The sequence below is a fragment of the Stutzerimonas marianensis genome (assembly GCF_022810315.1).
Classification (GTDB): domain Bacteria; phylum Pseudomonadota; class Gammaproteobacteria; order Pseudomonadales; family Pseudomonadaceae; genus Stutzerimonas; species Stutzerimonas marianensis.
This window is the reverse complement of the sequence record NZ_JALGRD010000008.1, coordinates 225,307-281,240: the sequence shown is the minus strand read 5'-3', so window position 1 is coordinate 281,240 and position 55,934 is coordinate 225,307. Positions and strand designations below refer to the sequence as shown.

55 protein-coding genes and 2 pseudogenes (2 of these 57 only partly in view) are annotated in these 55,934 nt (G+C 64.9%); 38 read left to right on the top strand and 19 right to left on the bottom strand.

Going from position 1 to position 55,934, the window contains the following annotated elements; translation table 11 throughout:
• The 5 genes in view from ilvA to MST27_RS15820 are tightly spaced (at most 20 nt apart) and all read left to right on the top strand, a layout consistent with a single transcriptional unit that may run on beyond the window.
• Positions 1-1,006, top strand: the 3' portion of a protein-coding gene (gene ilvA, locus MST27_RS15840) for a threonine ammonia-lyase, biosynthetic (protein ID WP_243606901.1). 509 nt of this gene lie to the left of the window's left edge; only the last 1,006 of its 1,515 coding nucleotides appear in the window; the start codon falls outside the window, past its left edge; it ends in the stop codon at positions 1,004-1,006.
• 20 nt (positions 1,007-1,026) lie between these two features.
• Positions 1,027-1,467 carry a DUF2269 family protein gene (locus MST27_RS15835; RefSeq protein ID WP_243606900.1) on the top strand — a complete coding sequence of 147 codons (441 nt, stop codon included), beginning with the start codon at positions 1,027-1,029 and terminating at the stop codon, positions 1,465-1,467.
• On the top strand, positions 1,467-2,735 hold the full coding sequence (locus MST27_RS15830) for a DoxX-like family protein (protein ID WP_243606899.1): 1,269 nt from the start codon (positions 1,467-1,469) through the stop codon (positions 2,733-2,735). The genes MST27_RS15835 and MST27_RS15830 overlap by 1 nt, the downstream gene beginning before the upstream one ends.
• A complete protein-coding gene (locus tag MST27_RS15825; RefSeq protein WP_243606898.1) occupies positions 2,732-3,199 on the top strand; it encodes a DUF2269 family protein in 468 nt (155 codons plus the stop codon). The genes MST27_RS15830 and MST27_RS15825 overlap by 4 nt, the downstream gene beginning before the upstream one ends.
• Positions 3,199-4,431 carry an MFS transporter gene (locus MST27_RS15820; protein ID WP_243606897.1) on the top strand — a complete coding sequence of 411 codons (1,233 nt, stop codon included), beginning with the start codon at positions 3,199-3,201 and terminating at the stop codon, positions 4,429-4,431. The genes MST27_RS15825 and MST27_RS15820 overlap by 1 nt, the downstream gene beginning before the upstream one ends.
• Here MST27_RS15820 and MST27_RS15815 read toward each other — a convergent pair.
• The gene (locus MST27_RS15815; protein WP_243606896.1) at positions 4,415-5,068 is read right to left on the bottom strand and encodes a histidinol-phosphatase; all 654 of its coding nucleotides are present in this window, start codon (positions 5,066-5,068) and stop codon (positions 4,415-4,417) included. The genes MST27_RS15820 and MST27_RS15815 overlap by 17 nt on opposite strands.
• A gap of 181 nt (positions 5,069-5,249) precedes the next feature.
• On the opposite strand from MST27_RS15815, the gene MST27_RS15810 reads away from it, so the two are divergent.
• Complete coding sequence (locus MST27_RS15810) at positions 5,250-5,729, top strand: RNA pyrophosphohydrolase (protein ID WP_243606895.1); 480 nt, start codon at positions 5,250-5,252, stop codon at positions 5,727-5,729.
• A gap of 19 nt (positions 5,730-5,748) precedes the next feature.
• Positions 5,749-8,022 carry a phosphoenolpyruvate--protein phosphotransferase gene (gene ptsP, locus MST27_RS15805; RefSeq protein WP_243606894.1) on the top strand — a complete coding sequence of 758 codons (2,274 nt, stop codon included), beginning with the start codon at positions 5,749-5,751 and terminating at the stop codon, positions 8,020-8,022.
• A 16-nt stretch (positions 8,023-8,038) separates the two neighbouring features.
• Here the strand turns inward: ptsP and MST27_RS15800 are convergent, their stop codons facing one another.
• A complete protein-coding gene (locus MST27_RS15800; protein ID WP_243606893.1) occupies positions 8,039-8,797 on the bottom strand; it encodes an NRDE family protein in 759 nt (252 codons plus the stop codon).
• A 192-nt stretch (positions 8,798-8,989) separates the two neighbouring features.
• On the opposite strand from MST27_RS15800, the gene MST27_RS15795 reads away from it, so the two are divergent.
• The 3 genes from MST27_RS15795 (at position 8,990) to MST27_RS15785 (ending at position 11,455) form a co-directional block, all read left to right on the top strand.
• Positions 8,990-9,772 (top strand): sulfite exporter TauE/SafE family protein, encoded by a 783-nt coding sequence (locus MST27_RS15795; protein WP_243606892.1) that lies wholly within the window; start codon positions 8,990-8,992, stop codon positions 9,770-9,772.
• Positions 9,773-9,782: 10 nt separating this feature from the next.
• Entirely contained in the window at positions 9,783-10,583 is an 801-nt protein-coding gene (gene lgt, locus MST27_RS15790) for a prolipoprotein diacylglyceryl transferase (RefSeq protein ID WP_243606891.1), read from the top strand.
• 77 nt (positions 10,584-10,660) lie between these two features.
• Entirely contained in the window at positions 10,661-11,455 is a 795-nt protein-coding gene (locus tag MST27_RS15785; RefSeq protein ID WP_243606890.1) for a thymidylate synthase, read from the top strand.
• Positions 11,456-11,463: 8 nt separating this feature from the next.
• Here the strand turns inward: MST27_RS15785 and MST27_RS15780 are convergent, their stop codons facing one another.
• Positions 11,464-12,525: a transporter substrate-binding domain-containing protein gene (locus MST27_RS15780; RefSeq protein ID WP_243606889.1), complete on the bottom strand. Its 1,062-nt coding sequence runs from the start codon at positions 12,523-12,525 to the stop codon at positions 11,464-11,466.
• Between the two features lie 140 nt (positions 12,526-12,665).
• Here MST27_RS15780 and MST27_RS15775 point away from each other — a divergent pair, with 140 nt between their 5' ends.
• Entirely contained in the window at positions 12,666-13,436 is a 771-nt protein-coding gene (locus MST27_RS15775) for a ParA family protein (protein WP_243606888.1), read from the top strand.
• On the opposite strand, the gene MST27_RS15770 is transcribed toward MST27_RS15775, so the two are convergent.
• The 6 genes from MST27_RS15770 to MST27_RS15745 form a co-directional block, all read right to left on the bottom strand.
• Positions 13,437-14,420: a branched-chain amino acid ABC transporter permease gene (locus MST27_RS15770; RefSeq protein WP_243606887.1), complete on the bottom strand. Its 984-nt coding sequence runs from the start codon at positions 14,418-14,420 to the stop codon at positions 13,437-13,439.
• Between the two features lies 1 nt (position 14,421).
• Positions 14,422-15,309 (bottom strand): branched-chain amino acid ABC transporter permease, encoded by an 888-nt coding sequence (locus MST27_RS15765; protein WP_243606886.1) that lies wholly within the window; start codon positions 15,307-15,309, stop codon positions 14,422-14,424.
• Entirely contained in the window at positions 15,309-16,019 is a 711-nt protein-coding gene (locus MST27_RS15760; RefSeq protein WP_243606885.1) for an ABC transporter ATP-binding protein, read from the bottom strand. Before MST27_RS15760 ends, MST27_RS15765 begins: the two co-directional genes overlap by 1 nt.
• A complete protein-coding gene (locus tag MST27_RS15755; protein WP_243606944.1) occupies positions 16,012-16,800 on the bottom strand; it encodes an ABC transporter ATP-binding protein in 789 nt (262 codons plus the stop codon). The genes MST27_RS15760 and MST27_RS15755 overlap by 8 nt, the downstream gene beginning before the upstream one ends.
• Positions 16,801-16,805: 5 nt before the next feature.
• On the bottom strand, positions 16,806-18,008 hold the full coding sequence (locus MST27_RS15750; protein ID WP_243606884.1) for an ABC transporter substrate-binding protein: 1,203 nt from the start codon (positions 18,006-18,008) through the stop codon (positions 16,806-16,808).
• A 306-nt stretch (positions 18,009-18,314) separates the two neighbouring features.
• On the bottom strand, positions 18,315-19,106 hold the full coding sequence (locus tag MST27_RS15745) for a universal stress protein (protein WP_243606883.1): 792 nt from the start codon (positions 19,104-19,106) through the stop codon (positions 18,315-18,317).
• A gap of 190 nt (positions 19,107-19,296) precedes the next feature.
• On the opposite strand from MST27_RS15745, the gene MST27_RS15740 reads away from it, so the two are divergent.
• Positions 19,297-20,193, top strand: a complete 897-nt coding sequence (locus MST27_RS15740) for a response regulator (RefSeq protein WP_243606882.1) — start codon at positions 19,297-19,299, stop codon at positions 20,191-20,193.
• Between the two features lie 132 nt (positions 20,194-20,325).
• Positions 20,326-21,222: a peptidoglycan DD-metalloendopeptidase family protein gene (locus MST27_RS15735; RefSeq protein ID WP_243606881.1), complete on the top strand. Its 897-nt coding sequence runs from the start codon at positions 20,326-20,328 to the stop codon at positions 21,220-21,222.
• Positions 21,223-21,258: 36 nt separating this feature from the next.
• Here MST27_RS15735 and MST27_RS15730 read toward each other — a convergent pair whose 3' ends face one another.
• From MST27_RS15730 to phoB, 3 genes are all read right to left on the bottom strand, one after another.
• Positions 21,259-22,608 carry a hemolysin family protein gene (locus MST27_RS15730; protein ID WP_243606880.1) on the bottom strand — a complete coding sequence of 450 codons (1,350 nt, stop codon included), beginning with the start codon at positions 22,606-22,608 and terminating at the stop codon, positions 21,259-21,261.
• Between the two features lie 100 nt (positions 22,609-22,708).
• Entirely contained in the window at positions 22,709-24,010 is a 1,302-nt protein-coding gene (gene phoR / locus MST27_RS15725) for a phosphate regulon sensor histidine kinase PhoR (RefSeq protein ID WP_243606879.1), read from the bottom strand.
• 99 nt (positions 24,011-24,109) lie between these two features.
• Entirely contained in the window at positions 24,110-24,799 is a 690-nt protein-coding gene (gene phoB / locus MST27_RS15720) for a phosphate regulon transcriptional regulator PhoB (protein WP_243606878.1), read from the bottom strand.
• Between the two features lie 163 nt (positions 24,800-24,962).
• Here phoB and MST27_RS15715 point away from each other — a divergent pair, with 163 nt between their 5' ends.
• The 9 genes and pseudogenes from MST27_RS15715 to MST27_RS15675 form a co-directional block, all read left to right on the top strand.
• Positions 24,963-25,751, top strand: coding sequence for an IclR family transcriptional regulator (locus MST27_RS15715; RefSeq protein WP_243606877.1), 789 nt, complete (start codon positions 24,963-24,965; stop codon positions 25,749-25,751).
• Positions 25,748-26,692, top strand: coding sequence for a 2-dehydro-3-deoxygalactonokinase (locus tag MST27_RS15710; RefSeq protein WP_243606876.1), 945 nt, complete (start codon positions 25,748-25,750; stop codon positions 26,690-26,692). Before MST27_RS15715 ends, MST27_RS15710 begins: the two co-directional genes overlap by 4 nt.
• A gap of 7 nt (positions 26,693-26,699) precedes the next feature.
• Complete coding sequence (locus MST27_RS15705; RefSeq protein ID WP_243606943.1) at positions 26,700-27,320, top strand: 2-dehydro-3-deoxy-6-phosphogalactonate aldolase; 621 nt, start codon at positions 26,700-26,702, stop codon at positions 27,318-27,320.
• 53 nt (positions 27,321-27,373) lie between these two features.
• Positions 27,374-28,354 (top strand): Bug family tripartite tricarboxylate transporter substrate binding protein, encoded by a 981-nt coding sequence (locus MST27_RS15700; RefSeq protein ID WP_243606875.1) that lies wholly within the window; start codon positions 27,374-27,376, stop codon positions 28,352-28,354.
• Between the two features lie 25 nt (positions 28,355-28,379).
• Complete coding sequence (locus tag MST27_RS15695) at positions 28,380-28,865, top strand: tripartite tricarboxylate transporter TctB family protein (protein ID WP_243606874.1); 486 nt, start codon at positions 28,380-28,382, stop codon at positions 28,863-28,865.
• Positions 28,866-28,875: 10 nt separating this feature from the next.
• Positions 28,876-30,372: a tripartite tricarboxylate transporter permease gene (locus tag MST27_RS15690; protein WP_243606873.1), complete on the top strand. Its 1,497-nt coding sequence runs from the start codon at positions 28,876-28,878 to the stop codon at positions 30,370-30,372.
• A gap of 10 nt (positions 30,373-30,382) precedes the next feature.
• Positions 30,383-31,162: an SDR family NAD(P)-dependent oxidoreductase gene (locus tag MST27_RS15685; protein WP_243606872.1), complete on the top strand. Its 780-nt coding sequence runs from the start codon at positions 30,383-30,385 to the stop codon at positions 31,160-31,162.
• Between the two features lie 10 nt (positions 31,163-31,172).
• A complete protein-coding gene (locus MST27_RS15680; RefSeq protein WP_243606871.1) occupies positions 31,173-31,610 on the top strand; it encodes a GlcG/HbpS family heme-binding protein in 438 nt (145 codons plus the stop codon).
• Between the two features lie 279 nt (positions 31,611-31,889).
• A pseudogene (locus MST27_RS15675) lies at positions 31,890-32,397 on the top strand (transposase); the annotation flags it as partial.
• Between the two features lie 7 nt (positions 32,398-32,404).
• On the opposite strand, the gene ubiA reads toward MST27_RS15675, so the two are convergent.
• From ubiA to glcC, 3 genes are all read right to left on the bottom strand, one after another.
• Positions 32,405-33,298, bottom strand: a complete 894-nt coding sequence (ubiA, locus tag MST27_RS15670; protein WP_243606870.1) for a 4-hydroxybenzoate octaprenyltransferase — start codon at positions 33,296-33,298, stop codon at positions 32,405-32,407.
• Between the two features lie 46 nt (positions 33,299-33,344).
• A complete protein-coding gene (locus MST27_RS15665) occupies positions 33,345-33,893 on the bottom strand; it encodes a chorismate--pyruvate lyase family protein (protein ID WP_243606869.1) in 549 nt (182 codons plus the stop codon).
• Positions 33,894-34,008: 115 nt separating this feature from the next.
• On the bottom strand, positions 34,009-34,779 hold the full coding sequence (gene glcC / locus MST27_RS15660; protein ID WP_243606868.1) for a transcriptional regulator GlcC: 771 nt from the start codon (positions 34,777-34,779) through the stop codon (positions 34,009-34,011).
• Positions 34,780-35,016: 237 nt separating this feature from the next.
• Between glcC and glcD the strand changes: the two genes are divergently transcribed.
• The 10 genes from glcD to MST27_RS15610 all read left to right on the top strand — a co-directional run bounded on the left by glcD (position 35,017) and on the right by MST27_RS15610 (position 45,975).
• On the top strand, positions 35,017-36,516 hold the full coding sequence (glcD, locus tag MST27_RS15655) for a glycolate oxidase subunit GlcD (protein ID WP_243606867.1): 1,500 nt from the start codon (positions 35,017-35,019) through the stop codon (positions 36,514-36,516).
• Complete coding sequence (gene glcE, locus MST27_RS15650; RefSeq protein ID WP_243606866.1) at positions 36,516-37,574, top strand: glycolate oxidase subunit GlcE; 1,059 nt, start codon at positions 36,516-36,518, stop codon at positions 37,572-37,574. Before glcD ends, glcE begins: the two co-directional genes overlap by 1 nt.
• An 8-nt stretch (positions 37,575-37,582) precedes the next feature.
• Complete coding sequence (gene glcF, locus MST27_RS15645) at positions 37,583-38,800, top strand: glycolate oxidase subunit GlcF (protein ID WP_243606865.1); 1,218 nt, start codon at positions 37,583-37,585, stop codon at positions 38,798-38,800.
• A gap of 112 nt (positions 38,801-38,912) precedes the next feature.
• Positions 38,913-39,317, top strand: a complete 405-nt coding sequence (locus tag MST27_RS15640; protein WP_243606864.1) for a heme-binding protein — start codon at positions 38,913-38,915, stop codon at positions 39,315-39,317.
• A gap of 22 nt (positions 39,318-39,339) precedes the next feature.
• The gene (locus MST27_RS15635; protein ID WP_243606863.1) at positions 39,340-41,520 is read left to right on the top strand and encodes a malate synthase G; all 2,181 of its coding nucleotides are present in this window, start codon (positions 39,340-39,342) and stop codon (positions 41,518-41,520) included.
• 300 nt (positions 41,521-41,820) lie between these two features.
• A complete protein-coding gene (locus MST27_RS15630) occupies positions 41,821-43,530 on the top strand; it encodes an L-lactate permease (RefSeq protein WP_243606862.1) in 1,710 nt (569 codons plus the stop codon).
• 157 nt (positions 43,531-43,687) lie between these two features.
• Complete coding sequence (locus MST27_RS15625; RefSeq protein ID WP_168422350.1) at positions 43,688-43,855, top strand: rubredoxin; 168 nt, start codon at positions 43,688-43,690, stop codon at positions 43,853-43,855.
• Position 43,856: 1 nt separating this feature from the next.
• A complete protein-coding gene (locus MST27_RS15620; protein WP_243606861.1) occupies positions 43,857-45,056 on the top strand; it encodes an NAD(P)/FAD-dependent oxidoreductase in 1,200 nt (399 codons plus the stop codon).
• Between the two features lie 148 nt (positions 45,057-45,204).
• Positions 45,205-45,477 (top strand): HU family DNA-binding protein, encoded by a 273-nt coding sequence (locus MST27_RS15615; protein WP_014854330.1) that lies wholly within the window; start codon positions 45,205-45,207, stop codon positions 45,475-45,477.
• Between the two features lie 111 nt (positions 45,478-45,588).
• Positions 45,589-45,975, top strand: a complete 387-nt coding sequence (locus tag MST27_RS15610; protein WP_243606860.1) for an SCP2 sterol-binding domain-containing protein — start codon at positions 45,589-45,591, stop codon at positions 45,973-45,975.
• Between the two features lie 37 nt (positions 45,976-46,012).
• On the opposite strand, the pseudogene MST27_RS15605 reads toward MST27_RS15610, so the two are convergent.
• Together MST27_RS15605 and MST27_RS15600 are read right to left on the bottom strand one after the other, a co-directional pair.
• Positions 46,013-46,362: pseudogene (locus MST27_RS15605) on the bottom strand (DUF2931 family protein); the annotation flags it as partial.
• 15 nt (positions 46,363-46,377) lie between these two features.
• Positions 46,378-47,283, bottom strand: coding sequence for a LysR family transcriptional regulator (locus MST27_RS15600; protein WP_243606859.1), 906 nt, complete (start codon positions 47,281-47,283; stop codon positions 46,378-46,380).
• Positions 47,284-47,466: 183 nt separating this feature from the next.
• On the opposite strand from MST27_RS15600, the gene MST27_RS15595 reads away from it, so the two are divergent.
• The 5 genes from MST27_RS15595 (at position 47,467) to MST27_RS15575 (ending at position 52,246) form a co-directional block, all read left to right on the top strand.
• Positions 47,467-48,648: an acyl-CoA dehydrogenase gene (locus MST27_RS15595; protein ID WP_243606858.1), complete on the top strand. Its 1,182-nt coding sequence runs from the start codon at positions 47,467-47,469 to the stop codon at positions 48,646-48,648.
• A gap of 96 nt (positions 48,649-48,744) precedes the next feature.
• A complete protein-coding gene (locus MST27_RS15590; RefSeq protein ID WP_243606857.1) occupies positions 48,745-49,965 on the top strand; it encodes a CaiB/BaiF CoA transferase family protein in 1,221 nt (406 codons plus the stop codon).
• Between the two features lie 253 nt (positions 49,966-50,218).
• Positions 50,219-50,827 (top strand): LemA family protein, encoded by a 609-nt coding sequence (locus MST27_RS15585; RefSeq protein WP_243606856.1) that lies wholly within the window; start codon positions 50,219-50,221, stop codon positions 50,825-50,827.
• Positions 50,824-51,579, top strand: a complete 756-nt coding sequence (locus MST27_RS15580; RefSeq protein ID WP_243606855.1) for a TPM domain-containing protein — start codon at positions 50,824-50,826, stop codon at positions 51,577-51,579. The genes MST27_RS15585 and MST27_RS15580 overlap by 4 nt, the downstream gene beginning before the upstream one ends.
• A gap of 49 nt (positions 51,580-51,628) precedes the next feature.
• Positions 51,629-52,246 (top strand): TPM domain-containing protein, encoded by a 618-nt coding sequence (locus MST27_RS15575; protein WP_243606854.1) that lies wholly within the window; start codon positions 51,629-51,631, stop codon positions 52,244-52,246.
• A gap of 49 nt (positions 52,247-52,295) precedes the next feature.
• Here the strand turns inward: MST27_RS15575 and MST27_RS15570 are convergent, their stop codons facing one another.
• The gene (locus MST27_RS15570; protein ID WP_243606853.1) at positions 52,296-53,573 is read right to left on the bottom strand and encodes a tetratricopeptide repeat protein; all 1,278 of its coding nucleotides are present in this window, start codon (positions 53,571-53,573) and stop codon (positions 52,296-52,298) included.
• 111 nt (positions 53,574-53,684) lie between these two features.
• Here MST27_RS15570 and MST27_RS15565 point away from each other — a divergent pair, with 111 nt between their 5' ends.
• Positions 53,685-54,764 carry a GlxA family transcriptional regulator gene (locus tag MST27_RS15565; RefSeq protein WP_243606852.1) on the top strand — a complete coding sequence of 360 codons (1,080 nt, stop codon included), beginning with the start codon at positions 53,685-53,687 and terminating at the stop codon, positions 54,762-54,764.
• 34 nt (positions 54,765-54,798) lie between these two features.
• Here MST27_RS15565 and MST27_RS15560 read toward each other — a convergent pair whose 3' ends face one another.
• Positions 54,799-55,934: the 3' portion of an AAA family ATPase gene (locus MST27_RS15560; RefSeq protein WP_243606851.1), read on the bottom strand. Its footprint extends 838 nt past the window's final position; only the last 1,136 of its 1,974 coding nucleotides appear in the window; the start codon falls outside the window, past its right edge; the stop codon is at positions 54,799-54,801.

Below are 55,934 nucleotides of genomic sequence, written 5' to 3'. Positions count from 1 at the left end.
GCATGCGATCTTCGTCCCGGTCGGCGGCGGTGGTCTGATCGCCGGGATCGCCGCCTACGTCAAATACCTTCATCCTGAAACCAAGGTCATCGGTGTCGAGCCGGACGATTCCAATTGCCTGCAGCAGGCGCTGGCCGCCGGTGAGCGCGTGGTGCTGCCGCAGGTCGGCATCTTCGCGGACGGGGTGGCCGTGGCGCAGATCGGCCAGCACACCTTCGACATCTGCAAGGATTACGTCGACGAAGTCATCACCGTCAGCACCGACGAGATCTGCGCGGCTATCAAGGACATCTACGACGACACCCGTTCGATCACCGAACCGGCCGGTGCGCTGGCCGTCGCCGGCATCAAGCGCTACGTCGAGCGCGAAGGCATCGAGCAGCAGGTGCTGGTCGGCATCGACTCGGGCGCCAACGTCAATTTCGATCGCCTGCGCCATGTGGCCGAACGTGCCGAGCTGGGGGAGAAGCGCGAGGCGATCATCGCCGTCACCATCCCGGAGGAGCCCGGCAGCTTCAAGGCCTTCTGCGAAGCCATCGGCAAGCGTCAGATCACCGAATTCAACTACCGCTACCACCAGGACCGCGAGGCGCACATCTTCGTCGGTGTGCAGACCCACCCGGAAAACGACCCCCGGGCGGCGCTGGTCGAAGGGCTCCGGGCGCAGGGTTTCCCGGTGCTCGACCTGACCGACAATGAATTGGCCAAGCTGCACATCCGTCACATGGTGGGTGGGCATGCCTCGGGCGTCAGCGACGAAGTGGTCTACCGCTTCGAGTTCCCCGAACGCCCGGGCGCGCTTTTCAATTTCCTCAACAATCTGGGCGGGCGCTGGAACATTTCCATGTTCCATTACCGCAACCATGGTGCGGCGGACGGGCGTGTGGTCGCCGGTCTGCAGGTCCCGGCCGAGGAGCGCCACCTGTTGCCGGGGGCGTTGGACAAGATTGGCTACCGCTACTGGGATGAGACGGACAATCCCGCCTATCGACTCTTTCTCGGCTGATGCCGTAACCGTGAGGCCCGATGGAACACTACACGCTGCTTAACATCGTGCACGCCGCCCTGGCGATCCTGCTCACCCTGGGGTTGATCGCGCATGTCGCCATGCTCTGGAAGGCCTGGCGTCGCGCCGATCCGGCCGTGCTGCAGCAGAAGCTGCGCCGAACCCGGTTGATGTCGCTGCCGCTGCTCGCCGCGCTGGGGTTGTTGTTGCCCGTGACGGGCTGGTGGCTGGCGCACCTGGCGGGTTTCCCCCTGGGCCAGCTGTGGCTGCTGGCCAGCTCGATCCTCTTCCTGATCCTGGTGCCGCTGACCTTGCTGCTCGGTGGCCGCCTGCGCGCCTGGCAGGCCGCGGGTGACGCCCCGGTACCGGCGAAGCTCCCACGCTTTGCGCTGGTCTATGCCGGGCTCATCCTGCTGATTCTCCTGGCGATCATGGGCCTGATGGGAGCCAAGCCGGCCTGATGCGTATCCTGCTGGTAGGCGCCAGCGGTTTCATCGGCCGGCATCTGCTGCGGGCGCTGCTGGCGCGCGGGCATGAGGTCGTCGCCACGTCTCGTTCGGGCAGGGGCGAGGCGTGGCCCGGCGTGCAGTGGTGCTCGCTGGACCTGGCCGCGCTGGCGGTGACGCCCGGCGTGTTCGGCTGGCCGGAAGGTGTCGACCTGCTGATCAACGCCAGCGGGGTGCTGAGCAGCGATGCTCAGGCTGTCGCGGCCGTGCAGGATGCCGGGGCCCGCGCGCTGTTCGATCTGGCTGAACGCCAACACTGCCCGGTCATCCAGTTTTCGGCGCTGGGTGCGGGTGAGCACCCTGATGTGCCTTTCCTGGCCAGCAAGGGCGCCGCCGATGACTATCTACTCGGTCTGAACCTGACAGCGGTGGTGCTGCGGCCGTCGCTGGTGGTCGGTGAGGGGGGAGCCAGCAGCGGCTGGCTGACCCGCTTGTCGCCCTGGCCGCTGATCCCTCTGCTCGACACGCGCGCACGCATTCAGCCGCTGCAGCTGGACGACCTGCTCGTCGCGGTGCTCGGTCTGTTGCGGCAGTGGCCGGCGGCGTCCTGCATCGTGCCCCTGGTCGGCCCGGAGGCGATGACGCTCCCACAGTTGATCGACCGGCTGCGTGCCGCTCAGGGCTGGGGGCCGGCGCATTACTTCGAGATACCCGGCGCGCTGGCTTCGCTTGGCGCACGAGCGGGCGATCGCCTGGGTTGGCGTGCGCTCAATGCCCAGACGCTGCGCCTGGCGCGACGGGACAACCTCGCCTCGTCAACCTCGATGCGCGAGCGCTGTGGTCACGAGGCGGCGCCCGTGGCCAGCCCGTGGCTCGACTGGCCGCGACGCGAGCTGAGCGTGGCATTGACGCTGCGTCCCTTGATGCTCGCCGTTCTCGTCGTGATCTGGCTGGGCACGGCGGCGGTCTGCCTCGGCCCGGGGTTCGATTGGGGGCTGCGGATCATGGCGGAACTGGGCATCACCGGGTTGGCGGCCACCTTCGCCGTCGTAGCGGGGGCGCTGGCCGATGCGGCGTTGGGCCTGGGTTTGCTCCTGCGGCGGTGGCGCCGCGATGCTTTGCGCGCACAGCTGGCGCTGATGCTGGGCTACATGCTCATCATCAGCCTGTGGCTGCCGCATTACTGGTTCGACCCGTTCGCCGCAGTGGCCAAGAATCTGGTGCTGCTGGTGGCCACGCTCTGGCTGCTGTTGACCGAACCTGCCCGGACGCGCACGCGATGAGTCTCTATCTGCTGATCAAGACGCTGCATATCCTGTCTTCGACGATCCTGTTCGGCACTGGGCTCGGCTCGGCCTACTACAGCTGGCGCGCCTGGCGCAGCGGACGGATCGAGGTGATCGCGGTGACGTTCCGCCATCTGGTGTTCGCCGACTGGGCCTTCACCGCGACCACGGCCATCGTTCAGCCGCTCAGTGGCCTGGCGCTGATGCACCTGGCCGGCTTCGATCTGAGCCAGCCCTGGCTCAAATGGAGCATCGGTCTATACATACTGGCCGGTGCGTGCTGGTTACCCGTGGTCTGGCTGCAGATTCGCGTGCACAGGCTTGCCGAACAGGCCCTGCGGGACGGCACCCCGCTTGCGCCCGAGGCGTTCCGTTACATGCGCTGGTGGTTTGCCCTGGGCTGGCCGGCGTTCATCGCCTTTGTGGCGATCTTCTATCTGATGGTGAGCAAGGGGATGTGATGACCGGAGCGGCCAGCAAGGCACCGGCAGATGTCGTCATCGTGGCGCTGGTCACCGCCCTGTGCCTGACTGGCGATTCCATGCTCTACATCGCGCTGCCGATCTACTGGCGCGAGGCCGGGCTGGATGCGCTCTGGCAGGTAGGCGTGCTGTTGGCGGTCAACCGGTTCATCCGTCTGCCATTCAACCCGCTGATCGGGGCGCTCTATGCGCGCATCTCCCTGAAGGCTGGCCTGCTGGTGGCGGTCATGCTCGGGGTCGTCACCACTGCCGGCTACGCATTGGCCAGTGGGTTCGTCGCCTGGCTGGTGCTGCGCGCACTCTGGGGCGTGGCGTGGTCGTTCTTTCGCATCGGCGGGCTGTCGGCGGTCGTCTATTGCGCCGCTGACGATCAGCGCGGCCGGGCCATGGGTCTGTACAACGGGCTGTACCGCCTGGGCAGTCTTGTCGGCATGTTGGTTGGCGGGCTGCTGGTGCCCGTGTTCGGCCTGCCGGCGCTCGCCCTGGCGTTCGGCGCGGTGGCGTTGCTGGGACTTCCATTGCTGCTGTTCGGATTTCACCCGCCGGCCGGTCACCAGCCCTTGCCCAGCCAGCGGGCGAGCCGGTCGACGGCTGCCGCGCTGCCGCTTCACTGGCGGCGCATCGTTTTCAACGGCTTCAGCATTGCGCTGCTGGTGCAGGGCGTGCTGGCTGCGACCCTCAGCGCGCTGATCGCTCATCTCTATGGGGCCGAAATTGCGCTGTTTGGCGTGCTGTTTGGCGTGACTGCGCTGTCGGGGTTGTTGCAGGCAGCACGCTGGAGCTGGGAGACATGGCTAGGCGGTCGGATCGGGTCGCTCAGCGACGGCCCACAGGGACGCCTGCCGTTGCTGGTGGCAGCGCAGGCGTCGATGGCGTTGGCTTTCGGCTGCCTGGTCCTCAACCTGCCGCTGGGGTTATGGCTGCTGCTGTGCCTGCTGGTCATGGTGCTGTGCACGGCCCTGACCACGCTCGGCGATGCGCTGGCGGCGGATGCCGCGCGCCAGGGCGACGTGGTGCGCTCGATGACCCGTTATTCGATCGGCCAGGACCTGGGGGCTGCGCTCGGCCCGCCACTGGCCTTTCTCCTGCTGACCGTCCCGGGCGGCTTCGCCTGGCTTTACGGGGGTGGCGCGCTGCTGTTGGCGGGTCTCGCCGCAGGCTGGTGGGTTACGCTGCGCGGTCAGCGCCCGCCCTTCAGCGCAGCGAAATGACCTTCCAGCCGCGCTGCTCGGCGATCTGCCGGAGCGTTGGGTCCGGGTCGACGGCAACCGGATGGCTGACGCGTTCGAGCAGTGGCAGATCGTTGCGCGAGTCGCTGTAGAAATAGCTGCCGTCCAGGCTCTGATCGTTGTCCTGCAGCCAGCGCTCGATGCGGGTGACCTTGCCTTCCTGGAAGCAGGGAATGTCGGTAAGCCGCCCGGTGTAGCGGCCATCGCGCATCTCGCATTCGGTGGCGAGAAGGGTGTCGACGCCCAGGCGCCTGGCGATCGGGCCGGTAATGAAGCGGTTGGTGGCGGTGATGATCACCACCCGGTCGCCGGCCTCGTGGTGTTGACGCACCAGTGCTTCGCCCTTGGCCAGCACGATGGGTTCGATGTGGTCGCGCATGAACTCGGCGTGCCACTGCTGGAGCTGCGCCATTTCGCTGCGGCCGAGCAATTCCTGACAGAAGTTCTGATAGGCGTGCACGTCCAGTCGGCCGGCCAGGTAGTCCTGATAGAAGGCGTCGTTGCGCGCGCGATAGGACTCGGTGTCGACCAGGCCGCGCTGGCAGAGGAATTCGCCCCAGGCGTGGTCGCTGTCGCCGGCCAGGAGGGTGTTGTCGAGATCGAAAAGAGCCAGGCGCACGCTGCATCCTCGAAGCTGATGGTGGGGGGCGCAGCATAGCGGGATTAGCACCTCGGCGGCACCTTCGCAGTGCGCCTGGCGGCGCGTGCACGGCGCTGGATCAATGGCCGCGAAGCGTGCTTTCTGCTTTCCGCTTTTTTGTGGAACAATGCCGCGACATGCGTTTGCGAGGTTGTATGCCGTGATCGACTCCGATGGTTTTCGCCCCAATGTCGGCATCATCCTGACCAATGATGTCGGCCAGGTGCTCTGGGCCCGGCGGATTAATCAGGATGCCTGGCAATTCCCGCAAGGCGGCATCAATCCGCGCGAGACGCCCGAAGAAGCGCTCTATCGTGAACTCAACGAAGAAGTCGGCCTGGAACAGCAGGATGTCCGGATCCTCGCCTGCACCCGTGGCTGGCTGCGTTATCGCCTGCCGCAGCGCCTGGTGCGCACGCACAGCCAGCCGCTGTGCATCGGTCAGAAGCAGAAGTGGTTCCTGCTGCGCCTGACGGGCGCCGAGGAACGGGTTCGCATGGACGTCACCGGCAAGCCCGAGTTCGACGGCTGGCGCTGGGTCAGCTACTGGTACCCGCTGGGCCAGGTGGTCACCTTCAAGCGCGAGGTCTACCGTCGCGCGTTAAAAGAACTCGCCCCGCGCCTGTTGGTGCGGGACTGACGGGAGAAAGCCCCTGAGCATGCTCGGCACGCTGCGCAAGATCGTCCAGGAAGTCAACGCCGCCAAGGACCTGAAGTCGGCCCTGGGCATTATCGTGTTGAGGGTTCGGGAAGCCATGGGCAGCCAGGTCTGCTCCGTCTACCTGCTCGACCACGAAACCGGCCGCTTCGTCCTGATGGCCACCGAAGGCCTCAACAAGAAGGCCATCGGCAAGGTCAGCATGGCGCCCAACGAGGGCCTGGTCGGCCTGGTCGGCACACGGGAAGAACCCCTCAATCTCGAGCACGCCTCCGAGCACCCCCGCTACCGCTACTTCGCCGAGACTGGCGAGGAGCGTTATGCCTCCTTCCTCGGGGCGCCGATCATTCACCACCGACGCGTCATGGGCGTCCTGGTCATTCAGCAGAAGGAGCAGCGCCTGTTCGACGAGGGCGAGGAAGCCTTCCTCGTCACCATGAGCGCGCAGCTCGCCGGCGTCATCGCCCATGCCGAAGCGACCGGCTCGATCCGCGGCCTCGGCCGGCAGGGCAAGGGTATTCAGGAAACTCGCTTCATCGGCATTCCCGGGGCGCCGGGTGCTGCAGTCGGCAAGGCTGTGGTGGTGTTGCCCCCAGCCGATCTGGATGTGGTCCCGGACAAGACGGTCGATGACATTCCCGCCGAGCTGGCGCTGTTCGAGTCGGCACTGGAGGCGGTGCGTGCCGACATGCGCGCGCTGTCCGAAAAGCTCGCCACGCAGATGCGCAAGGAAGAGCGTGCGCTGTTCGATGTATACCTGATGATGCTCGACGATTCCGCCCTCGGCGGCGAGGTGACCAAGGTCATCCGCACCGGCCAGTGGGCGCAGGGTGCACTGCGCCAGGTCGTCGGCGACCACGTCGCGCGCTTCGAAATGATGGACGACGCCTATCTGCGCGAGCGCGCCTCCGACGTCAAGGACATCGGTCGTCGCCTGCTCAGCTACCTGCAGCAGGCCCGCCAGCAGACGCTGACCTACCCGGACAACACCATCCTCGTCAGCGAGGAACTGTCGCCGGCCATGCTTGGCGAGGTGCCCGAAGGCAAGCTCGTGGGTATGGTCTCGGTACTTGGCTCGAGCAACTCGCACGTGGCGATCCTCGCCCGCGCCATGGGCATTCCCACGGTGATGGGCGCCGTGGACCTGCCTTATTCCAAGGTCGATGGCATCGAGCTGATCATCGACGGCACGCGCGGCGAGATCATCACCAACCCGGCCAAGGTGCTGCGTGAGCAGTACCTGGTGCTCGCCGAGCAGGAGCGGCAGCTGTCCGAAGGCCTGGACGTGCTGCGCGAGCTGCCTTGCGAGACCACCGATGGCGTGCGCATCCCGCTGTGGGTCAATACCGGCCTGCTCGCCGATGTGGTGCGCGCCCAGGAGCGTGGCGCCGAGGGCGTCGGCCTGTACCGCACGGAAGTGCCCTTCATGATCAAGGAGCGCTTCCCCAGCGAAAAGGAGCAGATGGCGATCTATCGCGAGCAGCTGCAGGCCTTCCATCCACTGCCGGTGACCATGCGCAGCCTGGACATCGGCGGCGACAAGAGCCTGCCGTACTTTCCCATCAAGGAAGAAAACCCGTTCCTCGGTTGGCGCGGCATCCGCGTGACGCTGGATCACCCCGAGATCTTTCTGCTGCAGACTCGCGCCATGCTCAAGGCCAGCGCGGGGCTGAACAATCTGCGCATCCTGCTGCCGATGATTTCCGGCACCCGTGAACTCGAAGAAGCGCTGCACCTGATCCATCGGGCCTGGGGCGAGGTGCGCGACGAAGGCACCGACGTCGAGATGCCGCCGGTCGGTGTGATGATCGAAGTGCCGGCCGCTGTGTACCTCACGCGCGAGCTGGCGCGCCAGGTGGACTTCATCTCGGTCGGCTCCAACGACCTCACCCAGTACCTGCTGGCGGTCGATCGCAACAACCCGCGTGTCGCCGACCTCTACGACTACCTCCACCCGGCGGTGCTCGAGGCTCTGCAGCGCATCGTTCGCGAGGCGCATGACGAGGGCAAGCCGGTCAGCATCTGCGGCGAGATGGCCGGCGACCCGGCTGCGGCGATTCTGCTGCTGGCGATGGGCTTCGACAGCCTGTCGATGAACGCCACCAACCTGCCGAAAGTGAAATGGATGCTGCGCCAGATCAGCTCGGCCACCGGCCGCGAGCTGCTGGCCAAGGTGATGAAGATGGACAGCCCGCAGGTCATCCACGCCACCATGCAATTGACGCTGCGCAACCTCGGGCTGGATCGCATGGTCAACCCGGCCGCGGCGATCTAGCGACGCAGCCGCCGTTTCAGTCGCGAAACGGCGGCAGGACGATGCGGGTTTCCCCGGCCGGCCCCTTGGCATCGAAGCTGCGCTCGACCACCTCCGTCGAGCCATCGGCGTGGCGGATGATCACCGTGCTCGCGCGCGTGCCGTAGTCGGCGCTGGCAATGAACACGCTCGACAGCAACCGTTCCATTTCCTGCGAGACGCCGGTATCGGGTAGCTCCTCGTCCTCGGCGGTGCGCGGGTCGCTGAGCAACTGCAGCAAGGTTTCGCAGCTGGCCGTGTCGAGGCAGCCTTGCAGTGCGGCGCGTGCCCGCCGCAACTTCGGCCAGGGACTGTCCAGCGCCGCGTTCGACAGCCCGTAGACGCCCGCCGCCAGCTTGCGTGGCGTGGCCTCGCAGGAGTTGAGGTACCACAGCTCGTCGCGGTCACCGATCAGCAGGTTGAAGCCCGAATAATGCTCGAGAAAGCCCGACACCTCGATCAGGTAGGCCTCCGGGGACAGGTCGCCCCGCAGGTACTGAGCCGGGAGTTCGCCGCGCGAGCGCGAGCCGGTCGGTGCGCTGGGGTCGCGGATGTTGGTCAGCGCGGCGAAGCGGCCGCGTTCGGTGACGGCCATCCAGGTACCGCCACCCTGCAGATCGATGCCGCCGACGACGCCGGGCGCGTCCTGCCAATGCCCGAGTGGCAGGCTGGGACGGTCGTAGAATTCGTCACGGTTGGCGGCGACGATCAGGGGCACCGAGTGTTGCGGGCGCCAGGCAAACACGATCAGGCACATAGGCGGTCGAAAAGGCGAATGAGGCTCGAGGCTAGACGAAAGGGCGGCTCGCCCACAAGCAAGCGAGCCGACGTACCCGAACTCTGACCGCTGACGGTCGCTGCCGATCCCTTTGCGCGTCGGCAGACCACGCGTCCAGCCGCCAAGGCGTTTTTCCGCTACCATGCCGCTTTGTTTTTTCAGGGTGGTCCGATGGAGTTCGCGCTTTATCTGCTGCTGGGCGGATTCGCTGGGGTCATGGCGGGGCTGTTCGGCGTGGGAGGTGGGCTGATCATCGTGCCGGTTCTGGTCTTCAGCTTCACCGCGCAAGGTTTCGATCCGCAGATCCTGACCCACCTGGCCGTTGGCACCTCATTGGCTACCATCGTCTTCACTTCGCTCAATTCGATTCTGACCCACCATCGCAAGGGGGCGGTACGCTGGCCGGTGGTGCTCTGGATGACGCTCGGTATCGTGCTGGGCGCCGCGCTCGGCAGCCTGACCGCGGCCGCGATCCAGGGCCCGCTGCTGCAGAAGATCATTGGCGTCTTTGCCATCGCCATGGCTGTGCAGATGGGCTTTTCGCTGCAGCCCAAGGCCAGCGCGGGCGTGCCGGGCAAGCCGGTGCTGACGTTCGCCGGGGTGGTGATCGGCTGGGCATCGGCGATCTTCGGCATTGGCGGCGGCTCGCTGACGGTGCCCTTTCTCAGCTGGCGCAGTGTGCCGATGCAGCAGGCCGTCGCGACATCCGCCGCCTGTGGTTTACCGATCGCGATCGCCGGCGCGTTGAGTTTCGCCGTGGTGGGCTGGCAGGATGCGCATCTGCCGGAATGGAGTGTCGGCTTCGTTTACCTGCCGGCGTTGGTGGGCGTTGCCATCACCAGTATGTTTTTTGCCCGAGTCGGCGCGCTGCTCGCGCATCGCCTGTCGCCGCAGATGTTGCGGCGGCTGTTCGCTCTGTTGCTGCTGGGCGTGGGTATCAATTTCTTGATCTGAGGAAACCTGGATGCTGCCTTATCCGCAGATAGACCCCGTCGCCGTGTCGCTGGGGCCGTTGCAAATCCATTGGTATGGCCTGATGTATCTGGTCGGTATCGGCGGTGCCTGGCTGTTGGCGTCGCGCCGGCTGCATCGCTTCGACCCGAGCTGGAACAAGGACAAACTCTCCGACCTGGTGTTCTGGGTGGCCATGGGTGTGATCGTCGGCGGGCGTTTGGGCTACGTGCTGTTCTATGACCTGGCGTCCTATCTCAACGACCCGACGCTGATCCTGCAGGTGTGGAAGGGCGGCATGTCCTTTCACGGTGGGCTGATCGGCGTACTGTTGTGCAGCTGGATCTTTGCCCGGCGCAACGGGAAACGCTTCTTCGAGCTGATGGACTTCATCGCGCCCTTCGTGCCGATCGGCCTGGGCGCCGGGCGCATCGGCAATTTCATCAACGCCGAACTCTGGGGCAAGGCGAGCGACGTGCCCTGGGCCATGGTCTTTCCGACCGATCCGCAGCAGCTGGCGCGCCATCCTTCGCAGCTCTACCAATTCGCCCTCGAAGGCGTCGCCCTGTTCGTCATTCTCTGGCTGTATTCGAGCAAGCCGCGGCCGACCATGGCTGTTTCCGGCCTGTTCGCCGTGTGCTACGGCATCTTCCGCTTCATCGTCGAGTTCGTTCGTGTGCCCGATGCCCAGCTGGGCTACCTCGCCTTCGGCTGGTTGACCATGGGGCAGGTGCTCTGCGTGCCGATGATCCTGATCGGTCTGGGGATGATGGTCTGGGCCTATCGCCACGAGCCGCGTAACGCGACGGCCTGACCGCTGCTCCGTCCGGCGCGACAAGCCGGGCGACGAGCCTTTACTATGGCGCCCACTTTCGTTCGACGAGCCCCTCGATGAAACAGTACCTCGACCTGATGCGCCACGTGCGCGAGCACGGCACCTTCAAGAGCGACCGCACCGGCACCGGCACCTACAGCGTGTTCGGCTACCAGATGCGCTTCGACCTGGCCGACGGCTTCCCGCTGGTGACCACCAAGAAGTGCCACCTCAAGTCGATCATTCACGAGCTGCTGTGGTTTCTCAAAGGCGAGACCAATATCCGTTACCTGAAGGAAAACGGTGTCTCGATCTGGGACGAGTGGGCCGACGAGCACGGCGAGCTCGGGCCTGTCTATGGCTATCAGTGGCGCAGCTGGCCGGCGCCGAACGGTGAGTCCATCGACCAGATCGCCAAGCTCGTGGACATGATCAAGCGCAACCCGGACTCGCGCCGGCTGATCGTCTCGGCCTGGAATCCGGCCCTGGTCGAACAGATGGCGCTGCCGCCCTGTCACGCGCTGTTCCAGTTCTACGTCGCCGACGGCAAGCTCAGCTGCCAGCTCTACCAGCGTTCGGCCGACATCTTCCTTGGCGTGCCCTTCAACATCGCCAGCTACGCGCTGCTGACGCTGATGGTGGCGCAGGTCTGCGACCTTGAACCGGGTGAATTCATCTGGACCGGCGGCGACTGCCATCTCTACGCCAACCACCTGGAGCAGGCCGACCTGCAGCTCACCCGCGAGCCACTGCCGCTACCGACCATGAAGCTCAACCCGGACGTGAAGGACCTGTTCGCCTTCCGCTTCGACGACTTCGAGCTGGTCGGCTACCAGGCCCATCCGCACATCAAGGCGCCCGTCGCGGTCTGACCTTCGCCTCAGGGCTTGCCGAGGTAGCGCTCCAGCAGCTGCTGCCAGGCCGGCCCGGCGGTGATTTCGAGGATCGCCTGGCTGACCGGCTCGCGCAGCGGGCTATGGCTGGGAACGGCGAAGGCGTACGACTGATTCTCGAAGGTGCCGGGGAGCACGCGCAGACCGCCGTGGTTCAGCTCGCCGTTGCGGTACTGCAGGATCGGCAGGTCGTAGACCACCGCTTCGGCCTCGCCCGACTGCACGGCCCGCATCGCCTGGCTGAGGTCGGGATAGCGACTGGCGCGGATGCGCTGTTCGTCCAGGTAGCGTTCGCTGACCGTGCCCTCGACGGTCGCCACGTGGGCGCGACGCAGATCGTCCGGCCCCTCCAGCCCGCCTTGCAGGTTGCCCACCGTCAGGGTCGTGGTCACCGCCGCGGTGAAGGTCGACACCATGACCAGGGCGGCGAACATCCAGATGATCGCCACCAGTCGGCCGCCGAAGGTCACCGGTGATTTGTCGCCGTAGCCGACGGTGGTCATGGTCACGGCGGCCCACCAGAACCCGTTGCCCATGCCTTGAAGCGAGCTGTCACCGAATTGCGTCCGGTTGTGCCTGCGTTCGAAGAGCCACAACACCGTTCCGACGATGAGCAGCAGCGCCGCCAGCCCGATGATCAGGCTGAGAGACTGCCAGGACATGAGCGCCCGCAGGGCCGCCCAGCCGTTATCAGGTTGGGCCGGCACGCCAATGGCCAGCCCGGTGCGGTAGAAGGGGTGGGTTAAGTCGATCAGCGCCTCGCGTTCGGCGGTCATGGTCAGGGCACCGACGGCGATATCCAGCTGCCCGTTCTGCAACCCCGGCAACAACTGATCGAAGGGCAGGGGCTGCAGTTCGTAGCGGTAGCCGTTGCGCTCGGCGGCCTGCTGCCAAAGTTCCAGGCTGATGCCGCTCCAGCGGCCGTCGGGCTCCTGAATCACGAAGGGCGGCACCTCGGTAATGCCGACCCTGAGCACCTCCGGTGCCGGCTGGGCCAACAGGGGTGACGACAGCAGGCTGAATATTAGACCGATGAGCATCCGGGCCATGGAACAAGCTCCTGGGTTGTTTTTTGCCGCAGGGTAACAAAGCGCTATCAAGGCGTGCCGGTCGGACCCGGCGAAAGTAGTCATACCCTTGCCGCAAGCGTTGTATAGACTCCAGCCAGACCAGACAGGAGGAACGAACCATGCGAAGGGTGGTGTTCAACCAGAAGGGCGGTGTCGGCAAGTCCAGCATTGCCTCGAATCTGGCCGCGGTCAGTGCCGCGCAGGGCTACAGGACCTTGCTGATCGACCTCGACGCCCAGGCCAACTCCAGCCATTACCTCACCGGCCTCAGCGGTGACGCGCTGCCCACCGGCATGGCCGACTACTTCAAGCAGATCCTCGCCGGCGGGCCGGGCGGGAAGAAGGCTCGCCCACCGATCAGCGAGACACGCTTCGACAACCTGCATCTGATCGGCGCGACCGCCGAGCTGGCCGACCTGCAATCCAAGCTGGAGGCCAAGCACAAGATCAACAAGCTGCGAAAGCTGCTGCTGACCCTGTCCGAGGAATACGAGCGGATCTACATCGACACGCCGCCGGCGCTGAATTTCTACACCGTCTCGGCCTTGATCGCCGCCGACCGCTGCCTGATTCCCTTCGACTGCGACAGCTTCTCGCGCCAGGCGCTGTACAGCCTGCTCGACGAGATCGAGGAGTTGCAGGAAGACCATAACGAGGGCCTTGAAGTCGAGGGCATCGTCGTCAACCAGTTCCAGCCGCGCGCGGCGCTGCCGCAGCAAATGATCGACGAGCTGATCGCCGAAGGCCTGCCGGTACTGCCGGTTCACCTGATGAGCTCGGTGCGCATGCGCGAGTCGCACCAGGCCTGCACGCCGCTCATTCATTTCGATCCCAGGCACAAGCTCAGCCAGCAGTTCGTCGAACTGCACGGGCACCTCGAGAGCGCCTGATCAACCGGTGCGCGAGCGCGCCAGGCGTCTGCCCAGGCGCGAGGCGTAGAACTCACCGACGATGCCGCGGCGGAAGATCAGCACGCAGATCATGAAGATGATGCCGGTGACCAGCGTGACCGGCAGCTCGGACGTCGCGAAGTAGTTGCCCAGGGTGGTCACCAGCGCAGCGCCGAAGATCGGCCCGACCAGCGTGCCGATGCCACCGAGCAATGTCATCAGCACCACCTCGCCGGACATCTGCCAACTCACGTCGGTGAGCGTGGCGAACTGGAACACCAACGCCTTGAGCCCGCCGGCCAGCCCGGCGAGCGTCGCCGACATGACGAAGGCGCCGAGCTTGTAGCGCGACACCGTATAGCCCAGCGAGATGGCGCGGTTCTCGTTCTCGCGGATCGACTTGAGGATCATGCCGTAGGGCGAATTGATGATCCGCCAGATGGCCAGCATGCCGAGCAGGAACACCGTCAGTACGAAGAAATACATGTTCAGCGGCTCCTTCAGGTCGATCAGACCGAACAGGTGGCCGCGTGGGATGCCCTGGATGCCGTCTTCGCCATGGGTGAAGGGGGCCTGCAGGCAGAAAAAGAAGAACATCTGCGACAGCGCCAGGGTGATCATCGTCGAGTAGATGCCCTGCCGGCGGATCGCCAGGAAGCCGATCACCAGCCCCAACAGCGCGGCGCCGACCATCCCCACCAGAATGCCCAGTTCGGGCGTCAGCCCCCATTCCTTGACGGCATGGGCGGTGAAATAGGCCGCGCCGCCGAAGAAGGCCGCGTGGCCGAAGGAGAGGATGCCGGTATAGCCCAGCAGCAGGTTGAAGGCGCAGGCGAAGAGCGCGAAGCACAGCACCTTCATCAGAAACACGGGATAGAAGTACAGCGGTGCGAGCACCAGGGCGAGGATGCCGATGAGGATCAGCGTCGTCTCGGTGTTCCAGCGCTTGCGATCGGTTGCCGGGGTTACGGTTGCTCGCTGCATGTCAGCCATCCCTTCCCATAAGGCCCGCCGGCCGCACCAGCAGCACGATCGCCATGATCACGAAAATCACGATATTGGACGCCTCGGGATAGAACACCTTGGTCAGCCCCTCGAGAATGCCGAGCATGTAGCCGGTGATGATGGCGCCGAGGATCGAGCCCATGCCGCCGACCACGACCACGGCGAACACCACGATGATCAGGTTCGAACCCATCAGCGGGCTGACCTGGTAGATCGGCGCGGCGAGGATGCCGGCCAGCCCCGCCAGGCCGGCGCCTAGCCCGTAGGTGAAAGTCAGCAACAGCGGCACGTTGATGCCGAAGGTGCGCACCAGCGTCGGGTTCTCCGTCGCGGCACGCAGGTAGGCGCCCAGCTTGGTCTTCTCGATCAGCAGCCAGGTGCCCAGGCAGATCAGCAGCGACGCCACCACCACCCAGGCGCGGTACTTGGGCAGGAACATGAACCCGAGGTTGTAGCCCCCGGCGAGCAGGTTCGGCACCGCGTATGGCTGGCCGGAGGAGCCGTAGTAGTAGCGGAAGGCCCCTTCCAGCGCGAGCGCCAGGCCGAAGGTGAACAGCAGCCCGTAGAGGTGATCGAGGTTGTACAGCCGCGAAAGCGCCAGCCGCTCGACCACCGCACCGGCCAGCCCGACGATCAGCGGTGCGAGGATAAGCGCCGGCCAGTAGCCGATGCCGAGTACCGCCAGCAGCAGGTAACCGGCGAAGGCGCCCATCATGTACTGCGCGCCGTGGGCGAAGTTGATCACCTTCAGCAGGCCGAAGATGATCGCCAGCCCAAGGCTGAGCATGGCGTAGAAGGAGCCGTTGATCAGGCCGATCAGCAGTTGCCCGAGAAAGGCCTGGATGGGTACGCCGAAGATCTCCGTCATCAGACCCCCAGGGTTTCGTTGAGTATCGCCATGCGCTCGGGCAGCTCCTCGACACGGAAGCTGTCGACGATCTGCCCATGGTCGACGAGGTAGAAGCGGTCGGCGACCTTGCTCGCGAAGCGGAAGTTCTGCTCCACCAGCAGGATGGTCATGCCGCGTTGCTTGAGGGTCAGCAGGACATCGCCGATACGCTGGACGATCACCGGCGCCAGGCCTTCGGTGGGCTCGTCCAGCAACAGCAGCTTCGCTCCGGTGCGCAGGATGCGGGCGATCGCCAGCATCTGCTGTTCGCCGCCGGAGAGCTTGGTGCCGGCGCTGTTTCGCCGCTCCTTCAGATTGGGGAACAGCTCGTATATCTCGTTGGTGGTCATGCCGCCCTTGGCGATGATCGGCGGCAGATTGAGGTTCTCGTCCACCGTCAGGGTGGCGAAGATGCCGCGCTCTTCCGGCACGAAACCCATGCCGGTGTGCGCGGTGCGGTGCAGCGGCACGCGCATCATGTCGCGACCATCGAACCGGATGATGCCGCTGCGCTTGCGGATGATGCCCATGATCGAACGCAGGGCGGTGGTCTTGCCGACACCGTTGCGGCCGAGCAGGGTGACGGTCTCGCCCTGGTGCACGTCCAGATCGATGCCGTGCAGCGCATGGCTTTCGCCATACCAGGCATTGAGTTCGCGCACGTGCAGCAGCGGGCTCGCGTCAGTCATCGTCGGTCCCCATGTAGGCTTCGCGGACGCGAGCGTCCTGGCTGACGCTGCGGTAGTCGCCGGAGGTGAGGATCTCGCCGCGTTGCAACACCGTGACCTGATCGCAGAGGTCGGCGACCACCTTCAGATTGTGTTCGACCATCAACACGGCGCGCTCGCGGGCCACCTCGCGGATGATCTCCGAGACGATGTGCACATCCTCGTGGCCCATGCCCGCCATGGGCTCGTCGAGCAGCAGCACCCGGGGCTCGAGCGCCAGGGTGGTGGCGATTTCCAGCACGCGCTTGCGCCCGTAGGACAGGTCCGCCGCCGGGCTGTCGCAGGCATCCTGCAGGCCAACCGACTCGATCAGCGCCATGGCCCGCTCGTTGAGCCGGTCGAGCGAGCGCAGCGGCAGCCAGAACTGCGTCGCCAGCCCGCCTGGACGCTGCAGGGCCACACGAACGTTTTCCAGCACCGTCAGGTGGGGAAAGACCGCGGAAATCTGGAACGAGCGCACCAAGCCCATGCGGGCCACCCGGGCCGGGTCGGTACGGGTGATGTCCTCGCCGAGCAGGGTGATGGTGCCCGCCGAGGGCTGCAGGAACTTGGTCAGCAGGTTGAACACGGTGGTCTTGCCCGCGCCGTTGGGGCCGATCAGCGCATGGACGCGGGCATGATGGACGTCCAGGTCGACGTCGTTCACCGCGACGAAGCCCTTGAAATCGCGCCGCAGGCCGCGCGCCGACAGCACCACGCGAGGTGCTTCGGCTACGGCTGCGTTATCGCCATTGGGCGTCATCACGCTCACTTCACCAGGTCGCAGCCGCTTTCGGCCGGGTCGATGTACGCCTCGTCGCCGGGCACGGTGGCGAGCACCTTGTAGTAGTCCCAGGGCTCGTTGCTCTCGTCCGGCTTCTTCACTTCCATCAGGTACACGTCACTGATCAGGCGGCCGTTGGCACCGACCTTGGCGTTACGCGCGAACATGTCGTCCACCGGCATTTCGTGCATGGCCTTGGCCACCGCTTCGGTTTCGTCGGTGCCGACCTTGTCGATCGCCTTGAGGTACTGCATCACGCCGGAATAGGTGCCGGCGTGGACCATGTTAGGCATCCGCCCGGTGCGCTCGAAGAAGCGCTTGGCGAACTCGCGGGACTTGTCGTCGCGGTCCCAGTAGTAGCTTTCGGTCAGTGTCAGGCCCTGCGCCGCGTCCAGGCCCAGCCCGTGGACTTCCGACAGGGTGAACAGCAGCGCGGCCAGGCGCTGGCCACTGGCGACTATGCCGAACTCCGCGGCCTGCTTGATGGCATTGGCGGTGTCCAGCCCGGCATTGGCGAGGCCGATGACCTCCGCGCCGGAGGACTGCGCCTGAAGCAGAAAGGATGAGTAGTCATTGGTCGCCAGCGGGTGGCGCACCGAGCCCTTGATCTCGCCGCCTTTGGCCTTGACGAACTCGCTGGTCTGCTCTTCCAGCGAATAGCCGAAGGCGTAGTCGGCGGTTAGGAAGTACCAGCTGTCGCCACCCTGGGACACCAGCGCGCCGCCGGTGCCGACGGCCAGCGCATGGGTGTCGTAGGCCCAATGAAAGCCGTAGGGCGAACACTGTTTGCCGGTCAGCTCCACGGTGGCGGCCCCGGTGACCAGGTCGATTTTCTTCTTGTCCTTCGAAATGCCCTGCACGGCCAGCGCCACGGAGGACGTGGTCAGCTCCATGATCGAGTCGACCTGCTCACGGTCGTACCACTGCCGCGCGATGTTGGAGGCGATGTCCGGTTTGTTCTGATGGTCGGCCGTGACGATTTCGATGGGCGCGCCCTGCACCTTGCCGCCGAAGTCCTCAGCGGCCATCTTCGCTGCCTCGAAGGACCACTTGCCGCCGAAGTCCGCGTAGACGCCGGACTGGTCGTTGAGGATGCCGATCTTCACCTTGCCGTCGGAAATCTCCGCCCAGGCGGGCATGACCGTTGCGGTGCTCAGTACTGCCGTTGCAATTGCCAGACGCTTCATCGCCTATCTCCTTGCAGGGGGCGACCGCGCGCGTGGCGCAGGCGAGTCGCCAGCGCCTGACGACCGCGGTCAGGTGTACGGAACGGGTGGGGCAGGGCGTGCTGGGCCCGGCACGAATGGGATGATGGACAACGGTCGCCCGGGCCCCGAGAGAAGCGCAACGGTGACGCGCCGACGTGGGGCGTCACGGGCCGAACTGGGCGTAGGAGTCGCTCGGGGGGCATGGGGCGTTCATCTAATTATTATTCTTGAACTAACCGTAGCAGGGCTTTGGCCAGACGCAACCGAGCGTCATCGGGCTCCCACTCAGCGCGCGATGAGCACGTCGCAGGGTGGCTGCCCAAGATAGGCCCGGGTCTGGCTGCCCAGCAGGGCCTCGCTGATTTCGCCGCGGCTATGCCCGCCGAATGCCAGCAGTTGCGGCTTGAGCTCGGCCACGGCGGCGTCGAGACAGTTGCTGCGTTCGCCCTGTCGCAAACGGGCGTCGAGGCGGGCGCCGTTGTCCGGTAGCTCGCCACGGAGGTCGGCCAGCAGCTGGTCGAAGAGCTCGCGCTGCAGCGCCAGGTCGGCCTCGTCGGCGCCATGAACCTCGGCGACTTCGTGGACGTTCAGTGCCGTGAGCACGCCGCCTGCGCTCATCAATCTCCAGGCATGACGAAGTGCACGGCTGGCGCAGTGGGAGAAATCCAGGGCCGCCAGGGCGCGACTGTATGGGTCGGGCGCGTCGACGGCGAGCAGCACCGGCACCGGGCATGCCAGGAGGATGCGCTCGAGAGTAGTCCCGGCAAATCCGCTCGGTGACTGACGGTGATGGCGGCCAAGTATCAGGAGGTCCGCCTGCAGGCCGGCGGTCTGGGTGATGATCGCCTCCGCCACATGGCCAGGCCGAAACCAGAGCGGTACCTGCCCCAGGCCGAGCTCGGCAAGCCGGGCCTGCAACTGTTCGCGGGGGTGCTGCGTCCGGGCGCTGTCGGCGTGCTCATCCAGCACATGCACGACGTCCAGGCGCCCGCCACTGGAGCGTGCCAGCCGTGCGCCGCGCGCCAGTGCCCGGTCGGCTTCAGGGCTCAGGTCGTGCGCAACGAGTATCTGGTACATGGCGGGCCTCGCATTCTGGAAGACAGACAGGCAGTATGCCCGCCCCGGTTGCCTTGTGCGGACCAGGGTGCGCCTTCGGCGGGCCGCGCAGGCTGACCTGACGCAAGAAAAGCGGATTCACCGATCACCTGCGCTTTTTTTAATCACGCCGCTGCCGCTATGCTGGCGACCAACAAGTCAGGAGCGATCAATGAGCAAGGTCAACGTTCTGGTGGTGGATGACGCGCCCTTCATCCGTGATCTGGTGAAGAAGGGACTGCGCAGCCAGTTTCCGGGAATCAACATCGAGGATGCCGTCAATGGGCGCAAGGCTCAGCAGCTGCTCGACCGCGAACGTTTCGACCTGATCCTCTGCGACTGGGAAATGCCGGAGATGTCCGGCCTCGAGCTGCTCACCTGGTGTCGGTCCCAGGAGCGGCTGAAAACCATCCCCTTCATCATGGTCACCAGCCGGGGCGACAAGGAAAATGTCGTTCAGGCGATCCAGTCCGGTGTGTCCGATTTCATCGGCAAGCCCTTCTCCAACGAACAGCTGACCACCAAGGTCCGCAAGGCGCTGGCGCGCGCCGGCAAGCTCGATGCGCTGGCTGCCAGCGCGCCGGTGAAAAACATGGCGACCGGCATGGCCAACGATTCGCTGGCCGCGCTTACCGGCGGCAAGGCCGAAGTCATCAAACCGGCACCCCAGACCGCTGCCCCTGCCGCGCCGCTGATCCCACCGACGGCGAGCAAACCCAGTGCCGCGAGTGGCGGTCGTGGTCAGGGTCAATTGCGGTTGGCATCGGGCACCCAGGCCTGCGTGATCAAGGCGCTGAGTCTCAAGGAGGCACTGCTGGTGGTCAAACGCGGCGAGACCCTGCCGCAGGTACTGGAGAGTGCAGTGCTCGACCTGGAGCAAGGCGAGGGTGGCGAGGTGGCCCGGCTCAACGGTTACCTGCACGCCGTCGCCGCGTTGGAGCCCAAGCCCGATAGCGAGTGGCTGCAGCTGACCTTCCGTTTCGTCGACCGCGATCCGCAGAAGCTCGATTACCTGTCCAGGCTGATCGCACGCGGTACCGCCCAGCGGCACTTCGTCCCCGGCGCCTGAGTCAGGTTCGATTCACCGCTCGTCAGAAACCACCGCCTTGTGATGAACAAATTCACAGGTCGAGGGTCCTTGGCTCGCACCTGAGGGGCCGCGCTGCTAGTCTGCCGGCCTCTGGACTTCGAAGTTGCAGTTATGTTCGGGCGCATTCTCCTTGCTCTCGGGGCGTTCTGGCTGGCCACATCCGCCTCGGCTCTGACCATCTACAAGTACACCGACGCCAACGGCGTGGTCACCTATAGCGACCAGGCCGCACCGGGCGCGCGGGTGTTCACCTTCAGCGACCGGATGGTCGAGAAGCTCGACACCCAGGTGAAACTGGAAACCCGCAAGCATGCCGCCGGTGAAACCCTGCTGGTGCGCAACGACCTCTTCGCTCCGGTCGATATCGAACTCAAGCTGACGGGCGTGCAGAACGCCGTCGGAGCACCGCAAAAGCCGATTCGCTGGGTGCTGCCGCCACGTAGCCAGATCCGCCTGGCGACCCTCGCCCCGCTGGATCCATCCAAACCGCTGAAATACACGCCCAAGCTGCGTCATGCCCTGGGCGACCCGCGTCTGCTGCCGAAGCCATACAAGTACCCGCTGCCCTGGCGCGGTGGTCCGTTCCGCCTGACCCAGGGCGCCAACGGCAAGTACAGCCACTTCACTCCGAAAGGACGTTACGCGGCCGACATCGCCATGCCCGAGGGCACGCCCATCGTCGCGGCACGCGGCGGTATGGTGGTCAAGGTCGAGAATGCCCAGAGTGGTCGTGGCAACAACCCGGCCGGCAACTTCGTCCGCGTGCTGCATGACGACGGCACCATGGGCGTCTACCTGCACCTGATGAAGGGCTCGGTCAGCGTTCGCGAAGGCCAGCGCGTCGAGACCGGCAGCCTGCTGGCCCGCTCCGGCAACACTGGCAACAGCACCGGCCCGCACCTGCACTTCGTCGTCCAGCGCAACGTCGGCCTGGCTGTCGAGTCGATCCCCTTCGACTTCGCCCAGCCGGTCAACAGCCTGCCGAACTTCGCGGTTGGTGGCGATTGAGGGTGATTTTCACCCTCGATTTGCACCAGCTGGCGCTTATTGCTTCAACACCTTGGCCAGCACGATCTTCGGTCCGCGCATCTTCTTGATCACGATCTGCAGGCCCTCAACCTGCATGACTTCGTTCTCCTCCGGCACGCGTTTGAGGCTTTCGTAGACGAGGCCGGCCAGGGTTTCGGCTTCGATATGGTCCAGGTCGACGTCGAGCAGGCGCTCGAGCTTGAACAGCGGGGTGTCGCCGCGGACCAGCAGCTTGCCGGGCTGGTAGGCGAGGATGCCGCGCTCTGTCTTGCGGTGTTCGTCCTGAATGTCGCCGACCAGCACCTCCAGCACATCTTCCATGGTCAGGAAGCCGATGACCTTGTGATCGCCTTCCTCGACCAGCACGAAATGCGCGCCGCCTTGGCGGAACTGGTCGAGCAGTTCGCTCAGCGGCATGTGCTTGGACACGCGCTCGAGCGGGCGCAGCAGGGCATCCAGATCGAAGTGCTCGGCGAGCTGCGGGTCGCCGGCCAGAGCCAGGAGCAGGTCCTTGATGTGCAGCAGGCCGATGTAGTCACCCTGCTCGGCGTCATAGACGGGATATCGGCTGTACTTGTGTCGGCGCACGAGCTCGAGGATGTCCGTGAGGGTGGCGTCATGGTCGAGCTGCAGCAGGTCTTCACGGGAATTGGCCCAGTCCACCACCTCTAGCTCGCTCATTTCCACGGCCGAGGCCAATACCTGGATCTGGCTGTTGCCCGGGTCTAGCGCGCGGTTCGAATGCAGGATCAGTTTGAGTTCGTCGCGGCTGTAGTGATGCTCGTGATGGCTGCCGGGCTCGCCCTGGCCGGCGATGCGCAGGATGGCGTTGGCGCTGGCGTTGAGCAGGTAGATGGCCGGATACATCAGCCAGTAGAACAGATAGAGCGGCACGGCCGTCCACAGCGACAGCAGCTCGGGCTTGCGGATCGCCCAGGATTTCGGGGCCAGCTCGCCGACCACGATGTGCAGGTACGAAATGATGAAGAACGCCGTGAAGAAGGCAACGGCGTGGACGACGGCGGCTGATTGCACGCCCGCGGCCGCGAGCACCGGCTCGAGCAGGTGCGCGAATGCCGGCTCGCCCACCCAGCCAAGCCCGAGCGAGGCCAGTGTGATGCCGAGCTGGCAAGCGGACAGGTAGGCGTCGAGCTGATTGTGCACGGTGCGCAGGATGCGCCCACGCCAGCCGTGCTGCTTGGCGATGGCCTCCACCTTGGTCGCACGCAGCTTGACCATGGCGAACTCGGCGGCCACGAAGAAGCCGTTGAGCAGGACCAGGAAGAGGGCAAACAGAATCATGCCGATGTCGGCGAAATAGGAGGGGGCGGCGTAGCTCGCGGCGATACTGGGGGAAGGGTCCATTGAAGTGTCGGGTAGTCGATGACGGCCCAAGGATGGGGCCGGGTCGGGGTTATTTCAAGGTGATGGCCAGGCGAAGGTTGTTGTTCGGCACCGCGACGCGCTAGCGCACCGTCACCTGGGACAGCGGGAAGTGGCAGGTGAAGGTGCTGCCCTTGCCGGGGGTGCTGTTGACGTCCAGCCGGCCCTGGTGACGCAGCAGCACGTGTTTGACGATGGCCAGGCCCAATCCGGTGCCGCCGGTCTTGCTGGCGCGGCTGGAGTCGACCCGGTAGAAGCGTTCGGTCAGGCGCGGCAGGTGCTTGGCCTCGATGCCGATCCCCGAATCCTGCACCGCCAGGTGCGCACCGTGCTCGTTGCACCACCAGCGGATGTGCACTTCGCCTTCATCGGGCGTGTACTTCACGGCGTTGAACACCAGATTGGAAAAGGCACTGCGCAGCTCGGCCTCGCTGCCCTTGAGCAACAGCGTCGGGTCGGCTTCGAGGGTGATCCTGTGGTGGCGCTCGCCAGAGAGGGCCTGGGCATCGCCCTTGATCGACTGCAGCAACGTGGCGACGGCGATAGGCTGGGTCATGGTCGGCGGGCTGGTGGCTTCCAGTTTCGCCAGCAGCAGCAGGTCGTTGAGCAGGTGCTGCATGCGGCTCGCCTGCTGGTTCATCTGGTTGAGCGCGCGCGACCAGCGGGCCGGCATCTCGTCGGTGTGCTCAAGCATGGTCTCCAGGTAGCCGGCGATCACCGTCAGCGGTGTGCGCAGCTCGTGGGACACGTTGGCGACGAAGTCCTTGCGCATCTGCTCCAGCTGGTGGAGCCGAGTGATGTCCCGCGCCACCATCAGGTGCTCGCTGTTGCCGTAACGGGTGATGGTGATCTGCAGCCAGAGGCGGTCATTGACCGGCGAGGACAGTTCCAGTGGTTCCTCGTGGCGGCCGCTCTCGAAATATTCCTTGAACGTCGGATGGCGGACCAGGTTGGTGACCGGATGCCCGGTGTCCTGCGGGTTCTTCAGTCCCAGCAGACGCTCGGCTGCGGGGTTCCACCACTCCAGGTTGCCCTCATGGTCGAGCATGATCACCGCGTCGCGCAGCGCGGTGGTCGAGCCCTGGACCCGATCGATCACCGCCTGCAGCTGCCCGCGCAGCCGCAGGTCGCGGCGTTGGAGCTGGTAGAGGCTGTCGAACACCTCGCCCCACAGCCCATGGCTGTCGGGCGGTGGCTGGTCGGTCTGCTCGCTCTTGAGCCACAGAAGCAGTCGACGCATCTGGTACAGCGTCCAGCCCAGGTAGCCGGTAAGTCCCGCGACGAGCGCCCAGGCGTACTGGCCGGTGATCAGGCCGACCAGCAGGCAGCCGCCGAGCAGCAACAGCAGGCGGCGCACCAGGGCGCCTTGCCAGTCTTGGTTCAACGCTACGCTCCTTGAGGCGGCTGGGCTTGTTCGGCGAGTCTACTCTGCCGGTTCGGCTTGGTGGGTGGCCGGTCGAAGGGGGCCGACCGGTCCAGTGGGTCAGCTCTTGGTGGAGAAGCGATAGCCTGTGCCACGCACGGTCTGCACCAGGTTCTCGTAGGTTTCGCCCAGTGCCTTGCGCAGCCGGCGGATGTGGACATCCACCGTGCGCTCCTCGACGTAGACATTGCCGCCCCAGACCTGGTCGAGCAACTGACCGCGCGTGTAGGCACGCTCCTGGTGGGTCATGAAGAACTGCAGCAGGCGGTATTCGGTAGGGCCCATGTCCGCCGGCGTGCCGTCGATGGTGACGCGGTGGCTGACGGGGTCGAGCAACAGGCCGCCGATCTCGATGGGCGATTCGTTGTCGGACGGTGCCGCGCGGCGCAGCACGGCCTTCAGGCGCGCCACCAGCTCGCGGGGCGAGAAGGGCTTGGTGATGTAGTCGTCGGCACCGACTTCCAGACCCTGGATCTTGTTGTCTTCGGCGTCCTTGGCGGTGAGCATGATGATCGGCGTCCCGGCCGTCATCTCGTCACGCTTGAGGCGCCGTGCCAGCTCGATTCCGGAGGTGCCAGGCAACATCCAGTCGAGCAGGATCAGGTCGGGCTGTCGATCGATGATCAGCGCATGGGCCTGCTGTGTGTTCTCCGCTTCCAGGCACTCGTAGCCGGCCATCTCCAACGCCACCACGATCATCTCGCGAATCGGCGCTTCGTCATCGACGATCAAAATGCATTTGCCGTTCATGTCCGCTCTCGGTCCGTTTCTTGTCGCTCGGCATTAGATAACGGAAATATTGCAGTGATGTGACAAGGTGTGAATGCTTTATTTGTCCCAATATATGGGAGTGTAACTCGTATATTGAGATTAACCGCATCGCGGCCTATTGTACGGGCCGTAGGAGAAGCTCATGACTCAAGACAAGAACAAAGAGGCTCCCCTCGGCGCCCAGGCACTTTTCCGAGGTTTGGCAGTTATCGACGCGGTTTCCCAAGGTGCGGATTCGCTTGCAGCGATAGGTTCGGTGATTGGCTGTACACGCAGTACGACTCACCGCTTGGTTGCGGCGCTGGTTCAGGCCGACTATCTGCGCAGCGAGGCCCAAGGCTATCGCCTTGGCCCACGATTGATCGAACTTGGTTACAAGGCCCGCGCCGAGATGCCGCTCATCAAGCTTGCGCGACCCCACTTGCAGCGGCTGGCGGACCTGACACAGGACACCATCCATCTCGGTGTGCGTGAAAGTGGTGACGTCCTCTACATCGACAAGCTGGCGAGCACTCGTGGCCTTGAGATGCGCTCTCGTATTGGTCTGCGTATGCCGCTAGCGCTGACTGGGATCGGAAAGTCGCTGATGCTCGACCTGCCTGCGACAGAATGGCGAAAGCTTTACGACGAGGGTCTGCAGCGTCGCGCTGGTCAGAGCGGCCTTCGTGAAGAATTTACGCCTTGGCACGAGTACCACACCCAGATGGCTGAATACGCCGCTGGCGGGTTCAGCTTCGACCTCGAAGAAAACGAGCTGGGCGTACGTTGCGTCGCGGCTCCAGTGCGAGACGCAGGCGGCGAGATCGTCGCTGCACTGAGTGTCGCCAGCGCCATTCCCTATATGCCGGAAAGCCGTCTGGAGGAGTTGCGCCCGCTTGTGATTCGCTGCGCTGCCCACGTGTCCGCTGAGCTGGGTTGGAGGGGTCGATGAGCGAGCCATGTCTGATCGGGATTGACTGGGGAACCTCGTCTCTACGGGCCTACCTGCTCGGCCAAGACGCGTCGTTGCTCGACTCTCGGGCGCAACCTTGGGGGATCCAATACACCCCGGACCGCGATTTTGCCCGCGCCTACCGGCTGCTGCTGGAAGATTGGCTAGCTCAATGGCCCGGCTTGCCTGCGATCGCATCCGGCATGATCGGCAGCCGCCAGGGTTGGTGCGAGGTTCCGTACGTGGATTGCCCGGCAGATGCCTCCGCGCTTGCTGCGGCAATGGTCTGCCTAGAGACCGGCGTTGGCCGCTTGCACCTCGTGCCAGGCGTCCGGCAACTCGGCAGCCGGCCCAACGTGTTGCGGGGTGAGGAGACACAAGTCTTCGGCGCCATAGCGCTCAAACCTGAACTGGCTGACGACGCGTTGCTGTTATTACCTGGCACTCACAGCAAATGGGTCGAGGTTCAATACGGTCGGCTTCAAGCGTTTTCCACCTTCATGACGGGCGAGCTCTTCGCCGTGTTGCGGGACCATTCGATTCTGGGGCGTCCGGCGCTTGAGGCGGGAGCGATCAGCGATGCCGACACCTTCATTCGCGGCGTGCAGACCGCTCGTGACAGCGGTTCTCGCGGGATTGCTGATTGCCTCTTTGGCGTTCGCAGCCTGGTGCTCTGTAACGAACTCCAACCTAACCAAAGCCTCGAGTACCTCTCCGGTCTGCTGATCGGAGAGGAATTGCGAAGTGCGCTTGGCGGAACAGCGTCTGCGTCCGTACCGGTGTTGCTGGGCGATCCATCGCTATGCGCGCGCTATCGCCTGGCCATGGAATCCTTTGATGTCCAGACGGCTAAACCCATCAAGAACCCTGGTACGGCTGGTCTCTGGCAGATCGCTGAGGCAGCCGGGCTGGTTAAAGCAAAGGGGGTGCAAGGTGTTTGACGCGTATATGGATCGCCTGCCGCTCATTGCCATTCTGCGAGGCGTTACACCCGATGAAGTCGTTCCGGTTGGGCGAGCGCTCCATGAGGCGGGTTTTCGTCTGATCGAGATCCCACTGAATTCTCCGGAAGCGCTGGTCAGCATCTCGAGGCTTATCACTGACCTCGGCTCCGAGTGCCTTATTGGAGCCGGCACGGTGCTGGATGTCGCTCAGGTGGAAGCAGTAGCGACAATTGGTGGTCGGCTCGTCGTTTCACCAAACATGAACCCATCCGTCATCCGAGCCAGCCGCGCGTGTGGTTTGGTCAGCGCGCCTGGCGTTGCAACCCCCACTGAAGGGTTCGCTGCGCTAGAAGCCGGGGCTCAGTTGCTCAAGCTGTTTCCCGCTGAGCAATGCGGCCCCGCTGTGGTGAAAGCCTGGCGGGCCGTTTTCCCGAAGGATTGCCCGCTCGTCCCGGTCGGTGGAATTACTCCGCAAAACATGGGCGCGTACGTCGAAGCGGGCGCTACAGGTTTCGGTTTGGGCTCGGCTTTATACAAGCCGGGCCTTGATGTCGGTGAGGTCGCTAAAAACGCTGCTGCGTATGTGGCGGCCTGGGAGCGGCTGGTAATCGAGCGGAGCAACTAAAAGGCCTGTGAGGCCGTGCAGCTGTACTCAACAACAATAAAAGGAGAGCTGATATGTCTAAGACTACCCCGCATTGGGTTCGCAAAGGTTGCCGAGCCATGGCGCTGCTGTTGGGTCTGAGCGTCATGCCGGCGATGGCCGCTGAGTGGCCAACTCGTCCCGTTACAATCGTTGTCCCTGCCGGTGCAGGCGGCGGCTCTGACGGCACCGCGCGCATTCTCGCCAAGTACCTCAAGGACGAGTTTGGCCAGCAATTCAATGTGCTCAACCTTGGCCAGGGCGGCGGTGTCGTTGGAATCAACCGCATCGTCAATTCGAAGCCGGACGGCTATACCCTCGGCGTGCTGTTCAATTACGCGCATTACAAGGAAATGGGGCAGGCCGACTTCGAGCTAAAGGATTTCACCCCCATCGCACAGTACAACTTCGATCCGGCGGGATTCCAGGTTCGTACCGATTCACCGTTCAAAACGGTTAACCAAGCACTGGATGCAATCAAGGCCGAGCCAGGCAAATACACCATCGCTTGCGCGGGTGGCTGCGGCGGCTCCTGGCCGGTCGCGGTGGCTACGCTGCTCGACCGCTGGGGTGTGGATATGGCCAAGGTCCGTATGATTCCGGGGCAGGGGGCGGCCGCCGCCATGCAGGATCTCGCCGCGGGTGGCGTGGACTTCGTTCCAAGCTCTCTGCCTGAGGCCGATGCCATGCTCAAGACCGGCACCGTACGTAGCCTGGCGGTGTTCGGGCCCGACCGGCAGGAAAACTTCCCGGAAGTTCCGTCGTTGAAGGAAGCCACTGGATTGGAGATGGAGCTTGGCTCCTTCCGCGGTCTGGTGGCCCCGGCTGGATTGCCCGATGACGTACGCGCCAAGCTCGAAGCGGCGATGAAGGCGATCTACGCCAACCCCGAGTGGCAGGCTGACATGAAGGCACGCGGCTTCAACCCCCAGTGGCGCGACTCCGAAGCGTTCGCGGAGTACTTGAAGCAGCACACCGGAGACGTCCAGGCGCTGTTCGCCAAAATGGACATGTGATCGCAGCCGGCACGGAGTCGCAGCTATGAAACTGTCCGACCTGTCTTGGGGAATCGTTTGCCTGGCGCTCGGCCTCGGTGTGCTCGGGGTGGCCAGTGGCATGGAGAAGTCGCCGTACTTCCAGTACGGCGCTGGCTTCTACCCGTCCATCATCGGAGCGCTACTCGCGCTCAGCGGGCTGACGCTAGCGGCCAAGGGAATCGCCGCGGCCCGAGCCGAACGGGCGCCGCTCTGGCTCGGGCTGTGTGCCTGGTGTCGCGAACCTGCACGCTGGCTCAACCTGACGCTGGTTATCGGCGGGCTCCTGGGGTTCTTATTGATGGTCGAGCCGTTGGGCTTCCTGCCCACGGGTTTGCTGCTGATCGCTGCACTGGCGCTACGTTTCACGGGGCGACCCATGCTGGCGCTGACCAGTGCCGTCGGTGTGGTCGCCTTCCTCTATGTGTTCTTCCAGCAGGTCATGGGCGTGCCCTTGCCACAAGGCTTGCTGGCCCGCCTCGGAGGGCTTTGACATGGACGTAATGCTCAATGCCTTTGGTCAGGTGTTCACCTTCAAGGTGCTGGCCGTCATGGTCGTTGCTGCGCTGTACGGCTTGATGGTCGGCGCAATACCTGGCCTGACCGCGACGCTTGCGGTGGCCCTCATGGTGCCCATCACCTTCTTCATGGAGCCGGTCCCCGCGATTGCCGGCATCGTGACGATGGCTGCAATGGCAATTTTCGCGGGCGATCTACCCGCTGTTCTGCTGCGCATGCCCGGTACGCCGGCGTCCGCTGCCTATACCGATCAGGCCTACCGCTTCACGCAGGCCGGGCGGGGTGAGTACATCCTTGGGATGAGCGCCTGCACTTCGGCCATCGGCGGCGCGATTGGCGTGCTGGCGCTAATCTTCGGTGCGCCGCTGCTGGCCCGTTTTGCGCTCAACTTCAGTTCGTTTGAATATTTCTGGCTGGCAACCCTAGGCCTCACCGCCGCGATCATGGTCGGCGGCACGCAGATCACCCGCAGTGCAGTGTCGTTGCTGATTGGCCTGTTGGTGGCCGCGGTCGGAATTGACCCGGTATCTGGCGAGACCCGTTTCACCTTTGGAAGCGATGCGCTGCTTGGCGGCTTCGGCTTCATACCGGTCATCATCGGTCTGTTCGCGGTGGCAGAAATCCTGCGCTACTGCACCCGCAGCGCCAGCGAAAGGGAGTTGCCTCAGGTTGCGCAGCAACCTTTGTATTGGAGGGCTCTGCGTGATGCGCTCAACAATAAGCTCGGCATTCTTCGCGGCTCGGTGACTGGCACGCTGATCGGGGCGCTGCCGGGTGCCGGAGCTGATATTGCGGCCTACATCGCCTATGCGATGGGACGGCGTAAGGGTTCAGCTGGCGCTGAGCAGGACGACGACGCGGTCTCACAGATTGCACCGGCGACTGCCGCCAACAACGCCGCGGTCGGCGGCAGCTTCATCCCGGCAACCGTGTTCGGTATTCCGGGTGATTCGCTTACCGCCATCGTCATCGGCGTGTTGCTCATGAAGGGCCTGAACCCCGGGCCGACGATATTCACGGACAACGCGGGGATGATCAATGCGGTGTTCGTGGCGTTCCTGTTGGCCAACCTGCTGCTGATCCCGTTTGGTTTCATTGCGGTACGTCTATTCAAACAGGTGCTCCGTATACCGCAGGGCGTCCTCATGCCCTCGATTCTGCTGTTTGCGATGGTCGGTGCCTATGCCGTCGAAAACAGTCTGTTCGCCGTAGTGACCATTCTCGTGTTCGGCGTGCTCGGTTTCCTCCTCGAGGAAAACGACTTCCCGCTGGCTCCGATGATTCTCGGAATCGTGCTTGGGCCTCTGCTCGAGGAGACCTTCGTGACCTCGATGATGCGCTCGAACGGCAGCTTTGTTGCCTTCATTGAACGGCCCGTTTCGCTGGTGCTTGCGCTCACCACGCTGGCGGTCTGGCTGATTCCACCGCTGCTGCGCCTCTGGCGCGAGCACCGTGTTCCCCGTCCCGCACTGACTGACTAAGGAGTCTCCAATGTATTTCAACGACCTCAAGGGCAAACGTATCCTGATCACCGGTGCCACCATGGGCATCGGTCTGGCGACCGCCAAGGCGTTCGCCGCGCTCGGTGCGCATGTCGGCATCACCGCGCGCAACCAGCCGGCAAACCTCGACTCACTGCTAACCGAATTGTCTTCCAATGGCGGCGAAGCGGCTTTCTTCGCAGGCGACCTGAGCCGCAGCCAGGACTGCATCGACACCGTTGCGGCCTTCGTCGAGCGCTTTGGTGGCCTTGATGTGCTCGTCAATAACGCGGGTGCGCTGCTGGAACGGCGTGGGCTTGAGAAAATTGATGATGCCTTCTTCGACGCGATGGTCGACGTGAACCTGCGCTCGGCGTTGCTGGTGACGCGAGAAGCGATCCCGCACCTGCGAGCGTCGACGAAGGCCAGCGGGCAGAGCGCCTCTGTCATCACCACGGGCTCGATCGCTGCCTACAACGGCGGTGGTCCGGGCGCTAGCCTCTACGCGGCGGCCAAGGCCTGGCTGCATAACGTGCAGCGCAACTGGGTGCGCGAGTTCGCCGGTGACAACATCCGCTTCAATGTCGTAGCGCCCGGGACCGTCGACACTGCCTTCCATGCCGACAAAGACGACGCTGCAAGGGCGCAGGTCAACACCACCATTCCGCTCGGCCGTTTCGGCACATCCGAAGAAATGGCCCCGGCTTATCTGTTCCTCGCTTCGCATGCCTGCAGCGGTTACATCACAGGCCAGACACTGGACGTCAACGGCGGCCAGGCGATGCCTTGAGGAGCGCAGCATGACTACTCAGGTTGTAGCTCCTCCGTTGGCCTATGGGCCGCCGATCAGTCTGGAGGCAGCCAGCCGCGTTGCTGAGGCTGCGCGCGCTCATGCACAGGCAAACGGTTGGGCAATGGTCATCGCTGTGACGGACGCAGGCGGGCATCTCGTGTTGCTGCTGCGGATGGACCACGCCGCGCACGGGAGTGTCGAAGTGGCGCAGCGCAAGGCTGCCACGGCAGCGGCCTTCAAGCGCACCACCAAAGGCTTCGAGGAAACGCTTGCGACTGGCGGGGCTACCTTGCGGCTGCTGTCGATGCACAACGCCATCCTCATGGATGGTGGCGTCCCGCTGATTGAAAACGGAAAGCTGATTGGCGCGATCGGTGTGTCCGGCATGCATCCGACCCAAGACGGCCAGACCGCAGAAGCCGGCGCCCGCGTCGTGAACGGCTGAATACTGTCAGCAGACGAAAGCCCGTCCCGGTACGCCGCGACGGGCTTTTTTATGGCTCATCGCGGAATATGTGGAAAGAGCGAGTTGACAGTCAGGGAGATTGGCAGTCGCCAAACGAACCAACCTCCGTTACCTGCCTATCTTGCTGCTTTCTGGCCAAGCTACGCGGTCGTCGCCTGTCGCCAAGCCACTGACGACACCTTACTATCAGTCTCGAACCCCTAGCCGAGCGCTTACCGGTTGCAGCCGGTGTGCCATTGATCCATGAACGCCGAACTCGTCAGGTGCGTGATCGAGTTGCTTGGCGAGCATTGTCAGCAGATCGAGGCCGTGGCGATGGACATGAACACCGCTTTTGATCTGGAAGTGCGGCGGCACTGCCCGCAGGCGGAAGTGGTGTACGACCTGTTCCATGTGGTGGCCCGCTATGGCCGCGACGTAATCGATCGTATCCGAGTCGATCAAGCCAACCTCCAGCGTGAAGACAAGCCAGCGCGCAAGGTGATCAAGCAAAGCCGTTGGCGGCTGCTGCGCAATCGCGAAAACCTGAAGGACGGCAAGCCGTGCAGTTGCAGGAGCTGCCCGCGGCCAGCCACTGGCCACGGCTTATGTACATAAGGATGCACTGAAGGAAGTCTGGTTCGATACGCTCGGGGCATCCACACCAGTGTTCTGGAGGGCGTTAACAACCGCATCAAGGTGATCAAAACGTATGGCCTACGGCTTCCGTGCCTCGGCGTACTTCTTCCTGAAAATCAAGGGCGCCTTCCGCGGGAAAGCGCGATGAACCTTTTTTATGCCCGGTTGGCGTAGTCGACGATGATCCCGGCCAGAATCGCCAATCCTGCCCAATGGTTATGCAGGAAAGCCTTGAAACACGCCTGTGGCTTGCGTGAGCGGGTTTTCCAGAACTCCCAGGCGAAGCAGCAGGCGGCGATGACCAGGCCCAGGTGGAACCACTGGCCCAGCTCGAAGCGCACGCCGGCGAGGATCAGGCAGAACAGCGCCAGCCCTTGCAGCGTGGCGATGATGATGCGGTCGGCTTCACCGAACAGTATGGCGGTGGAGCGAATGCCGATCTTGAGGTCGTCCTCGCGGTCGGCCATGGCGTAGTAGGTGTCGTAGCCCACCGTCCAGACGACGTTGGCGATGAACAGCAGCCAGGCTTCGGGCGGCAGCTCGCCGCGCTCGGCGGTGAAGGCCATCGGCATCCCCCAGGAAAACGCGGCACCCAGAACCACCTGAGGGTAGAAGGTGTAACGCTTCATGAACGGGTAGAGCGAAGCGACGCCCAAGGCGCCGAAGGACAGCCAGACCGTGGTGGCATTGGTCATCAGCACCAGGCCGAAGCTCAGCGCGACGAGGATGGCGAAGAGGATCCAGGCTTCTTTCGGGGTGATTTTTCCGGTGGCCAGCGGGCGACCCTTGGTACGCGAAACGTGGCCGTCGAAGTTGCGATCGGCGAAGTCATTGATGACGCAGCCAGCGGCGCGCATCAGGATCACGCCGAGCACGAAGATGACGATGTTCTTCACGCTCGGCGAGCCTTCGCCCGCGATCCACAACGCCCAGAGGGTGGGCCACAGGAGCAGGTACGTGCCGATCGGTCGATCCAGTCGCATCAGCTGGATGAAGTCCCAGGCGCGCGGGTGCAGGCGATTGCTCGATTGCAGAAGCTTCTGGAACATCAGCGGGTCTCCGTGTGGGTTGGCTGGATAACAGTCTGGGCGCTGTTCAGGGGGTGATCCGTGCCGCGCGCCACAGCTCGGGCAGGAACACTTCGGCGACCAGCACGCGCAGCTCGCCCTGGCTGAAGCAGGAGCGGCGTGCCCAGAGGCCGGCTTGCCTGACGGGCAGCGGCAGCCAATCGGCCGGGTAGTGACGTGCTTCGAGCGGGCCGCGGGCGAACGCCGGATCACTGAACAGCAGCTCGCCCAACGATCGGTTGCCTAGCTGCGGAAGATCCAGCCCCGAATGCACTAGGGCGCTGCGGGCCGCCACGCTACGGGCGAATACCCAAGGCTGCTCGTGCCCGCGCAGGTAGACCTCGCGAACCCAGCCCTCGCTCCCCTCGGCCACATGCAGTGCGGCGCATTCGTCGTCGCGTAGCACCTGCCAGCCTTCTTCCAGCGGCACCACGCTGAAGGCGCCCTCGGCCAGGGTGGTCAGGCGGCGCGTCAGGGAGCCACGGTCGGTGTAGAGCCAGCCATGCAGGTCGGCAGGCAGCGGCGAAGCGAGGTGGTCGGCGAGCGACCAGGCTTGAATATCGGACACGGTGGTCATGCGCGGCAAAAAGGAAGGCGCGAGTCTAGCATGAGGGGTAGGGTCCGCCTGAACCGACCCGTCCGAGCCGCACACCGGCCTGCTTGGGCGTTTGGCCCGCAGGCCTCGCGTCCTCCTATGCCCACCCCTCCAACCGCATGGTCGCGCGCACCAGGCGCTGCTCTTCCTGCTCGATTTCCTTGAGGTTGTCGCGAATGCTGTGAATGTGATCGCGCGCCGCACGCTGTGCCTGATCCGGCAGGCGTTCGGTGATGGCATGGAACAGGCGCGAGTGCTGGCGGTCGATCTGCCGCTTCTGCAGCGGGCGGTGATAGAGGTTGTTCACCGAGGCGAATACGGTGGAAAGCATCAGGTCGGTCAGCGATTGCAGCGTATGGACCAATACGGGGTTGTGCGAGGCCTCGCTGACGGCGAGGTGAAAGGCGTGGTCGAGGCGCGCATGCTCTCGCGGGTCGGCGCTTTCGGCGGTATGGGCGGCGAGCATCTCCTCGTAGCGTCGGCGCAGCAGGACGAAATCGGCTTCCGTGCCGCGCAGCGCGGCCAGGCGGGCCGACTCGCCTTCAAGCAGGGCGCGGACCTCGAGCAGGTCATAGAGCGTGCGCGGCTGCGAATTGAACAGGTGCATCAGCGGGCTGGCGTCCTGCTGGCCGGACAACCGTGCCACGTGCGAGCCCCGTCCTTGGGCGGTCTCGATGATGCCGCGCCCGCGCAGCACGCGCAGGCCCTCACGCAGCGCCGAGCGGGAGATGCCGAGCTTTTCGCACAGACGGCGTTCGGACGGCAGCGCCTGCCCGACCTTGAGCACGCCATCGACGATCAGGCGCTCGATGCGTTCGGCTACCACGTCCGCCAACTGGCGTCGTTCCTGGGGATATTCATTCAACATGACAAGCGGCTCCGGACTGGTAGGACCAGTTTGTACGCATCTTACCCCAAAGGCCTGCCTGTTCGTTCCAGCCCCTGATAACTGGCGCTTGCGCGAAAAAACAACGAAAGCGCTGCGAAAGAAACTGGTAGGACCAGTGGGTTTGGATATGGACGGTCATCGCCCCTCGGGCTAATGATGCGTCAAACCACCGCAGCTGGCCGTGCTGGCGGTGAACAATCAAGAGCACCGACTGCCATGAATATCCTCTACGACGAACGCGTCGACGGTGAGCTGCCCAAGGTCGACAAGGCCGCGTTGCTGGCTGAGCTGCAGGCGCAGCTGCCGGACCTGGACATCCTCCATCGCAGCGAAGACCTCAAACCCTACGAGTGCGACGGCCTGTCCGCCTACCGCACCACGCCGATGCTGGTGGTGCTGCCCGAGCGCGTCGAGCAGGTCGAGACCCTGCTGAAGATTGCCCATCAGCGGGGCGTGCCGGTGGTGGCGCGTGGCGCGGGGACGGGTCTGTCCGGTGGTGCGCTGCCATTGGAGCAGGGCATCCTGCTGGTGATGGCACGCTTCAACAAGATCCTTGAAGTCGACCCGGCCGGTCGCTTCGCCCGCGTCCAGCCCGGCGTGCGCAACCTGGCGATTTCCCAGGCGGCGGCCCCCTATGACCTCTACTATGCGCCCGATCCGTCCTCACAGATTGCCTGCTCCATCGGCGGCAACGTTGCCGAGAACGCGGGCGGAGTGCATTGCCTGAAATACGGCCTGACCGTGCATAACCTGCTCAAGGTGGAAATCCTCACCGTCGAAGGCGAGCGCATGGTGCTGGGCTCCGACGCCCTGGATTCGCCAGGCTTCGACCTGTTGGCGCTGTTCACCGGCTCCGAAGGCATGCTCGGCATCGTCACCGAGGTCACGGTCAAACTGCTGCCCAAGCCGCAGGTGGCCAAGGTGCTGCTGGCGGCGTTCGATTCGGTGGAGAAGGCCGGGCGCGCGGTGGGCGACATCATCGCTGCCGGCATCATCCCCGGCGGCCTGGAAATGATGGACAACCTCTCGATCCGCGCCGCCGAAGACTTCATCCACGCCGGCTACCCGGTGGAGGCGGAAGCGATCCTGCTCTGCGAGCTGGACGGCGTCGAAGCGGACGTGCACGACGACTGTGCGCGTGTGGGCGAGGTGCTCAAGTTGGCCGGCGCCACCGAAGTGCGCCTGGCGAAGGACGAAGCCGAACGCGTCAAGTTCTGGGCCGGGCGCAAGAATGCCTTCCCTGCCGTCGGGCGCATCTCGCCGGATTACTACTGCATGGACGGCACCATCCCGCGCCGCGAACTGCCGGGCGTGCTCAAGGGCATCAGCGATCTGTCGGATGAATACGGCCTGCGCGTGGCCAATGTCTTCCACGCCGGCGACGGCAATATGCACCCGCTGATCCTGTTCGATGCCAACACCGAAGGCGAGCTGGAGCGCGCTGAGGCGCTGGGCGGCAAGATTCTCGAGCTCTGTGTGAAAGTTGGTGGCTCGATCACCGGCGAACACGGCGTCGGCCGCGAGAAGATCAACCAGATGTGTTCGCAGTTCAATGCCGACGAGCTGACGCTGTTCCACGCGGTGAAGGCGGCCTTCGACCCCAGCGGCCTGCTCAACCCCGGCAAGAACATCCCGACGCTGCACCGCTGCGCTGAATTCGGCGGCATGCACGTCCACGGCGGGCAGTTGCCCTTCCCTGAACTGGAGCGCTTCTGATGACGGTTTCCTTCGACGACAGCGGGCAGCTGCTCGATCAGGTCAACCAGGCGTTGGCCAGCAACACGCCGCTGCGCATCCAGGGCGGCGGCAGCAAGGCGTTTCTCGGCCGCGAGGGGCAGGGCGCCTTGCTCGATACCCGTGCGCATCGCGGCATCGTCACCTATGACCCGACAGAGCTCGTGGTCAGCGTTCGCGCCGGCACACCGCTGGCCGAACTGGAGGCCGCGCTCGACGAGGCCAACCAGATGCTGCCCTGCGAGCCGCCTCACTTGGGCGAAGGCGCCACCGTTGGCGGCATGATCGCGTCGGGCCTGTCCGGGCCGCGGCGCCCCTGGTCCGGGTCGGTGCGCGATTTCGTGCTGGGCTCGCGCATCATCACCGGCCACGGCAAGCACCTGCGCTTCGGCGGTGAGGTGATGAAGAATGTTGCCGGTTATGACCTGTCGCGTCTGATGGCCGGCAGCTTCGGCTGCCTGGGTGTACTGACGGAGGTGTCCCTGAAGGTCCTGCCAAGGCCACGGCTGTGCCGCAGTCTGCGGATCGACATGCCCGTCGATCTCGCGCTGCTCAAACTCGCCGAATGGGGCCAGCAGCCGGTGCCGATCACCGCGGCAAGCCACGACGGCCAGGCGCTGCATTTGCGGCTGGAAGGCGGCGAGGGTTCGGTCAATGCCGCCTGCGACCGCATCGGCGGCGAGGCGCTGGATGCCGCCTATTGGGCCGACCTGCGCGAGCAGCGGCTGGGCTTCTTCAACGACGCGCGCGCCCTGTGGCGCCTGTCGCTGCCGACCAACACCGCTGCCCTGGCGCTGCCGGGCGACCAGCTGATCGACTGGGCTGGCGCTCAGCGTTGGCTGAAATCCGATGCGGACGCCGAGACCATCCGCGCCATCGTCAGCGAGGTCGGCGGCCATGCCACCTGTTTCACCGCGGGCGCCGCGGTGAGTCCGTTCCAGCCGTTGGCCGAACCGTTGCTGCGTTACCACCGCCAGCTCAAGGCCGCGCTCGACCCGCAGGGGATTTTCAACCCCGGCCGCCTGTATTCCGAGGTCTAGTTCTAACCATGCAAACGAATCTCAGCGACGCCGCGAAGAAACTGCCGCGTGCCGAGGAAGCCGAAAGCATCCTGCGCTCCTGCGTGCACTGCGGCTTCTGCAACGCCACCTGCCCGACCTATCAACTGCTCGGCGACGAGCTGGACGGCCCGCGCGGGCGCATCTACCTGATGAAGCAGATGCTCGAAGGCGGCGAAGTCACCGAGGCCACCCAGACCCACCTCGACCGCTGCCTGACCTGCCGCAACTGCGAAACCACCTGCCCCTCCGGCGTGAAGTACCACAACCTGCTGGATATCGGGCGTGACTTCATGGAACAGCAGGTGCCGCGCTCGACGGGCGAGCGGCTGCTGCGCACCGGTTTGCGCACCGTGATTCCGCGTCCGGGACTGTTCAAGAGCCTGCTCAGCACCGGCAACGCGCTGCGTCCGCTGATGCCGGCCACGCTGCGGTCGCACATGCCGCGCCAGGTCACCCCGGCCAAGCCTCGGCCGCAGGTGTTGCATGCCCGTCGTGTGCTGATCCTCGAAGGTTGCGTGCAGCCAAGTCTGTCGCCCAACACCAACGCCGCCACGGCTCGCGTGCTCGACCGCCTCGGCATCAGCGTGACGACAGCCCGTGAAGCTGGCTGCTGCGGTGCGGTGGACTACCACCTGAACGCCCAGCAAGCCGGCCTTGACCGCGCGCGCCGCAACATCGACGCCTGGTGGCCAGCCATCGAAGGCGGTGCCGAAGCCATCGTACAGACCGCCAGTGGTTGCGGTGCCTTCATCAAGGAATACGGCCATCTGCTCAAGGACGACCCGGCCTACGCGAGCAAGGCTGCCCGTGTCAGCGCGCTGGCCAAGGACCTGGTAGAGGTGATGCGCAGCGCCGATCTCGAGCGGCTCGGGGTCAAGGCGGACAAGCGTATGGCGTTCCATTGTCCCTGTACGCTGCAGCACGCACAGAAGCTCGGCGGCGCGGTCGAAGACGTGCTTACCCGGCTGGGCTTCCAGCTCACCGCGGTGCCGGATGCGCATCTGTGCTGCGGTTCGGCGGGCAGCTATTCGATCACCCAGCCGGTGCTGTCGAAGCAGCTGCGCGACAACAAGCTCAACGCGCTGGAAAGCGGCAAGCCGGAAGTGATCGTCACCGCCAACATCGGATGCCAGACGCACCTCGACGGCGCCGGTCGCACGCCGGTGCGGCATTGGATCGAGATCGTCGAGGAGGCGATGGCGTGAGCCGAACGCCCCTGACCCGACCCTCTCCCCGAGGGCTGGGTGAGGGGGCAGCGGTCGGCACCCATGCCCGGCCGTCCCGATGAACAACCGAATACGAAGACAGGAGACCGAGATGAAAACCAAAGCCGTACTCAGCCAGACCGAAGTGACCGCCATCCTCGACGCTGCGCGCAGCGAAGCGCAGAACAATGGCTGGGCCGTGACCATCGTCGTCGCCGACGACGGCGGCCATCCGCTGGCGCTCGAGCGTCTGGACGGCTGTGCGCCGATCGCCTCCTACATCGCCACCGAAAAGGCGCGCAGCGCGGCGGTCGGCCGTCGTGAAACCAAGGGCTACGAAGACATGGTCAATGGTGGCCGCAACGCGTTCCTGTCCGCCCCGGTGGTCTGCTCGCTGGAAGGCGGCGTCCCGGTGATCGTCGAGGGGCAGGTGATCGGTTCGGTCGGCGTCTCCGGCGTGACCGCCGCCCAGGATGCCCAGATCGCCAAGGCCGGCGTTGCCGCCATCGCCAACTGATTCGGAAAAGGAGAACAACAGCATGACCGAGCGCGTAACCCTGGGCCGGCTCCAAGTCGCGGCCAACCTGCAGCGTTTCATCGAGGACGAAGTCCTGCCCGGCACCGGCGTCGAGGCAGCGGCCTTCTGGAAGGGCTTCGACGAGCTGGTCCACGACCTGGCGCCGAAGAACCGCGCCCTGCTCGCCGAGCGCGATCGCCTGCAGGCCGAACTGGACAAGTGGCACAAGGCCAACCCCGGCCCGATCGGCGACATGCCAGCCTATCGCCGCTTCCTCGAGTCGATCGGCTACCTGCAGCCCGAGCCGGGCGAGGTGAAGATCAGCACCAGCAACGTCGACAGCGAGATCGCCACTCAGGCCGGCCCGCAGCTCGTCGTGCCGATCGGCAATGCGCGGTACGCGCTGAACGCTGCCAACGCCCGCTGGGGCTCGCTGTATGACGCGCTCTACGGCACCGACGCCATCAGCGAAGAGAACGGCGCACAGAAGGGGCCGGGCTACAACGAAGTGCGCGGCGCCAAGGTCATCGCCTTCGCGCGCAACTTCCTCGACCAGGCCGCCCCGCTGGCCGAGGGCAGCCACGCCGATTCGGTCAGCTACCGCGTGCAGGACGGCCAGCTCAAGGTTACCCTGGAAAACGGCAGCGTCACCGGCCTTAAGCAACCTGAAAAATTTGTCGGCTATCAGGGCGAGGCCGTGGAACCGACTGCGGTGCTGCTGAAGAACAACGGCCTGCACGTCGAAATCCAGATCGACCCGAACAGCCCGATCGGCCAGACCGACGCCGCCGGGGTCAAGGACCTGCTCGTCGAGGCCGCCGTCACCACCATCATGGATTGCGAGGATTCCACCGCCGCCGTCGATGCCGACGACAAGGTGCTGGTCTATCGCAACTGGCTGGGTCTGATGAAGGGCGATCTGGTCGACACCTTCCAGAAGGGCGGCAAGGCAATGACTCGCCAGCTCAACGCCGATCGCCAGTACACCGCCGCCAACGGCTCGGAGCTGACCCTGCATGGCCGCGCACTGCTGTTCATCCGCAACGTCGGCCACCTGATGACCAACCCGGCGATCATCGACGGCGAGGGGCACGAGATCCCCGAAGGCATCATGGACGGCGTCGTCACCAGCCTGATCGCCAAGCATGATCAGCAGCGCAAGGGCAACTCGCGCACCGGCAGCGTCTACATCGTCAAGCCGAAGATGCACGGTCCGGCCGAGGTGGCGTTCACCGACGAGCTGTTCGGCCGCGTCGAAGACCTCATCGGCCTGCCGCGCCACACCCTCAAGGTCGGCATCATGGACGAGGAGCGCCGCACCAGCGTCAACCTCAAGGCCTGCATCGCCGCCGCGAAGAACCGCGTCGCGTTCATCAACACCGGCTTCCTCGACCGTACGGGCGACGAGATGCACAGCATCATGGAAGCGGGCGCTGTGCTGCGAAAGGGCGACATGAAGAGCACCGCCTGGATTCAGGCCTATGAGCGCAACAACGTGCTGGTCGGCCTTAACTGCGGCCTGCGCGGCAAGGCGCAGATCGGCAAGGGCATGTGGGCCATGCCGGACCTGATGGCTGCCATGCTCGAGCAGAAGATCGCCCACCCCAAGGCCGGCGCAAACACCGCCTGGGTGCCGTCACCCACGGGCGCCACGCTGCATGCGCTGCATTACCACCAGGTCGACGTCCAGGCCGTGCAGGCCGAGCTGGAGAAGATCGACCTCGCCGCCGAGCGCGACAAGCTCACGGACGATCTGCTGACCATTCCGGTCGCGCCGGAGCGCAACTGGTCCGCCGAGGCGATCCAGCAGGAGCTGGACAACAACTGCCAGGGCATCCTCGGTTACGTGGTGCGTTGGGTCGAGCAGGGCGTCGGGTGCTCCAAGGTGCCGGACATCCATGACGTCGGCCTGATGGAAGATCGCGCCACGCTGCGCATCTCCAGCCAGCACCTGGCCAACTGGCTGCACCATGGCGTCGTCGACGAGGCCCAGGTACGCGAAACCCTCGAGCGCATGGCCAAGGTGGTCGACCAGCAGAACGCTGGCGATCCGGCCTATCGCCCGATGGCGGACGACTATGCTCAGTCTGCGGCGTTCCAGGCGGCCTGCGACTTGGTCTTCAAGGGGCGCGAGCAACCGAGCGGCTACACCGAGCCCTTGCTGCATGCCTGGCGCCAGCGCTTCAAGCAGCAGGTTGGTTGAGCGGGACACCCGCCATGCCGACGCTGGCGAATGAATTTGCCCCTACGGCGGTTGTTGTAGGGTCGAATTTATTCGACCGGCCAGGCAGCGGCGGACCCATTCGGCTGAGGCGTTATACGAGCGCCAACATTTGACAAGCCCCGGGCGCTTCGAGCGCTCGGGGCTTTCGAGCAAGAGGGGCAGGCCGATGTGACCCATTGGTCAGCTTCTCGGGTCGATGTGGTTTCCATGTCGGCTAATGCGTGGGACCGGGCTAACCCGGATAGAAGTGGTTCACAACAAAAAACAAGGAACCCAACAATGAGTCAGACACTGCTGTCCATATTGGCCTTCGTGCCGCTGGTGCTGGCGGGGGTACTGCTGATCGGCTTTCGCTGGCCGGCCAAGTACGCAATGCCGCTGGTTTTCGTACTCACTGCACTGATCGGCCTCCTGGCCTGGGACATGACCTTCAACCGGGTCCTGGCCTCCACGCTGCAAGGCCTGATTCTCACCGCCGCGATCCTCTGGATCATCTTCGGCGCCATCCTTCTACTGAATACGCTCAAGCATTCCGGGGGTATCGCTTCGATTCGTCGCGGCTTCGCCAACGTCAGCCCGGACAAACGCGTCCAGGTGTTGATCGTGGCCTGGCTGTTTGGCTGCTTCATCGAAGGGGCTTCGGGCTTCGGTACGCCGGCCGCCGTCGCGGCGCCGCTGCTCGTGGCACTGGGCTTCCCGGCGCTGACCGCGGTCGTGCTCGGCATGATGGTGCAATCCACGCCCGTGTCGTTCGGTGCGGTGGGAACGCCGATTCTGGTGGGTGTCGCCGGCGGTCTCGACCAGGCTACGCTGGGTGGGCAGCTGGCTTCGGTGGGCAGCAACTGGGAAGTGTTCTTCCACCTGATCTTCTCCCGAGTGGCGATCATCCATGCGCTGTGCGGCATCCTCATGCCGCTGATCATGATCTGCATCATGACCCGCTTCTTCGGTCGCAACCGCTCCTGGAGCGAGGGCCTGGCGATGGCGCCGTTCGCCATCTTCACCGGCCTCGCGTTCGTGATTCCCTATGCCGCGGCCGGTGTGTTCCTTGGTCCGGAATTCCCGTCGATGATCGGTGCGCTGGTCGGCCTGGCCATCGTGGTGCCGGCGGCCAAGGCGGGCTTCCTGCTGCCCAAGAGCAGCTGGGATTTCGCCCCGGCCAGCGAATGGCCGGTGGAGTGGATGGGCAAGATCGAGATGAAGATCGAGGACGTCGCCGGCAAGACGCCGATCTCCGTGCCGATGGCCTGGGCGCCGTACTTGCTGCTGGCGGCCTTCCTGGTGATCTCCCGCGTGTTCCCGAGCGTGAAGGCGGCGTTGATGTCGGTCAGCTTCGGCTGGCGGGACATCCTCGGCGAGACGGGCGTCTCCGGTACGCTGGAGCCGCTCTACCTGCCAGGGGGCATCCTCTGCATCGTCGTGTTGGTGACGTTCTTCCTGCATCGCATGAGCGCGCGGGAACTGGGCGCGGCGGTCTCCGAGTCGAGCAAGACGCTACTCGGCGCGGGCTTCGTGCTGATCTTCACCATCCCGATGGTGCGCATTCTGATCAACTCGGGCGTCAACGGGTCGGATCTGGTCTCCATGCCGGTGGCCATGGCGCAGCTGGTCGCTGATAGCGTGGGCGGTGTGTATCCGTTCTTCGCGCCAGCCGTGGGTGCACTGGGTGCCTTCATTGCCGGTTCCAACACCGTATCGAACCTGATGCTCTCGCAGTTCCAGCTCAATACCGCGGGGCTGCTGGGGCTGTCCGGCGCGTTGATGGTGGCGCTGCAGTCGGTCGGCGCGGCGGCGGGCAACATGATCGCCATCCACAACGTGGTCGCGGCTTCCGCCACGGTCGGCCTGCTGGGCCGCGAAGGCATCACGCTGCGCAAGACCATGCTGCCGACGCTGTACTACCTCGTACTGGCCGGCATCATTGGTTTGATCGGCTTCTACGTGATGGGCATCAGCGATCCGCTAGTAGGGATCGCCGGCGCACGCTGAGGCGCTTGCAGGTGGACCCGAACGGGCGGCTGAGGCCGCCCGTTTCGTTTTGCATGAGCGCTTTCGCCAGCACGGGGTCTATCACCGGAACACCGGGTTTGGCGCCCGGGGCGTTCTGGTATAGCGTCAGCGCAACCGAGACTGATGAGGTGAACAGATGAAAAAGTGGCAATGCGTGGTGTGCGGCTTCATCTACGACGAAGCCGAAGGCTGGCCGGACGACGGCATCGCCCCCGGGACCCGGTGGGAGGACGTACCCGAGGACTGGCTCTGCCCCGATTGCGGCGTCGGCAAGATGGACTTCGAAATGATCGCGATCGGCTGATATGAACGCATCGAACGATACGGCACCGCTGGTGATCATCGGCACCGGCTTGGCGGGCTACAACCTGGCCCGGGAATTTCGCAAGCTCGACAGCGAAACGCCGCTGCTGATGATCACGGCGGACGATGGCCGCTCCTACTCCAAACCCATGCTTTCGACCGGCTTCGCGATGAACAAGGATGCCGACGCGCTGGGCATGATGACGGCCGGGCAGATGGCCATTCAGCTCAACGCCGAGATCCGCACGCACACCCGCGTCACCCGGCTCGAGCCCGATGCCCGCCGCGTATGGATCGGCAACGAGCCGGTCGCCTACCGCGACCTGGTAATTGCCTGGGGCGCGCAGACCATCTCCGTGCCCGTTGCCGGCGACGCGCAGGATGCGATCTTCCCGATCAACGACCTGCTCGATTACGGCCGCTTCCGCGTGGCCGCGCACGGAAAGCGGCGGGTGCTGATCCTTGGCGCGGGGCTGATCGGCTGCGAATTCGCCAACGATCTCCTGCAGGGCGGTTATGAGGTGACGCTGGTTGCCCCTTGTGACCAGGTCATGCCATCGCTGCTGCCGCCTGAGCCGGCGGCGGCCGTTCGGCGCGGGCTGGAGTCGCTGGGTGCGCGCTTCCATCTGGGGCCGGTGCTGGAGAGGCTCGAGCGGCAGGACGATGCATTGCAGGCGTTACTGTCTGACGGCCAGCGAATCGATTGCGATCTGGTGGTCAGCGCCGTCGGTCTGCGCCCTCGCATCGAACTCGCCAAGGCCGCGGGGTTGAAGGTGAATCGAGGCATCGAGGTGGACCGCCAGCTGCAGACTTCGGCCGAACACGTCTATGCGCTCGGTGACTGTGCCGAAGTCGAAGGCCTCAATCTGCTGTACGTCATGCCGATGATGAGCGGGGTGCGCGCGCTGGCCCGCACGCTGACCGGCGAGACGACGCCGGTCAGCTACGGGCCCATGCCGATCACGGTCAAGACCCCCGTTTGCCCGCTGGTGGTCTCGCCACCGGCCGATGGCAGCGAGGGCGTCTGGCGTGTGGAAGGCGAGGGCAATGACCTCAAGGCCGAGTTCCGGGCTGCTGACGGTCGCTTGCTGGGCTACGCCCTGACAGGGGCCGCGGTTCAGCAGCGGTTGGCACTGAACAAGCAGCTGCCGCCGGTGTTGGCGGAACTGCCACAGGTTCTGTCGCTAAAGTCGCCGGGTTGAAGCGGCAAAGCGCGGGCGGGGGCTGGCGCGAGTGCTAGCAGCGTGCCATTCTGCTAGAGCGCTGCCGCAGCGTAGAGCCGCTGCAGCGCTTTGGAATGCTGTTCGGAGAACAGCGGACACAACAACAAGAAAGTCTCAGAGGCTACCTATGCGCAAACCGGAACTCGCAGCCGCCATCGCCGAGAAGGCCGATCTCACCAAGGATCAGGCCAATCGTGTGCTCAATGCCGTTCTCGATGAAATCACCAACGCGCTCAACCGCAAGGACAGCGTGACCCTGGTCGGTTTTGGCACCTTCCTGCAGCGCCATCGTGGCGCCCGCACTGGAAAGAATCCCCAAACGGGCGAGCCCGTGACCATCAAGGCCAGCAACACCGTGGCCTTCAAGCCGGGAAAGATGTTGAAAGACGCCATCAACTGATGCCGCGTGGCCCCGGGGCCGCCCAGGCTCCGGGTGCTGTTCCTTTCAGCGGCTAGAATTTATCGAACGAGCCGCTACAATGCGCGAAATTTCAACAATTTCGGGAAACGCATGAAATTTCGCTTTCTTCTCTGGATGCTGGGTCGCCTCATGAGCAAGGCTAGCCGCACCAACCCTGACTTCCAGAAGCAACTCGGTGACAAGGCCCTGACGTTCCAGTTGCATACGCTCGACGGTAAAGTCGCCCGGCACTACGTCGTCAAGGATCAGCGCGTGACCCATCAGGCCGGTCCGGCCAGCGAACCGGCATTCGCCATTGGGTTCAAGGACAGCGCCTACGGGTTCGCCACTATGAATGCCAAGAACAAGCAGCTGGCCTTCATGCAGGGGATCCAGGACAAGAACATCCAGATCCAGGGGAATCCGGCACTGGTTATGTGGTTTCAGGGGCTGACGAAATATCTGAAGCCTCGCAAGAGGAAGCCCAAGGCGGCTTGATGCCGGTGCCGCATGCGGCGCGCCCGACAATCGATCTTCACCAGCTTTCGTAGGGAATACCGCACTTCTCGACGTAGCGTTTCGACGCGGCAGGTTGGGGGGTAGTAATACCCCCTGATTTTCCGAGATGTGGCCCAAAGACTCTATCTCTCCCTGACCACGAGCGACCCTCATCGCTTAGCCGCAGCTGTTTACTACCCAAACCTAGATAGCACCGCCTGGTGCCAATCCAAGATAGGTCGTAGCCATATAGCGTGCTGTTCGCTCAGGCGTTTCTGGGCAACGTCGATGCGTAGATTCATGCATGATCTATCTCGCATCTTCGGGAATGTCTACCCAGGCTCGGTAGGTCTGTGGCTCCACGACCGACTGCCAGCGAACGAATATTGCTGCACCGTCGGCCTATGCCTGCTGCGCCATCCAGGCGCGCGCTTCGTCCAGTAGCCAATCTCGAAACGCATTAAGGGCGGCCGACTCCACCTTGCGCTCCGGAATCATCAGGTAATACGCCCGCGTCTCGCTGCGGTAGGCATGCGGATGCGCCAGCATCAGTCGCCCTTCGGCCAGCTCGCGCTGGATCAGGAACGGCGGGATCAGCGCCACGCCCATGCCGTGTTCGGCGGCCTGGGCCAGCATGGAGAACAGCTCCAGCCGCGGCCCGGTCATGTCGCGGGCCACTTTGAGCCCCAGCGATTCGAACCACTGCCGCCAGGCGTAGGGGCGTGTGGTCTGTTGCAGCAACGGCATTTCGGCGAGCGCCTGGGTCTGCAGGGGCTCACCCTCGCGAAGCAGCGCCGGGCTGCAGACCGGCTGCAGGTCTTCTGGCATCAGGTAGTGCGCCTCGGTGCCCGACCAGTCGCCGTCACCGAAGTAGATCGCCGCGTCGAAGTCGGTATCGGCGAACAGGAAGGGGCGGGTTCGGTTGGTCAGGTTGACGGTGATTTCCGGGTGCAGCGCCTGAAACTGGCGCAGCCGCGGCAGCAACCATTGGGTGCCGAAGGTCGGCACCAGACCGAGTTCGATGGTCTGCGCGCCCTGTTGACCCATCACAGACAGGGTATCGCGCTCCACCGCATCGAGTTGGCTGGCGACCCGGCGAGCGTAGGACTGGCCGGCTTCGGTCAGCTTCACGCCGCGTCTCGAGCGGCGGAACAGTTCAAGGCCAAGAAACTCTTCGAGCCCGCCGACCTGCCGGCAGATGGCGCTCTGCGTCAGCGACAGCTCCTCGGCGGCACGGGTAAAGCTCTGGTGGCGCGCCGCGGCCTCGAAGGCAATGAGTGCCGCGGTGCTGGGAATCTTGCGACGCATTATGCGGCTGCCTCACTAAACTGGGGTTAAACGGGAGAGGAGAGAATAGCTTGTAGTGCGTTTTATGCACAGGTCGTTGCGAATTACTCGTTTGCCGGCGCGGCCATCGGCTTCTAGGATCAACCCCATCGATTGCCGCACCGGGCACTGCCCGGTACACCCTTTCCGACAAGAGGACCTCCCATGGCCGGCACCGCAAGCTTCAACTGGATCGACCCGCTGCTGCTCGACCAGCAGCTCACCGAAGACGAGCGCATGGTGCGCGACAGCGCCGCGCAGTTCTGCGCCGACAAGCTGGCGCCGCGGGTCCTCGAGGCCTTCCGTCACGAGCAGACCGACCCGGCGATCTTTCGCGAAATGGGCGAGACCGGGCTGCTGGGCGCGACCATTCCGGAAGCGTACGGCGGCAGCGGCCTGAACTACGTGTGCTACGGGCTGATCGCCCGCGAAGTCGAGCGTGTCGACTCCGGCTACCGCTCGATGATGAGCGTGCAGTCCTCCCTGGTGATGGTCCCGATCAACGAGTTCGGTAACGAGGCGACCAAGCAGAAGTACCTGCCCAAGCTGGCCAGTGGTGAATACATCGGCTGCTTTGGCCTGACCGAGCCGAACCATGGCTCCGACCCGGGCTCCATGGTCACCCGTGCGAAGAAGGTCGACGGGGGCTACCGCCTGACCGGCAGCAAGATGTGGATCACCAACAGCCCGATCGCCGACGTCTTCGTGGTCTGGGCGAAGGACGACGAGGGTGCGATCCGCGGCTTCGTGCTGGAAAAAGGCTGGGAAGGCCTCTCGGCCCCGGTGATTCACGGCAAGGTCGGGCTGCGCGCCTCGGTCACCGGCGAGATCGTCATGGACAACGTGTTCTGCCCCGAAGAGAACGCCTTCCCTGACGTACGCGGCCTCAAGGGCCCGTTCACCTGCCTGAACAGCGCCCGCTACGGCATCAGCTGGGGAGCGCTGGGCGCTGCCGAGTTCTGCTGGCACACCGCGCGTCAGTACGTGCTCGATCGTAACCAGTTCGGCCGCCCGCTGGCTGCCAACCAGCTGATCCAGAAGAAGCTGGCCGACATGCAGACCGAGATCACCCTGGCGCTGCAGGGCTGCCTGCGCCTCGGCCGAATGAAGGACGAAGGCACCGCCGCGGTGGAAATCACCTCGATCATGAAGCGCAACAGCTGCGGCAAGGCGCTCGATGTGGCGCGCATGGCCCGCGACATGTTGGGCGGCAACGGCATCAGCGACGAGTTCGGCGTGGCGCGCCATCTGGTCAACCTCGAGGTGGTGAACACCTACGAAGGCACCCACGACGTGCATGCACTGATCCTCGGCCGCGCGCAGACAGGGATCCAGGCTTTCTTCTAAGGAAGCCGAAGAGCGGCGATAGGCTGGACGAAAAGGGGCATGTGCAGTCCGTCGTCCGGCCCTCCGCTGATTGCCGAAACATGAGGAGTTCTAGCAGTGCCTGCCTTATCCAACATCCGCGTTCTCGACCTGTCCCGCGTGCTCGCCGGCCCCTGGTGTGGGCAGATACTCGGTGACCTCGGCGCGGAGGTGATCAAGGTCGAGCGGCCCGGGACGGGCGACGATACGCGCCACTGGGGCCCGCCCTATCTGAAAGACCAGGACGGCGAGAACACCTCGGAGGCGGCCTACTACCTGTCGGCCAACCGCAACAAGCAATCGCTGACCCTGGATTTCACCCAGCCCGAGGGGCAGCGGATCATTCGCGAGCTCGTTGCCCAGTGCGACGTGCTGCTGGAGAACTTCAAGGTCGGCGGCCTGGCAGCCTATGGGCTCGACTACGAAAGCCTGAAGGCGATCAACCCACGGCTGATCTACTGCTCGATCACCGGCTTCGGCCGTGATGGGCCTTATGCCCAGCGTGCCGGCTACGACTTCATGATCCAGGGCCTGGGCGGGTTGATGAGCCTGACCGGGCGCAGCGATGCCGAAGAGGGCGCCGGGCCGGTCAAGGTCGGCGTCGCCTTGACCGATATTCTCACCGGCCTGTACGCCACCGTCGGGGTGCTGGCAGCGCTCAACAGTCGCGAACAGACGGGCGTCGGGCAGCACGTCGAACTGGCCCTGCTGGATGTCCAGGTGGCCTGTCTCGCCAACCAGGCGATGAACTACCTCACCACCGGGGTGGCGCCCAAGCGCATGGGCAATGCGCATCCGAACATCGTCCCTTACCAGGACTTCCCGACGGCCGATGGCGACATCATCCTCACCATTGGCAACGACGGGCAGTTCCGCAAGTTCGCCGAGGTGGCGGGGCATCCCGAGTGGGCGAGCGATCCGCGTTTCGCCAGCAACAAGGCGCGCGTGGCCCACCGCGTCGAGCTGATCCCGCTCATCCGTCAGGCTACGGTGTTCCGCACCACCGCCGAATGGGTGACTCTGCTCGAACAGGCCGGCGTGCCCTGCGGGCCGATCAACGACTTGGCGCAGGTGTTCGCCGACCCGCAGGTCCAGGCGCGCGGGCTGAAGATCGAGATGCCACACCCACTGGCCGGCAGCGTGCCGCAGGTGGCCAGCCCGATCCGCCTCTCCGAAACGCCGGTGCAATACCGCAAGGCCCCGCCACTGCTTGGCGAGCACAGCGAAACCCTGCTGCAGGGACTGCTGGGTCTGAGCTTCGAGAAGATCCTGTCGTTGCGCCAGTCCGGCGTGATCTGAATACCTGTCTGGTGACGGCTCGCCTGGATCCCCAGCGAGCGGGCGCCTGCGGGCTAGGTTTTCTCACCTGCGCAGGCGCGCCAGCCTTTCTTTCGGGCAGCCTAGGCATCGGCTTGCTCGCGACCAGCTGCACCTCCCGATCACCCGCCTCAGCCAACGACCGAAACGGGCCGGCCCCGGGCATAGGCTGAACTCTCTCGCCGTTAGGTCATCCTTATATGTGGAATTCATCACATTGGCGGACGAGCGAATCATGCAGACGCAGCGTTATCGGTTCACCTGGCAACTCGCGGTTGTCCTGTTCATGTCCTGGCTGTTGGCCGGCTGCGGGATCAACAACATTCCGCAATACGATGAGCAGGTGAAGTCGGCCTGGTCGCAGGTGGAAAACCAGTACCAGCGGCGCGCTGACCTGATTCCCAATCTGGTCGAGACGGTCAAGGGCTTCGCCCGTCAGGAGCAGGAGACGCTGACTGCCGTGACCGAGGCGCGCTCGCGGGCGACCTCCATCCAGATCAGCGCGGAGGACCTGGATGATCCCCAGAAGCTGCAGCAATTCCAGCAGGCGCAGAACCAGCTGACCGGCGCGCTGAGCCGGCTGATGGCGGTATCCGAGCGCTATCCGGATCTGAAGTCCAACCAGAACTTCCTCGCCCTGCAATCGCAACTCGAAGGCACGGAGAATCGCATCGCCGTGGCGCGACGCGACTTCATCGCCGCGGTCGAGCGTTACAACACCGAGATTCGCACCTTTCCCGGCCGCATCTGGCACAGCCTGCTGTATAGCGACATGCCGATCCGCGATAACTTCGAGGCGACGGCCGAGAACGCCGAGCAGGCGCCGCAAGTGCAATTTCAATGATCCGCTCGCTCGCGCTGTTGCTGGCGTTGTTGTGCTGGGCGGGTGGTGTTGCCGCGCAGGCGTTCGAGGTGCCGCCACTGACGGGGCGAGTGGTCGACCGTGCCGAGTTGCTCGACGCCCAGGCCGAATCGCGCCTGACCGGTATGCTCGCCGCGCACGAACAGGCGAGCGGCGAGCAGGTCGTGGTGGTGACCCTGCCGGATCTGCAGGGTCGCAGCATCGAGGAGGTCGGCCTGGCGCTGGGGCGCGAATGGGGGATTGGCCAGGAGGGCGAGGATACCGGCGCGCTGCTGATCGTCGCCCGGGATGATCGGCGGATTCGGATTGAAGTCGGCTATGGCCTCGAAGGGCGGCTGACCGATGCCCAGGCCTCGGTGATCATCAACCAGATCATCGCGCCGGCATTCCAGCAGGGCGACTTCACCCGCGGCATCACCGAAGGGGCCGAAGCCATGGTCCAGGTACTGGGCGGCGACCCTGTGAGCACAGCCGCCACGCCGCCCGTGATGCCGATGCATGCCCAGGAACCGGGCGGTTTCGGCATCCTCGGTTTCTTTCTCATGCTCGTGGCGATCTTCGTCATTGGCGGCGGCCGCGGTGGGCGTGGCGGTCGCGGCGCCGGTCGCGCGTTGCTGCTGGGCGCTCTGCTCGGTGGCATGGGGCGCGGCGGCGGAGGTGGGGGCTTCGGAGGTGGCGGCTTTGGCGGTGGCGGTGGCGGCTTCGGCGGCGGGGGTGCGTCCGGCGGCTGGTAAGGCCGCTGGAGCTTCGACAGGACAACGACCCATACATAACGGACTGAACATGAGCCTACTGAGCGAAAGCGAGTTGCAACAGGTCGCCGACGCGATCAACCGTGTCGAGCGGCACACCGACGCCGAGTTGGTCACGGTGCTGGCCGCACAGGCCGACGATTATCGCTACATCCCCTTGCTCTGGGCGAGCCTGCTGGCCCTGCTGCTGCCCGGTGCGGTGGTGTTCTTCAGCGGCTGGTTGAGCGCCTGGCAACTGCTGCTGGTGCAATGGCTGACCTTCATCGTGCTGGCGCTGATCTTCCGGATCGACGCCCTGACCAGCCGGCTCATCCCCCGCTCGGTCCGTCACTGGCGCGCATGCAACCTGGCGCGGCGGCAGTTCATCGAACTCAACCTGCATCACACCGAAGCCGGCACCGGTATGCTGATCTTCGTCTCCGAGGCCGAGCGCTACGTGGAGATCCTGGTGGACCGCGGAATCTCCAGTCGCATCGACGACAGTGTCTGGCAGTCGGTGGTCGCGGCCTTCACCGAAGACGTGCGCAACGGCCAGGTGCTGGAGGGCTTCCTGACCTGCATCGAGACCTGCGGCTCGCTGCTCAAGCAGCATGTGCCGGCGACGCATGAGCGCAACGAACTGCCGAACCATCTGGTGGTGCTGCCGTAGCTCTGGCCGACCAGAGAGTGGAAGACGTCCGCTGTCTTCCTGCCTCCTTTCACTGCATGCGGCGCTGCTCGGCGAGCAGTCTGCGTTCACGCTGCAAGGCGCGTGCGAGGCCCTGCTCACCGCTGCGCTCGGCGGCGGCGATGAGGGTCTGGTCGAGCAGATCGCGTTGCGCATGGCTGCCACCGAACAGTTGCGCCTGGTTGCGGATCGCACGCAGCAGGTCGGTACAGCGTCGATAATCGCCGTCGACATAAGCCAGCAGGGCCTCGACTCCCGGGGCGCCGATCTGGCCGGTGAAACGTGAATTGTCGTCATCCCGTGCAGCGGCCACTCGCTGGGCCTCGTGCAATGAGGCCAGCAGGTCCTCGCGGCCGGCGCAGGCGAAGGCCATCGCCGCATGGAAGTCATTGAAGGCGTAGCAGCCGTCCGCCGCCATCGCCGCCCAACGCTCGGCCACACCGGACCAGCGCTGGCCGACCTCGACCCCGCGCAACTGCAGCCGCCAGAGCAGCGCGCTGGCGTCGATCAGCTCCAGCGCCAGGGTACTGCCGTGGCCGTTCAGCGGCCCGTCGAACAGCTCCAGGACGCTGTCGAACTCGTCCATTTCCAGATAGTGCAGCGCCAGGTGCCACCAGTTGTGCACGGCGAGCATGCTGTCCTGCTGCCAGGCCGGGTTGCCGCGCATCCAGGCGATGCCTTCCTCGCGCCGCCCCTGCATTTCCAGCACGTGCGCGACGGCGTGCTGGGCCCAGGCATCGTCGGGCTGCAGCGCCACCGCTTCACGGCCCAGACGCTCGGCGAGGCGGTAGTCGCCGGTTTCCTCGAGGCCGAAGGCATACAGGCCGAGCAGAGCGTGGTAGCCGGGCACTTCCGGCGACCAGTCCGGCCGCACGCGAGCGATGCGATCGCGCAGCATGCGGGCGTCGCCGGTGAAGAAGTCGATCTGGTGGCCGGCCTGCAGGGCGAGCAGGTCGTGGGGGTAGTCGATGCTGAGGTCTTCCAGGGCGCGGCCGGCGGCATGCCAGCGACCGTTCAGCAACAGCCCCAGGGCATGCAGATGACGGCCTTCCCGATCATTGTGTGGCAACTCGAGGGCACGTTCGTGGGCGGCCCGGGCCACCGGCAGGGCCGCTGCCTCGGTGCCGAGCAGGTAGAGCCAGGCGTGCAGGACATGGCCCATCACCAGTTCAGGCGAGGCCTGCAGCGCGGCCTCGGTGGTCGCCAGCGAGTCGGCGTGCAGGCAGCGGAATTGCGCCAGCGCCTGATCGAGCAGGGCTTGCGCCTCGCCATTGCAGCCGGTCAGTTGGTACCCGTGTGCGTCTTTCATTGTTCTATGCTCCATGAGTCCGGTTCGTTGGCGTCGGCCAACGCGCCCATACTCGGGGTTACGCTTGCTTTGCACCCCAGTCATCCTGGAAACAAAACGGCTATTTCCGCCATGGCCCGCTCCGAGATCGCCGAACGTCCGCCATTGACCGTCGCCCTGCTGGCGACGCCGGACAGCACGGCCTCGACGCTCTTCGGCCTCTACGATCTGCTTCTCGGTGCCCGTCGCGACTGGCAGCTGCTGGTGCACCGCTGCGATGTGGCGTCGCCGTTCCGGCCGTTGATCGTCAGCCGTGACGGCCGGCTGCTGCGGGTCTACAACGACATTCCGGTCCAGCCCCATGCGAGCCTCGCCGAGGCACCACCGCTGGATGTGGTGATCGTCAGCAACCTTGCCGTCAGCCCCTGGGAGCCGCTGGACGATCGCTATGCGCCCGAGGCGCAATGGTTACGCGAGCGTTACGCGGCCGGGGCGACGCTGGCCGCGGCCTGCTCGGGGGCGATGCTGCTGGCGCAGACCGGGCTGCTGGCCGGCTGCGAAGGCACCTCGCACTGGGGATACTGCGATTGCCTGCGCCGCGAGTACCCGGACGTGCACTGGCATCCGGACAAGGCGCTGGTCAGTACCGGCATCGGCCAGCGCCTGGTGATGTCCGGCAGCGGCAGCAGCTGGCACGCGCTGGGGCTGTTTCTCATCGCCCGTTTCGTCGGTGCGCGCGAGGCGATGGAAGTGGCGCGGCTGAATCTGTTCGACTGGGACGCGACCAGCCCGCTGGCCTATGCGGCGATGATGCGCACCGGTCAGCTGGCCGATCCGATCATCGCCCGCTGCCAGGAATGGGCCGCACAGCATTACGAGGAGGAGGCGCCGGTGAGCGCCATGGTGCGCATCAGCGGCCTGCCGGAGCGGACCTTCCAGCGCCGCTTCGCCCTGGCCACCGGGCTGACGCCGCTGGACTACATCCACACCCTGCGTCTGGAAGAGGCCAAGCAGTTACTGGAGAGCGGTGAGCTGTCGGTGGAGGCGATCGCCTGGGAGGTGGGTTATCAGGACGCGGGCTTCTTCGGCCGGCTGTTCCGGCGCAAGGTCGGCCTGACCCCGGCACAGTACCGCCGACGCTTCGGCGTGCTGTCACGGCGCCTGGCCGGTATCGCCACGCTGCAGGAGGAGCGGGCGCCGGCGCTGCACTGAGCAGCCGACACCCGGATTCGAAACGGCCGGCGGCTCAGAGCCGGGTCGGACCTTCGTCTTCTTCTTCCAGTGACACCACCGGGGCCAGCTCGAAATGGCCGTTACCCTCCATGGCGCTGGCGGCGACGCGGTCGATGGTGCTCATCGCGTGGCCGATGATGGAGCTCACGTTGGCGTCGAGGTGATGCTCGGGCAGGCGCTCGATGGCCGCGAGCACGTCTTCACCCGGCACGGTTTCTTCGGCCAGCAGCTTGTCGGCGATTTCGTCCAGTGCCGGTTTGAGCCGCTGCAGCAGCGCCATGCATTCGCGGTCGAGCTGCTTGAGCAGGTTGTCGGCGGCACGGATGGATTCGCCGGAGTCGAACTCGATGTGCGCGTCGCGCACGGCCTGCAGGCTGAGCAGCGAGCCGTTCGGCCCCATGCCCAGCGCGCCGACCATCGACAGGGCGATCTTCGAAGCTTCCTGCAGGTCCTGGCCGGCACCGGAGGAGACTTCGTGGAAATACAGCTGCTCGGCGCCGCGGCCGGCCAGCAGCATCTGGATGCGGTTGCGCAGCTCGGATTCCATGTGCAGGCGCTTGTCCTCGACCGGGGTGACCAGCGTCACGCCCAGCGCCTGGCCGCGCGGCAGGATGGTGACCTTCTCCACACGCCCGGTTTTCAGCGCCGCGGCGACCAGTGCGTGGCCGGCCTCGTGCACGGCGATGCGCTTGCGATCGGTGGCGGACATGGGAGTGACACCCGAAGGCTGCTCACCGATTCGGCAGGTTTCCACCGCATCGACGAAGTGCGCCATGGTCACCGCCTTCGCTTCTCCACGGGCGGCCAGCAGCGCCGCATGGTTGACGATGTAGGCGATGGCGGCAGGCGTCAGGCCGACGGTGTTGCGTGCCAGCTGGGCGAAATCCAGATCCTGCTCGGCGCGAATCTTGTCGGTGTAGAGGCGAAACAGGGCTTCGCGATCCGCCAGCCCGGGCAAGCCCACGGCAATGGAGCGGTCGAAGCGGCCTTCGCGCACCAGGGCCGGATCCAGCGAGTTGGGGAAGTTGGTCGCACCGAGCACCAGCACGCCGCTGGCGCCGTCGAAGCCGTCCATCTCGGCGAGGAACTGGTTGATGATGCGGTTGCTCTCGGCATCGCTGGAACGCTGCTGCTCGGCACGCTTGCCGA

Coding starts and splice junctions, on each gene's coding strand:
- MST27_RS15835 (WP_243606900.1), top strand. CDS start 1,027: ATGGAACACTACACGCTGCTTAACATCGTGCACGCCGCCCTGGCGATC.
- MST27_RS15830 (WP_243606899.1), top strand. CDS start 1,467: ATGCGTATCCTGCTGGTAGGCGCCAGCGGTTTCATCGGCCGGCATCTG.
- MST27_RS15825 (WP_243606898.1), top strand. CDS start 2,732: ATGAGTCTCTATCTGCTGATCAAGACGCTGCATATCCTGTCTTCGACG.
- MST27_RS15820 (WP_243606897.1), top strand. CDS start 3,199: ATGACCGGAGCGGCCAGCAAGGCACCGGCAGATGTCGTCATCGTGGCG.
- ptsP (WP_243606894.1), top strand. CDS start 5,749: ATGCTCGGCACGCTGCGCAAGATCGTCCAGGAAGTCAACGCCGCCAAG.
- MST27_RS15800 (WP_243606893.1), bottom strand. CDS start 8,797: ATGTGCCTGATCGTGTTTGCCTGGCGCCCGCAACACTCGGTGCCCCTG.
- MST27_RS15795 (WP_243606892.1), top strand. CDS start 8,990: ATGGAGTTCGCGCTTTATCTGCTGCTGGGCGGATTCGCTGGGGTCATG.
- lgt (WP_243606891.1), top strand. CDS start 9,783: ATGCTGCCTTATCCGCAGATAGACCCCGTCGCCGTGTCGCTGGGGCCG.
- MST27_RS15785 (WP_243606890.1), top strand. CDS start 10,661: ATGAAACAGTACCTCGACCTGATGCGCCACGTGCGCGAGCACGGCACC.
- MST27_RS15780 (WP_243606889.1), bottom strand. CDS start 12,525: ATGGCCCGGATGCTCATCGGTCTAATATTCAGCCTGCTGTCGTCACCC.
- MST27_RS15775 (WP_243606888.1), top strand. CDS start 12,666: ATGCGAAGGGTGGTGTTCAACCAGAAGGGCGGTGTCGGCAAGTCCAGC.
- MST27_RS15770 (WP_243606887.1), bottom strand. CDS start 14,420: ATGCAGCGAGCAACCGTAACCCCGGCAACCGATCGCAAGCGCTGGAAC.
- MST27_RS15765 (WP_243606886.1), bottom strand. CDS start 15,309: ATGACGGAGATCTTCGGCGTACCCATCCAGGCCTTTCTCGGGCAACTG.
- MST27_RS15760 (WP_243606885.1), bottom strand. CDS start 16,019: ATGACTGACGCGAGCCCGCTGCTGCACGTGCGCGAACTCAATGCCTGG.
- MST27_RS15755 (WP_243606944.1), bottom strand. CDS start 16,800: ATGACGCCCAATGGCGATAACGCAGCCGTAGCCGAAGCACCTCGCGTG.
- MST27_RS15750 (WP_243606884.1), bottom strand. CDS start 18,008: ATGAAGCGTCTGGCAATTGCAACGGCAGTACTGAGCACCGCAACGGTC.
- MST27_RS15745 (WP_243606883.1), bottom strand. CDS start 19,106: ATGTACCAGATACTCGTTGCGCACGACCTGAGCCCTGAAGCCGACCGG.
- MST27_RS15740 (WP_243606882.1), top strand. CDS start 19,297: ATGAGCAAGGTCAACGTTCTGGTGGTGGATGACGCGCCCTTCATCCGT.
- MST27_RS15735 (WP_243606881.1), top strand. CDS start 20,326: ATGTTCGGGCGCATTCTCCTTGCTCTCGGGGCGTTCTGGCTGGCCACA.
- MST27_RS15730 (WP_243606880.1), bottom strand. CDS start 22,608: ATGGACCCTTCCCCCAGTATCGCCGCGAGCTACGCCGCCCCCTCCTAT.
- phoB (WP_243606878.1), bottom strand. CDS start 24,799: ATGAACGGCAAATGCATTTTGATCGTCGATGACGAAGCGCCGATTCGC.
- MST27_RS15715 (WP_243606877.1), top strand. CDS start 24,963: ATGACTCAAGACAAGAACAAAGAGGCTCCCCTCGGCGCCCAGGCACTT.
- MST27_RS15710 (WP_243606876.1), top strand. CDS start 25,748: ATGAGCGAGCCATGTCTGATCGGGATTGACTGGGGAACCTCGTCTCTA.
- MST27_RS15705 (WP_243606943.1), top strand. CDS start 26,700: ATGGATCGCCTGCCGCTCATTGCCATTCTGCGAGGCGTTACACCCGAT.
- MST27_RS15700 (WP_243606875.1), top strand. CDS start 27,374: ATGTCTAAGACTACCCCGCATTGGGTTCGCAAAGGTTGCCGAGCCATG.
- MST27_RS15695 (WP_243606874.1), top strand. CDS start 28,380: ATGAAACTGTCCGACCTGTCTTGGGGAATCGTTTGCCTGGCGCTCGGC.
- MST27_RS15690 (WP_243606873.1), top strand. CDS start 28,876: ATGCTCAATGCCTTTGGTCAGGTGTTCACCTTCAAGGTGCTGGCCGTC.
- MST27_RS15685 (WP_243606872.1), top strand. CDS start 30,383: ATGTATTTCAACGACCTCAAGGGCAAACGTATCCTGATCACCGGTGCC.
- MST27_RS15680 (WP_243606871.1), top strand. CDS start 31,173: ATGACTACTCAGGTTGTAGCTCCTCCGTTGGCCTATGGGCCGCCGATC.
- ubiA (WP_243606870.1), bottom strand. CDS start 33,298: ATGTTCCAGAAGCTTCTGCAATCGAGCAATCGCCTGCACCCGCGCGCC.
- MST27_RS15665 (WP_243606869.1), bottom strand. CDS start 33,893: ATGACCACCGTGTCCGATATTCAAGCCTGGTCGCTCGCCGACCACCTC.
- glcC (WP_243606868.1), bottom strand. CDS start 34,779: ATGTTGAATGAATATCCCCAGGAACGACGCCAGTTGGCGGACGTGGTA.
- glcD (WP_243606867.1), top strand. CDS start 35,017: ATGAATATCCTCTACGACGAACGCGTCGACGGTGAGCTGCCCAAGGTC.
- glcE (WP_243606866.1), top strand. CDS start 36,516: ATGACGGTTTCCTTCGACGACAGCGGGCAGCTGCTCGATCAGGTCAAC.
- glcF (WP_243606865.1), top strand. CDS start 37,583: ATGCAAACGAATCTCAGCGACGCCGCGAAGAAACTGCCGCGTGCCGAG.
- MST27_RS15640 (WP_243606864.1), top strand. CDS start 38,913: ATGAAAACCAAAGCCGTACTCAGCCAGACCGAAGTGACCGCCATCCTC.
- MST27_RS15635 (WP_243606863.1), top strand. CDS start 39,340: ATGACCGAGCGCGTAACCCTGGGCCGGCTCCAAGTCGCGGCCAACCTG.
- MST27_RS15630 (WP_243606862.1), top strand. CDS start 41,821: ATGAGTCAGACACTGCTGTCCATATTGGCCTTCGTGCCGCTGGTGCTG.
- MST27_RS15625 (WP_168422350.1), top strand. CDS start 43,688: ATGAAAAAGTGGCAATGCGTGGTGTGCGGCTTCATCTACGACGAAGCC.
- MST27_RS15620 (WP_243606861.1), top strand. CDS start 43,857: ATGAACGCATCGAACGATACGGCACCGCTGGTGATCATCGGCACCGGC.
- MST27_RS15615 (WP_014854330.1), top strand. CDS start 45,205: ATGCGCAAACCGGAACTCGCAGCCGCCATCGCCGAGAAGGCCGATCTC.
- MST27_RS15610 (WP_243606860.1), top strand. CDS start 45,589: ATGAAATTTCGCTTTCTTCTCTGGATGCTGGGTCGCCTCATGAGCAAG.
- MST27_RS15600 (WP_243606859.1), bottom strand. CDS start 47,283: ATGCGTCGCAAGATTCCCAGCACCGCGGCACTCATTGCCTTCGAGGCC.
- MST27_RS15595 (WP_243606858.1), top strand. CDS start 47,467: ATGGCCGGCACCGCAAGCTTCAACTGGATCGACCCGCTGCTGCTCGAC.
- MST27_RS15585 (WP_243606856.1), top strand. CDS start 50,219: ATGCAGACGCAGCGTTATCGGTTCACCTGGCAACTCGCGGTTGTCCTG.
- MST27_RS15580 (WP_243606855.1), top strand. CDS start 50,824: ATGATCCGCTCGCTCGCGCTGTTGCTGGCGTTGTTGTGCTGGGCGGGT.
- MST27_RS15575 (WP_243606854.1), top strand. CDS start 51,629: ATGAGCCTACTGAGCGAAAGCGAGTTGCAACAGGTCGCCGACGCGATC.
- MST27_RS15570 (WP_243606853.1), bottom strand. CDS start 53,573: ATGAAAGACGCACACGGGTACCAACTGACCGGCTGCAATGGCGAGGCG.
- MST27_RS15565 (WP_243606852.1), top strand. CDS start 53,685: ATGGCCCGCTCCGAGATCGCCGAACGTCCGCCATTGACCGTCGCCCTG.